Genomic DNA, 57,671 nt, shown 5'->3' with positions numbered 1-57,671 from the left:
GCACGAGACGAAATCACCGATGATTACGTTGAGTGGATGCGGGAGTACCTGCTGAAAATCACTCTGAGGCAGATCATTCATCCTCAGGTCAGTGAGCAGAATTGGCGCGAAGCAATGGATTGGGTTCTTTCGGACGAAGTTCATCCGTTTAGCTTCCGGGTCTGTTGTGAAGCAATGATGTGCGACTTCGAAGATGTTCGTGCTACCACATTGAAAATCGCAGCCAAAGAACTGTTTAAGTAAATAGAAGCCCGATAGGGGGAAAGCCCCCTATGGGCTTTCTCCCTTTCTGCGCTTCGTGGAAATGGAGAATCAGATGAATGCTTATAGGGACGCCCAGGCAGGCGAAGCCAAGATGTTCGTTACTTGCGGATTCCACGACACTTGGACACTCAGCCCACGATCATTTGGACACTCGTACCACGCGCACTTGGACACCTGATCCACGTCCACTTGGACAGGCAGTCGGAGCGCAGCGACGCAGGTTTGCATTGTTAGTCTGAAGTCCCTGCCGTCGTCAATTTCGTTGCGCGCCTGCGCATCGATTCGCCCTTCAGTTCGATCCGATAAGCGTTATGCACCAGCCGGTCGAGGATCGCATCGCCCAAGGTCGGATCGCCGATCAGCGCATGCCATTTGTCCACCGGCATCTGGCTGGTTACCAGCGTCGAGCGGTTGCCGTAGCGGTCGTCCAGCAGTTCAAGCATGTCGCGCCGCTGAGCAGCGGTAAACGGCGCCAAGCCCCAGTCATCCAGGATCAGCAAGTCGGTCTTGGCATAACCCACCATCAGTTTCGCGAAGCGCCCATCGCCGTGGGCCAGGCCCAGTTCTTCCATCAAGCGCGGCAGCCGCAGATAGCGCACGCTGTAACCGTCGCGGCAGGCCTTGTGCGCCAGCGCGCAGGCGAGCCAGGTTTTGCCTACGCCCGTCGGCCCGCCGATGATCAGGTTCAGGCCATCGCGCAGCCACTGGCCGCTACCCAGTTGCAGGATCAGCGCCTTGTCCAGGCCACGAGGGCTGCGGTAATCGATGTCTTCCAGGCAGGCGTTATGGCGCAGTCGTGCGGCTTTGAGGCGAGTCGTCAGGCGGGCGTCTTCGCGCTCGGTCAGCTCGCGGTCGACCATCAGGCCGAGGCGTTCGTCGAAGCTGAGATCGTTGATGTCGGGCGTTGCGTGTTGTTCGCCAAGCGCCTTGATCATGCCGTGCAGGCGTAGGATTTGCAGCTTGTCGAGGGTCGGGTTAGGCAGCATGTTCGTGCTCCTTTTTCAGTCAGTGGTAGTAGCCAGGGCCGCGCAGATTGATATGTTCATCGGGCAGTAACGGCAGGTTTTGCTGGGCAAGAGGTAGCCGTTCCAGGCCTTGGCGCAGGATCGATTCGAGGCTCTTGTAACTGCATGCGCCTAGGGCCAGCGCACGTTGGCAAGCGGCTTCCAGCCGCTCTTCGCCGTGCTGTTTGCTCAAGCGCAGGATGCCCAGGCAGGCGCGGAAGCCATGCTGCGGATGGATTCGGCGTTCGAGGATGTAGGCGATGACACCGGCCGTATTCGGGCCCGTCTGCTCAGCCCAGCGGATCAGCCGCTGGGGCGTCCACTCGGCGTGTTCGCGGTGACTTTTGGGCATGTGCTCGGTGTGGGTAGTGTGGCGGCCTTTGTGCGGCGAGCGCAGATGGCTGGCCACGCGCTGGTTGGCGTGGAAGCACTCGACGGTCTGCGCGGTCAGGCGTACTTCGAGTTGGTGTTTCACCAGTTGGTACGGCACGGAGTAAAAATGGCCGTCGACTTCGACGTGGTAGTCGATGTGGACTCGCACCTTTTTCCATTCGGCGTAGACATACGGATGTTCTGGTAGCGGTTGTAACGCCGGTTGGTCGATGCTCTCGAAGGCTGACCGGCGTGAGCCGGGCAGTTTCTTGAAGGGCTTCTGATTGAGGCGATCCAGCAGCAACGCGATGGCTGTGTTGAGTTCGCCCAAGGAGAAGAACTGGCGGTTGCGCAGCACCGCCAGTATCCACCGCTCGACGACCTGTACGCCGACTTCAACCTTGGCTTTGTCCTTGGGTTTACGCGAGCGCGCGGGCAGCACGGCTACGCCGTAATGCTCGGCGAGATCGCGGTAACTGGGGTTGATATCCGGCTCGTAGCGATGCGCCTTGGTCACGCCACTGCGCAGATTGTCGGGCACCAGGATCTGTGCGGTGCCGCCGAAAAAAGCAAAACAGCGGGCGTGCGAGCCCAGCCAGTCGGGCAGTTTCTGCGACCAGGTGGCTTCGGCGAAGGTGTAGCTGGAGGCGCCCAGCACGGCGACGAAGATCTGTGTTTGGCGAATTTCGCCGGTCTGCCGGTCGATGACTGGCACCGTTTGGCCGGCATAGTCGACGAACAGCTTTTCACCTGCACGATGTTCCTGGCGCATGACCACGTCGACCTTGGCGGCCCAGAGCCGGTAGTGCTCGCAGAACCAGCTGTATTGGAAGCCTTGCGGATGGGCGAGTCGGTACTCTTGCCAGAGCAGAGCCAGAGTCACGCCGGGGCGGCGCAGCTCGGCATGCGCCCAAGCCCAATCAGGCATCGGCCTTTGATCGCTGGGAACTGTTGGTGCTGGCGGAAACAGGCATCGCTCCAGCTCGGCGTCCGACAATGATGTCGGCCAAGTCAGCCCGCAAGCGTTGAAACGGTGCAGGTAATTGCCGGCACTGCCGCTGCTGATGCGCAGGCTGGCGGCGATCTTGCGCACGGACAGGCCGGCGTCGAACTTTAGGCGTAGTACCTCTCGGATTTTACGCATGGATATACGCTCCACGACGACCTCTTCGCTTCGATAAAAGAGGCCGATGGTAGTGAATAGTCCTGCGTTGCCGCCTGCCTGAGCGTGGGTCGGATCAGTGAGAAATCACTGTCCAAGTGCTCGTGGAATCGCTGTCCAAGTGTTCGTGGAATGGGTGTCCAAATGCGCGTGGAATCCGCACGTTACTCGTAACGATCAGGTGGTCAAGCTAGTTGAAAGGCTGCTGAAGCGAGCCACCAGTGTTCTCGTCGAGAAGGTTTGCCGCAAGGCTATGACGGATGGCGAGTTTCAGGTTGTAAAGCAAGCGACTCAGCGTGGCGAGCTGTACAAGGTATTCAGCCTTGTTCGTCCAGCTGCCGACCAGATGCGACGTGTAGACAGCACGAACATTTACTGGGACTGGATTGACGCCTTCGGGAGCTATTCGGACGCAGTTGGCTCTTGTTGGCCATACATGAGCCAGGAGCGAAGAGCTTACGCTCTGCTTCGTGCTGAAGAGCTTGCCAACGCAATCTGCAAATAACCCTACCGGGGAACTCCGGCGGGGTTCTCCATGCAAATGGAGATTAAAAATGCATCGATTTGTAGAAGAAAAAATGGCAAAAATCGCGCCTGTTCCATGCGATTTCATGCTTGGCGATACCGTAACGGTGACAAATGGGTACGGGCTCGAAATCAAGGGAAAGACAATCCTTGGATTCGTTCGTGAGATCGATGAGTTTCGGCCCGGGGCCATCATTTTCCTGGACTGGGATTGCTACTGGTTTCCAGTAGCACCGGAAAAGCTGAAGCTCGAAAGCCGAGACGTAGCGCTCTAATTAAACCACCTATGGGGGAGAAATCCCCCATGGGGCTTCTCCCTGTCGGATATACGGAGAAGTCGATGAACGCGATCCTTGAAGCTGCTCGTTTGCAAGGTCAGGCCTCGGTAGCCCGCAAGGCTTGGGTTACCAAAGGCGAAACAAAGGTTCACCTCTGGGAGCTGTCAACAGGGGGAGTCATATACCTGAAGCACTCGCGGGGGCATGGTTTTTTCCCCCCGATCATGCTGGAAGAACCAATGGAGATGGTTGTTGACCGTTTCCGGAATAAACGCGGTCATAAGGTGTTCTCACCGAGTGGGCTATGAGTGTGAAAGGGTGGCCTTCGGGTCACCCTTTTTTTTGGGTGCGCCAGGCATGGCGCGTTGCGCGTAGCGCAACCCGCTTGGTTGTGGTGGCCAAAGCGGGTGACTTGGAGGTGAAAGTCCTCTACACACCCGGCAAGGGGAAGTGTTAGCCAGAGGCAAGGGTGTCGTGGGCGACCGCGAATCTGAAGGAAGCCCGAGGCAAACTGCTGGCCTGACGAACAGGAAGCGGATAGAGGCGGCACAGCGGGGTGAGGCGGCCCAAATCGTCAAAGCCCAGTACTTGCACGGGACGCTGTGACGTAAATCCGACAGGCATAAGCAGGAAGGTCACGCGAATTACCCTGGGAGATCTGCACGTTTGCCACTGTGCTACCGAGCGTCGAGAGGCGACGGGACGAGCGTGCAGAAGTCAGCCGAGGCCGTAGTAAGTGGCGGTTAACCGCGCCACCAAGGGCCGAACAGGTTATGCCGCCAGTAGGCGTCACTGTCTCGTTGGTAGCCGTAATGCAGAAATTTCCCATAACGGAAACTGTCACCCCGAGTCCCGGCCAGAAGCCGAGGATGATGCCTGATAGTGCAAAGGTGCCGGCGGCGTCAGCGACGTGGACGAACGCGGAGCCGGACACGCTGATGGAGCGGGTGCTTGCACCGGCCAACCTCAGGCGTGCGTATCAACGCGTGGTTAGCAACAAGGGGGCTCCGGGTGCCGATGGCATGACGGTCGCTGACTTGGCGGGCTACGTGAAACAGTATTGGCCAACCCTCAAGGCCAGGTTGCTGGCCGGTGAATACCATCCCCAAGCAGTGCGAGCGGTTGAAATTCCCAAGCCGCAGGGCGGCACACGGCAACTGGGAATCCCCACCGTCGTGGATCGCCTGATCCAGCAAGCATTACAGCAACAACTCACGCTACTCTTCGATCCGCTGTTTTCGGACTACAGCTACGGTTTTCGTCCGGGCAAAAGCGCTCACCAAGCCGTTGAACTGGCCCGCTCCCATGTGGCGGCGGGGCATCGCTGGTGCGTGGAGCTTGATCTGGAAAAGTTCTTTGATCGGGTCAACCACGACATCCTGATGGCCTGCTTGCAGCGTCGCGTCGAAGACAAGCGAGTGCTTAGGCTCATCCGCCGCTACCTTGAAGCTGGGGCCATGTCGGGCGGTATCGTCAGCCAACGGCAAGAGGGGACACCGCAAGGCGGCCCACTCTCGCCGTTGCTGTCGAATATCCTTCTGGATGAGCTCGACCGCGAATTGGAACGGCGGGGTCATCGCTTCGTGCGCTACGCCGATGATGCGAACATTTATGTGCGCAGTCCTCGGGCGGGCGAGCGGGTGTTGGCCAGTATCGAGCGCTTCCTGTGCCATCGTTTGAAACTGACGGTGAACCGGAAGAAGAGCCAAGTAGCAGGGGCTTGGAAGTGTGACTACTTGGGTTACGGGATGAGCAGGCACCAGCAACCAAGGCTGCGTGTGGCAACGATGAGCCTGGGGCGCTTACGCGACCGACTCAGAATATTGCTACGCAGTGTAAGGGCCCGCAAAGTGGCGACTGTCATTGAGCGAATCAACCCTGTCCTGCGAGGCTGGGCTGGCTACTTCAAGCTCAGCCAGAGCAAACGCCCACTTGAGAAATTGGATGGTTGGGTCAGGCATAAACTTCGCTGCGTCATCTGGCGTCAATGGAAACGGCCCTCAACGAGGGCGCGCAACCTGATGCGCCTGGGCCTGAGCGAAGAACGTGCCTGTAAATCGGCCTTTAATGGCCGAGGCCCGTGGTGGAACTCGGGAGCATCTCATGTGAATCAGGCGCTACCGAAGAGGCTATGGGATAGGTTCGGACTGGTCTCGATACTGGATACGATAAACCGGCTTAGCCGTATAACCTGAACCGCCGTGTACGGAACCGTACGCACGGTGGTGTGAGAGGACGGCGGCTGTGAAGCCGCCTCCTACTCGATTTCAGCGTCTTGTTAAAGGGCATCGGTTTGGTATCATCGCAGCCATAGAGTGGGCTTCAGGTCGAGCTCTCAAGAATCCTTCCAGCACAGAGACCTCTGTGCTTAGAACTTAGCGCCATGCATGAGCATGTCCGCCAAGGCCTGAAACGTGTATGCGTTCAGGCAGTGTTCTCATCATGCATGTGATGAGTCACAAAAAAGCAGAGCCACGCTTTCAAACCGGCTTAAAAATAGCACTCAAATTATCGGCATCCAGGCAACTGGATATTGATTTTTCTGCGTGCCTAAAAACCCGCAGCGGGGAGATTACTTCCCGCCAGGGTGGTTCTCCGTCTGCATCCTTTGCTAACGGAGAACACCATGAAAACTCTTATCGTCCTTACCGCTCTTGTTGTTGGTGGCATTCAACTTGGCTTAAAGGCATTCGATTCCGGCGTTGCAACTGCTCAGCAGTCTCACACCGCAGAAATGATCAAGGCGCGTCACTCGCTTTGATTCAATAAGGCTCTTGGCAAATTACTTTCGGTTCTCCGGGAGTCTTTGCTCCATAAGAGGTCTTTCCGATGTTTCATGTAAACGCAATTGACGCTGTTCGCAGCGCATCATCGTTGGCTGAAAAATCGAAATGTGCCTATGCGATTTATTCGCAGGCAAATGGCTTTATTGTTGTTCTACTGACTCAGCCGAACGGCTCGGAGTTGGAAATAATTAAACCCTGACGGGGAATCCCGTTGGGACTCCTCGTCTTTTTGAGGAGTAAAACTATGTACAAAAAAATACTATTCGACTGGATTAAGGCTTCACTTATGGGCGTTGGCTGTAGCTTGTTGGCAGCCGCTTTCGTTTCCATCGTTACACCAGGGACGCATCCGCTTGTCGTATCGTTCTGTCTGGTGCTTGGCGTGGTAATGATGATCGCCGATTTGGTGGTATCCTTGATTACAGCGATGAGCAATCCGAAAGGAGAATGAAATGGACTCGATGCAGATGCTTGTTTACGCAATCGTAGGTGTGGTCAGCGTTTTGGCCCTAACCGGCGTGATCGGTTATGTGGTTGCTGACCGTCTCGACAAGAAGCACGGCACCAACATCAAGGCCCACTGAGCCATCCCTTAGGGGTTTGCCCAGTGAACGGATTCAAGCCTAGCTTCGGCTAGGCCGCTGCGTGGTCACCCTCCGTGGGTGATCCACCAGAGCCCTTCCGTGTGAAGGGCTCTGGGGATCACCCACACCAGGAGAGTTGAACATGACCGCAGCAAACGCACTATTCTGCCAAGAACTCAAAGAACTGATGGTCGAGTCTGGTCGGGTGTTCAAAGTCCCCGAGCAGATCGCCAGAACTGTTTCATCCTCAGATCCGGATACCCGGTTCGTCAAATCATGGGCGGTGATTCATCGCTTGATCCCGAGTGATGGTCAGGTCTTAGTAGTGCCTCAGGCATGATCAAAAACATAGCGAGCCCCGGCCGGTGACACCACCAGCCGGGGCTTTGCTTTTTCAGGCGGTTTTATTGCCTGAAACCGCGCCATCGTGTTTCCCCCTTGCCATAGCATCGAAGCATCCCTCTTTCTGGACATGCGATCGATGCGACAACCACTCAAAACCACGCTCATACGCCTGGTCAACGCGACCGTCATAGGCCTATATCTCAATAGCATGACCTTCACTGCTTGGGCTGACGCAGTGACCGCAGGATCGGCGGCGGGCCAATCGGTAGGCCAACAGGCACTTCAGGTTTTTGACGGTGGGAATGCCTCGGTCACGCTCCAAGATCTTTTCCCTGACGCTGGCGATACGGTCTCGCTGGAGAAGGTCTATGGCGACGATGTGAAGACGATTGATCTTGGGTTGCGGGCCAATACCCGTCTGAAATCGGAATCGTCCTCTGAGGGGGAGGCATATAGAACGCTTATCGACAGCGGCAATCGCATGTCTGTAGATCTGTCCAAAGACCCTATGCTCAACCAGGCTGATAAAGTTCGCTCGCCCGACTTCATGGACGGGTTTAAGCAAAACTTCGCAGATTGCAAATCGACCGATGTATTTGAGAACGTGACGAAAAACGCCCACGTTGCTAACTACAAAACATGTGAGCGTGTAGTGGATCAGGGCGGGAACGTTGAGTTCTTGCATGATTACAAGGTAGGTGTAATCGAATATGTTTCCGGGCAGCCAAACTTCCAGTCATGCGGTCGCGGCTGCTTGTATATCTGGGTCGGCACGGTCGGGGACAACTATTGGGGTGGTAACTGCGCGATCTATGAGGAGTACACCCGATTCCGCGTGATAGCTAAGGACGCCATCATCTCAGCCACAATTGACAGAGCTGTTTTCGATGACTATTTCCAAATTCTGTTCAATGATCAGATGCTTTGGACACATACACCAGGCGTTTTCCCACCTGAAACATCTGGCTCCTGCGAGCGTGGAACAAGCTGGAACGTAGCTCCGAACAAGGTGATCACTGACAAATTCGGCAGTGATGATGACGTGATTACGTTCAAAACTCGCACCTCGGTCACCGGCGGTGGTGAGGGTTACGCCCGTATCAAGATCATTTATGACCCGGCAAAGGCGTTTGTCGATAAAGGTTGGGGGCCGGAAGAGCGCCTGCCTATGTTCGACATGATCGAGGATGGGTTCTGCACCAACGCGCAGATGTCGTGCACGTCTATGCCGGCAGTGGATGCCAATGGCTGTACTGAAACCAATGGCGTTCAGATCTGCCGCTCGGACATGCCACCATCCCCGCATCCGAACATCGATCCGCTTTGCAAAAAGGCCAAGGTAAGCGCCGAGTGCTCTTACTACAAGGGCAATATGGATTGCTACACGGACGCCAAAGGTGTGCAACGGTGCCCCTCAAATGATGGCGGTAACCTGAATACCTGCACCCAGTACGAGCAGAATCCAAGCTGCGGTTTTATCTCTCAAGGCTGTATTGATGGCGCAAAAGGCGAGACAGGCGCTTGTTATGCCTTCGAGGAGGTCTGGGACTGCGGTTATGACACCAGCTACGAAACAATCGTGAACACTGGTGCCCAAATCGAATGCCCTGGTGGGGCGCGGTGCATGGGCAGTGAGTGTTTCGACTCGTCGAACACTAAAAGCGGCGATTTTGCCTATGCGGTGGCCATGCTTCAGGTTGCTCAGTTTGCTGAGCACGACCTGGACTGCGGTGGTGATGGTACCGATATCAATGAGGCCAATGACTGCAAAGTGTTCAAGGGCGAGGCAATGGAGTGCAAAAAAGCACTCGGCGGTTACGTCGATTGTTGTGAAGCGCCAGAAAGCGTATCCATCTTCGACTATGTGAACCTGACGATGAACACGCTCAAGATGACCAGTTCGCTGGAAGCGCTGAACAGAACGGGTAGCCTGTTCGCGCCCGGATACTGGGCTGCGGGAAGTAACGCTGTGATGGCAGCTGGTACCTCGGTCGTGAAGGGGCAATGGGGGTCTATCGTGGATGCTGCTACAGGCGCATTCGAGAAGACGCTCAGCGGCACCCTTGAGCAGACAGCCTTGAGTAAGCTGCAAACCTGGCTCATGCAACAGGCATATGACGCCATGGTGGATATGGGAGCGACCGCGGCAGCAGATGCTGTGTTTGCAACTGGGGCCGATGGCGCAGTAACTGGTCTTGGGGCAAACGCTGCGATGGTGGTGAACATTATCGGCTGGGTGTATATGGTCTATGTGATCGTAGATCTGCTGATCAATATCATTTGGGAATGCGAGGAGAAAGAGTTCGAGCTAGGGGCGAAAAAGGAAACCCGACAATGCCATTTTGTTGGGAGCTACTGCGCTTCCGAAGTGCTTGGGTCTTGCGTTGAAAAGCGCGAGGCGTATTGCTGCTTTGGCTCAGTTGTTGCGAGGATCATTCAGGAGTCGGCTCGTGAACAGCTAGGGTTGGGATGGGGAGAGGTGAAAACCCCGACCTGCGAGGGGATCACACCCGATCAGTTGGGCAAAATGGATTGGTCGCGTGTGGATCTGTCCGAGTGGATTGGCATGTTGAATCTCGCAGGCAGACTGCCAACTGCTTCGACTGTTTCTCTTGAAGATGTAACGGGAAGCGGTAGTGGCTTGGGACAGTTTTCTGAGGGAACCAAACGCCTAAATACCCTGGATCGCAACCTGGAGCGATTGGAGGGTTTCGACGTCGACGCGGTGAAGAAACAGTATGAGCTTGATATGAAGTGATCAAGCAGTAAAAAAGCCCCGCAATGCGGGGCTTTTTTATTGCTGACTTATTTGCCGACGAAGTACTTGGCCTCGCCTCGATTGAAAATTGCTGCGGGAATTGAGTTCTTCCGCAGCTTCTGGCCAGGATGGTAGATGTAGACCCAATCCGGTAGATAGCGCGATGCGAGTAGCATGGCTTCAGATGGCGTCATGCCATTTTTTGAGGCATCAAGGACGAATTGATTGTCCCGAATGAAGATAGGCCCGTATGCAGCGGCTGACTTCACGAAGTCAGGTGCAGGGGCGGCGTTGTCGGTGAATGGGATAGGACGTTCAGCGTAGCTATCAGCCAACGATGCGTAAGCACGGGAATGGCCATCCGGGTATTTACCAACATGCATTGGTAGCTTCGACATCCCTTTTTCAAAGACCTTCTTGCGGGCTTCTTCTACCTTCTTGAGTGCAAGTGCAGATGCCTCTTCAGGGGAGGAGGCCTCATCAGCCGGCACCCAGGCCACAACCTGAGTTGCGTGCGCAGGGTCACTCGACCCGCCAAGCATCATAAGGCCGAGGCTTACGCTTGCAGCAGCTCCACCACTAAAGCCGCTTGGCGGTGCCGCGAGACTGACGCCGGCAATCGCAGCATCAGCGCCTGCTGTCCCGCTGGTGCGGCCTGGTGCTGAATTGGCGAAGGTCTCAGCCATTTCACGCGGCACGTCGCGCTGGCCAGAAATCTTCATGGCAGTCAAAACGTGCATCGCATCGGACCATTTTTCTTTCGGTACATTCTGCGGATCAGGTAGCTGCACGGAGGGAGCCTTCGGCGAGGAAGAGCACCCGACCAGGAGGGCAATAGCTGCGGCGAGAAGCCCGGTGCGGATCGTGATACTGCTGTTCTTCATGGTGAAACTCCTTTTTTCGATAGCCATAGGTTACCGTCTTCGGCGGTGATCCCAAGCGAAGTCGAACAACTGACTATGTGATCAGGGTGTTTTTTCGTTCTGGATGCGCTGGTAGATCTCTTCGCGGTAGATCTTCACCTCTTTCGGCGCTTCAAACGCCAATCTGACCGTACCGTTTGCAGCCTTTGTGACGATCACCTGTATGTCGGTGCCTAGCCGAATCGACTCCCCTACCTTGCGCTCAATGTGCAGCATTACCGCCTCCTCAGGCTTCAGCCGTGTTCTGGCTGGCCTCATACTTCTCCAGGATCTTCAGCAGCGACTCCGCCGCCTTCGAGTCAAGCCGCAACTCATGCTGCGCATCGCCACCGGACTTGAGTTGATCACGCAGGCTTCCTGTAAGGCCGCTCAGTGCGCTGAACGCACTCATGGCCTCCTTAGGTGTCACTTTGAACTTGCCCAGCGCTTTGTTGGCGTCTGAGCCCGTTGCGCGGGTACGGCCGGAGGCCTTAGCCCCCTCGATCATCCCCAGCAGCTTTGGATACGGGTCTTGCCCAGTTCCTCGCAGTTCCACCAGAACATCGATGACGGGAGACGCTTTAATTACCCCCTCGCGAACGAGCTGTTTGACGTTCTCCTCTGCGTTGGCGAGAAGCATCAGTCGCTCAACATGAGTGATGCTCCTGTTCATGCGATCGGCGATCTGGGCTGGACTCCAGTTTTGCCCGGCCAGGCGCTTGTAGTCTTCTCCTCGCTCCAGCGGCAGCAACTCTTTGCCTTCGCTGGTCTTGATCATCATCACAACAGCGTCGGACTGATTTCCTTTGAACTCGTTGACCATCAGTCCTGGAAGATTTGCACCGCGCCCATCTGCGATGCGCGCGCCAGTAAGGCGATGGTGACCTTCTCGGATCACGAGGCGAGGGTTGCCGTCGATGATCTTCAGTTCTGCGACGACTGGAGGCACATACAGGCCCTGCTCATAAGACTTGGCGAAGCCTTCCGCATGGTCAGGATCGATGGGCCTCAGATTGAAGCCTTCTTCAATAGCAAACCAGTCAAGCGGTGCAATGTAGATGTTGTTGCGAATCATCTGTTCGTCGCGTGGAACACCAGTTTTCTTCAGGTGTTCGTCCAACTGGCGAAACGATGCAATGCGTGGTAGATCGGTCATGGCGTATCTCCCTGATACGTTCGTTGAGGTCGTGCCCAGTACATCACCGCTCTGGAATATCCCAAGCACAAGAAAAACCCCGCCGGGGCGGGGTTGGAGTCATCGACTCATGGGTGGTAAATCCGGTAAACGACCAAGCCTCTCCTCAAATACGAGCCGACTATGACCACAATCCCAGAGAGAGAACATAAGTCCTGTACTCGTGTCCGCGGCGATAAAATCCTCTCCGTTTGGAATGAGGCTGTATCCGTTGGCTGAGATGAGATCGAAAACCTCATCCCAGGTACTGGCCCTGCGTAGTGCATGGAAAAGAACTGCCCGACCTTCAAGCTGCTGAGTCATAGCGACACGAGTGCTAGAAAGCGCATGACTGCCCCCGAAATCTAGCTGGTCGGCCCATTCACCCAGCCTATTGAGCACCGATCTCATTGGCCGCGCCCTCAGCAGGGGTATCCAGCTTGTCTTGGTTGGGAGCCTCGTCGCGCATTTTGACCAGCTGCTGCATGGTCTGGAGTAGCACCTGTGTGCTTTGCGCACCTTTCACCAGCAGTTTGTTGCCTGTGAGGTTGTCGACTACGACCGTTGCTGGCGTGCCGGTGACGCCCATGTTCGTGCCTTTCTTCACCTGGCCTTCGATCAAGGCTTGGTATTTGCCGCTTTCCATGCACTGACGATAGGCATCAAGGGGAGCGCCAACCTCCTGCGCAAGACGCTCTACGTCCTCGACACCTTGGCCATTGAGTTGAGTGCGAGCGAACCATTCGCCAGTAAATGCCCAGAAGGCTTTGTTGCCGGCGACCTCTCCCACGCACTCAGATGCGTGAGCTGCCACTTCGGCCACAGGGTTGTGGAAGGCCAGGGGGTAATGCTGCCATTCCCAGTTAATACGTCCTTCGGACTTGTCAGCCATCTGCTTGGGCGTGTCATGGAAGCGCTTGCAATACGGGCATTCCAGGTCACTGAACTCGACCAGGGTAAATTGCGCATCCATGCTGCCGTAGATGTGCCGACCTTCAATGCTGGTGTCAGCTGCGCCGCTCCAATTCGAGAGGATTTTCGCTTTCGCGGCGTTGATCTTCTCGATCTCGCGATCCTTGAGGGTTTTGTCGACGGCCCCTGGCAGCTGTTCAACGAGGGCTTTCTTCACCGCCATTTCGGTGTAGCTCTGTCCCATGTAGACAGAGACACCGACAGCAACGGCAGAGGTCACGATTGATACGCCAATGGCTGTAGCGAGAGTGGGATTGAATTTAGGCATGACTGATCACTTATAGGAGGGCGGAAGAGATGGTTTCAGGTGAAGAGGGACATCCTTCGGGGTGCCTTCGACGAGAATGACCCACTCCTCGTAGCTCAACCGTTGAGCCCCTTTGCAGAGCTTGTTCCGGACGGCAATGTAGTCATCGACCGAACCGGCCGCGTTGGCCAAGGTGACGATGCGCTCGCTTGCGGCGGGTTGGCCAAGAGCAAAGGCCTGCGCCACATTTGCAGAGTCAGCACAGTTGGCCTGGAACATGGATGAGGGGACTGCAACGCTATCGTTCGTTGTAAGGCGTGCTTGCAGCTCTGGGTGAAGCTTCCCGGCCGGGGTTTCGAGAACATCGAGGCTGCCAAGAACGGGTTGATAGGTGGGTTTTCGCAATGCTGCACCGCCTCGGCCCGTATGCCCCCAGCTGGTGTGGTATTCGCGCATATCGGGCTCGTAGCTTGCGACCTCGAATGGCGTGCCTGGGGCAGGGGGTTCTGGCTTGTTGGCACAACCCGCTGTGAGCGCCAAGCCAATGGCCAGGCCTAGCGGCAATAGAGATTTAAGGTGGTGCATGGTTGATCCTCTGAGGCTGGTAAGGATCATTTTCCTCCGTACAGAAAAGGGGATGTCCCGTTTTCAGGACGAAAAAGCGACTGAAAAAATGCGGACAAAAAACCCGCTTGCCATTGGATTCTGCTTGTTGCAGACTTCCTATCACGTCGAGTAGCTCGGCGTTATAAATCCGGATTGCATGCCTTGCAGTCCATCTACAGGCCCAGCGCCTCATGGTTGAATCTCAACCATCATGAATTCCCAGATTAAGTCAGCCCACATGTGTGGACTGATTTAGTCATGCGCCTCGTCGCATGGTCGGCTTGTTGGCCGTCTCAAAAGTACAACCAAAAACCCATGAAAAACCAAACCCCAACGGGGCTGCTATTGCCCCCGTATTGGGGTAATGCCGCCCCGTAGTTCTATCTAAATGGAGAAATACTATGGCTCGCGGCGTAAATAAAGTGATCTTGGTTGGCACCTGTGGTCAAGATCCAGAAACTCGCTACTTACCTAACGGTAATGCAGTAACCAATCTCAGCCTTGCAACAAGTGAACAGTGGACTGACAAGCAGACGGGACAGAAAGTCGAAAGGACCGAATGGCACCGTGTTTCATTGTTTGGGAAAGTCGCTGAAATCGCTGGTGAGTATCTGCGGAAAGGATCGCAGGTATACATCGAAGGTAAGCTTCAAACACGAGAGTGGGAAAAAGACGGTATCAAACGGTACACCACCGAAATTATCGTCGACATGCAGGGCAGAATGCAGCTCCTGGGTGGAAGGCCAGAGCGCGACAACTCTCAAGGGCAATCCCGTGAGCAGCGTCCGCAACAGCAACAACAACGTCCTAGTCAGTCACCACGCGATCCTGCTCCACAGCATGATCAGCACTTTGACAGCTTCGACGACGACATCCCTTTTGCCCCAATTAGCCGTTTGCTTCTAAACATCATCTAATCAGGCAGAAGTCAGTCAAGAATTAACGCACCTTCGGGTGCGTTTTCTTTTTAGAAAGGAAAATGAAATGAGCGATAACTTCCAAAACGCAGTTGCAATTATTGCGAAGCAAGAAGAAAAGTTCATCAAGCTAGTGGAGTCGTCGAAGACTGACGTGATGTTCAAAAATGAGTTGCTGTTTGCATCGCAGGCCATGATGAACAACGACTATCTGTGCAAGTGCGCTACGACTAACCCTCTAAGCCTTAGAAATGCCTTTAGCCAGGTTGCGGCTTACGGATTGACTCTTAATCAATCCCGACAACTCGCCTACTTGGTGCCCCGAGACGGGCAGGTGGTTTTGGACGTGTCCTGGAGGGGCATGGTCAAGGTCGCTGTAAACGACGGTGCGATCCGTGATTGCATCGTTGAATTGGTCTACTCGAAAGACAAGTTCGAGTACAGAGGGAAGCGACAGAGCCCGACCCATACGTTCAACCCTTTCGACAAGAAGGCTGATCGTGGGGAGTTTGTAGGTTGCTACGTCGAAGCTCTTCTGCCTGATGGCCGCGTTCACGTTGAGGCGGTGACCGCGGATGAAATCAATGCTGCTCGAGATGCTTCGGAGCTGTGGAAACGTAAGAAGAAAGGCCCCTGGGTCGACTTCGAAGACTCCATGCGCAAGAAGTCGGCTATCAAGATTGCAAGGAAATACTGGCCTCAGACCGGCTCAAAGCTGGACGGAGTGATTCAGTACCTCAATACAGACGCTGGGGAAGGGTTCTCTTCCAACGATGTGCCAGTTGAAGTTGTTGAGCGATACATGGGCGCTGCTGATGTCGTGGAACCTGAACCGCTGCCTACCTCTAACCAGGTTGATCAGCAACCGGCATCTGATGCTCAGCCCGAACAGGCGGCTAATCCAAAAGTTGCAGATCCTGCCCCGGCAGATGACGTGATTGAAGGTGAAGTTGTCCGTGACGGAAGCCAAGTTCCGCCCCCTGCTGATCTGCCTAAGAAGACGATCAACAAGGTTGCGGAAGTCGTTCGGCGCGCCCGTGCTGCCAATTGTTGGGAACCTGCTTTCGAGTACGTTTCAACGTGGCCTGTAGTTGCTCGGGATTACGCTGTAACTCAGTTGAAATCTGCGCAGTACGTTGCTCAGTCGCAAGGCGAGTGACGCCAAAAAACGCTTTGGGGGGCCTTTTTGCATAGGGCGCTTCGAACTGACCACAACCCTACGGGGCTTCCCCGTAAGGGGGGCTCCGTCAGTTAAAAAGGAACCAATCAGATGGCTGACTTGATCGTCTTCATTCTGACCCTGCTGCTGCCGTAAGGCATCTGCAAACAAACTCCCTGACGGGGCATATACCGCCAGGTGATTGCCCTTGTCGCTCTCTGAAAGGAAAACGATATGGCAACTCATACCCAAGATGCAGAAAGCCTAGATCCCCCTGTTGAACAACAGAGGGATCTACTGGCCTCCGCAATCGGAGACGCTTTGGTGAAGGCCGGAATGATCGGCCCAAACACGCCCCTCACAGGGCCTCAGCTTCTTTATTTCCTCGATCAGCTGGTTGATCACTACAACGAGCTGTGCCGCTCGGTCGACGTTGTTTACTGAGACTTAGCCGCAATACACATCACCCTGAGGGGGCATCGCCCCCACAGGGAAGGTGCCTCTTTTTCAGGGCTAAAAATCTGAGAAGGAGATACACCATGCGGACTTACATCCTATCGATGACCATCCTGCATACACAGCAGAAGGTTACCTTCCGTTGTGAAGCAACCACCTTCGGCGACGCGATCGACAAAGCAGAGAAGGCCCATCCGGGTTTTTTTGCCGTTCTGACCCACTCCCTTCCAGGAGAGCAGAACAATGCGACCGTCAACCGTTGAGGGGCTGAAGGACTCCCTTGCTAGCTGGGGGGAGATGAAAGAAGAGGGTGGGGCGTTCGCGGAATACGCTGACGAAATGATCGAGCAATTTCAGGTGAAGCTCATTCTCCTGGAGTACCTGCTTTGTCAGTTCACTATCCACGGACTTGGCTTGACGCTGAAGCATCGGAGCCGGGATGCCTGGGGTGTTCTTATCCCAGACGCATCTCAGCAAGGGCGCTTTCGGTGGCAGGCGTTTCAACGTGATGGCTTCACCGGCCATTGCACGCATGACACGCCGGAGCTGTGCATTGGCGACATGCTTGACGATGGATACGCACTTCTAGATATGGGGGCGCTTGATCGATTGTCGGGTACTGCTGAATGGCAGCGCGGCATGGAGATCGTCGCAGTGATTCAGGCTTGCAATGCAGGTCAGTTGAGCTTCGAGGATGCCATGCGCAAGCGAGAAGAAATTTACTCCCGCTACGCGAAGGTTGCGTAAGCGTGAGCATCACTGGAACACCAGAGAAAGAATATCCCCCAGGGGGCGAACGCCCTCTGGGGTTTCGCCTTTTCGGGGGTGCCACTTGGGTTTTCGAACCAGGGTGGTGAACTTGAGAAAAGGAGAAATCAGATGAAGACCTTTGAATCCAGCTGCTTGCTGGAGTTCTATGAGGGTGTCAGCAATGAAGATCGTTGACATCGCACAGCGGACTCCCGAGTGGCATGCGTGGCGAAGGGAAGGCATGAGTGCAACCAGTTGCGCGGTCGTCATGGGTGAGAACCCTGATAAAACGCCACTGGAACTCTGGAAAGAACTGGTCGGAATTGTCGAGCCAGCTGACTTGTCGGTAATCCCGCAGGTTAGGAGGGGAGTCAAATTCGAACCGCTAGCGCTACAAGCCTTTGAGGATAAGTACGGCAAGATGGCTTTGCCGTTCTGTGCAGAGTCGACCGCATACCCTTTTATTCGGGCATCGTTCGATGGGGTTCTGGATGACAAGTCTCCGGTAGAGATCAAGAATCTCTCCGAAACCAACCATCTGGAGGTGCTGCAACTCAGGGAGCATAGCAAGGCATTTAAGCTGTACCGCTGGCAAGTGATGCATCAGATGATCGTCAGTGGAGCACGGCGCGGTTACCTGTGGTTTTGGTCGCCGAAGCATGAACCCTGCTGTTTGATCGTTGACTGGGATGACCTTCTGGTGAGACGAATCATTCAGGCAGAAGAAATCTTCTGGGGGCTGGTGATGCGCGGTGTGCCGCCTGAGGCCGATCCAAAGCGGGACGTTATTCCGCTGGATAGGCTGGACCTGGCTGCATGGCGTCCGCTAGCAAATGCCAGGAGGGCGAAGGAGAGCAAGATTGCTGAGCTGAAGGCCCAGTTGAAAGTGCTCACCAAGGAAGCAAAAGACCTTGAGGCCGAGATCCTGCCGTTGCTGGGGGAGTTCCGCCGGGCCGATGCTCTGGGTGTGAAAGTCACGAGCTACGAAGTGGCTGGCACTGTGGATTGGAAAGGTATTGCGCAGGAGCTGGAGGCGGTTATTCCGCCCGATGTGATCGCGAGACACCAGACCGGTTCGTCAATGGCTACGCGGGTCTCTGTGGATGCCTCCTACGATGAAAGTAAGGCCAAACCTGAGCCGTTGCCCCGCATACGGCAAAAGGTGGACACAATAAATGAGACGGTCGAAGAGCCGTCACAGTTTTTCGGAACCTTCTGGTTCTAACCCCTCAGCCCGGCACTTGCCGGGCTTTTTTTCGACCATAAAACTGCCTGAAAACGAAACTCAAGGCGGTATCCCTCACGCATCATTCTCAGCACATAACATGGCCGAGAAGCGTATGCCTCCATTTTCATTCCTGAAACGCCTGTGGCCTCGAAGCGAGCGTGCCCTTACGGACAGCTTCGCGCATCCGGCCGAGCAGATGATTACTCCTGAGATCAAGCGGTACCTGGAGAACCATAACTGGCGAAATCTTCGGTACCCACCCTACCAAGAGGGTTATCCAGGGCTGGTTAGCGGGCAGTGGTTCATGCGCAATTATCAGCACGAACTGTTCGATCGGATTATTCATTCAGTCGGGATGCCTGCCAGTGACCTCAAGCTCTACGTTGAGCCGATCCTGGTGAATTTCGCCGAATTGGCGCACATGCTGCCGGCGTCGGAGAACCACCATCACTCCGGCCCAGGCGGATTGCTCCGACATAGCCTTGAGGTCGCCTCGCTCACCCTGGATGGGTGCCTTACTACAGCCTTTGATACAAACGAGACCCCGGCACGGCGAAGCATGCGCTTGCGTCGGTGGTACGTCGCGGGCATCGCGTCGGGGCTGCTACACGACGCCGGGAAGCCTCTCACAGATATTCGTGCCACCGATTTTGAAGGCAACAACCAGTGGATCTACGCGCAGGAAACGCTTCATGACTGGTCTGTGCGCAACAAGCTGACCCGCTATTTCCTGCATTGGAATTCCAATAGGCATGGTAATCACGTTCAGGTCTCTGTGGCGCAAGCAACACGGATCATTCCGCCAGCCGTACAGGCATGGTTGATTGAAGGTGGCCACGACATCTACGAAGCGCTCCTCGATGCAATTTCCGGGAGCGGAAGCTCGCCTCTGACCGAGTTGGTCAAGTGGGCCGACTCTGCATCCACCAAGCGTGACCTCAATCGAGGCTCGAATAATGGCGGCGGCAATGCAACAGGTGTTCCGGTACCGCGGTTGGTGTCGGATGCAATGCTGCGGTTGCTGAGTGACGGAACCTGGAAGATCAACACGCCTGGCGGCCGCGTATGGGTTGCAACTGATGGCATCTACATCGTTTGGAACCAGGGTGCCGAGGAGATTGTGAGCATGCTGGTCGGTGATGGGGTTGTGGCCATCCCGCGATCACCTGACACGCTAATTGGTTCCTTGGTAGAGCACGGGATAGCAGAGAGAGCCCCAAACGGCGACCTGTACTGGCTGGTTACGCCCCACCTTCTCCGCAAGAACGGCAAAGGCCCGGCGCTGCGCTGCATGAAGCTTGTGAATCCGGACATCCTTTTTCCAACCACACCGATTCCGCCGCCAGTTTCCATCGGCCTTGGGAAGGAGGGAAAGCAGAAGGATGTCATTGCTCCTAACGATACGGCTGGCGCAGCAGCGAACGCGCTGAGTGAGCATCAGGAAGACCTGTTTGGGGCCGATCTAACTGGAGACTCGAGCGGGGATACTGACGCTGATTCGGGTCCTACACCTCCTAAAGAATCCACATCGTCGAAGACAGCAAGAAAGAAAAAAACGGCTCCAAGGCAAGCAGCTCCGGTACCAACAACCGCCTCTTCAGGGGTTAGCCTCAAACAAGCGCAGAACCCCGTCGAAGACGCCCCTGTTAATGTGGATTCAGAGCCGGCGGCTGACGAAACGGCGGTAATTGCTTCCTCCCAAACAGAGGAAGCTTTGGATGCTGAGGAGGAGGAAGAAGCACCTCAGGAGCCACCTGCCAGCCTTGAGGAAATGCTGCTTTTCTTGAGTCCTCACTCGCCGGCGGCTGATTCCCATCAAGAAGAAACACTCCCGGCAGCTGAGGCTGAAATTAGCTCCGATCCCTCTGATGCTGATCCGCAGGCTGGATCAGGGCAAGGTGCGCAGGAGCTTTTGCCTCGTCAGGAAAAGATTTCCCTCAACTCCATCATGGGGCAAGGCAAACGCACGCCTAAAACTACGCCTCCGGCGGAATCGAAGAAGCAGAAAGACGGAGAGGTCGGACGCGTGGCGGAGGAGGTGCCATGCGCTTCCAGCATCTTGCCAGCCGATGTCGTCTCGAAGCTTACAGCGCACGAATGCTACCTGTTGGAACAACAACCTGATCTTGCCCAAAAGCTCATCACCGCGACTCAAGACCCCGAGAACGCGGCATTAGCAAGAAACAAGGTATTCGTTCGACTGGGAAAATCTTCCTTCCTTGCTGAGGACATCCACCCGCTCGTCCATGCGGGCTGGTTGTGGCAGGACATTACGGTCGAAGGTCCGGCCCTGACCCGAACCCTACAGTCCCGTGAAGGCTTCATGCTCACTGCCGACTACAGCGTCATCTACTGCAAGTTAGCGGAGCTGGACTGGGCTATTCCTCACCTGTCGCGGCTTCGTGAAGCCGACATCCCAAGCCTCGAGCAGGCTGTGAAGTCGCTGATCGAGAAGGCCGTACTTGAGGAGATAGGCGGCTCACCTGTGCTCAGCCTCACAACCTACATGCTCACGAATGTCGCTGAGCAGTTCGGCATCACATCAACATCCCTAGAGAACGCAGTGTTCTGCTTCCGCGATGCCGTCAAGGTCGCCAAGCGCAGAAAAATCTTCGTTCGCCCCCTTTACGAGGAGCTTCCGAAAAATGAGTGAATGGGATTACACCAGTTACTGGCGGAAAAACTACGAGGCGCGGGAAGCAGCTGCGTGGGGTTCGTCAATGCTCGCCGGCACCGCCGTCCAACTGATGACGCAGATGCCGGTAACCCCATATCTGATAACGCTTGGAGTGCAGGCTGGATTCGCGTTAGCTGCTATCCCACGGGCATTACGCGTTTACCAAGCAAAAGCTTGCCTGCTCGGAAAAGAGTTGTCGTTCATCACCTTGGAGGAGGTGATGGAGCTGGTAAAGCGTCATCCTCACGAGTTCTATTTCGGCGAGGCCTTTTCTTGGAGGCAAATGCACGGGCAATACGCTTTTGAGCTTCAGGCAATGGATGTAGAGGCCATTCTAGGAAAGAGAGGTAGGCGCCAGGCAGATGTGAAGGGCACGCGGTGGATACATGGTATTGGTATGGCAGAAGAGGAGCCATGCTTTCGGCCACACGATCAACGTTCTATTCATCATTTAATAACTGGTACTACCGGTGCCGGAAAAAGTCGATGGTTTGATATCGCTATTGCTCAGTGCGTTGCCCGCGGAGAGGCGGTTATCGTAATTGATCCAAAAGGGGATAAAGGTCTTGCAGCTACATGTAAGCGCGCCTGTGCTGCGGTCGGTAAACCGAGCTTGTTCAAATATTTCCATCCGGCGCATCCAGACAAATCTGTTCGCTTATCTCTGACAAAAAACTTTGGCCGAGCTACTGAAATTGCGTCAAGGGTTGCGGTGTTGATGCAAAGCAAGGCAGGTGATCCTTTCCAAGCCTTTGCCCAAATGTCGTTGAACAGCGTTATACAGGCCATGCTGATATGCAACATTCTTCCAACACTCGTAGGAATCAGGCGGACACTCGAAGGTGACGTTCCTGGTCTAACAATAAAAGTTGTGATGGCCTATGGAGCGAAAGTTTTCGGGGAAGCTGAATTTGCACGCATGGCGGACTCAGCAGTTTTGTCCGCAAAAGTGAAAGATATTGAGCAGAAAGCAAAAGTATTACGCCGCGTTTACTACAACGACATTGCGAAGGTCAAAGCGAATACCGACCTTGAAGGTTTGCTGACAATGCTCGAACACGAGCGGGCACACTTCAGCAAAATGATCGCCGGTCTATTACCTATTCTTACAATGCTCACATCGGGGGAGATGGGGCCATTGCTATCTCCGCACACCGACGACGAAGATCCTCGACTAATAAGCGATCTCAACTCGGTAATCAACGCTGACCAGGTTCTTTACCTCGGTCTCGACTCACTTTCTGACCCAATGGTTGGTTCGACTATCGGTTCGCTCGCTCTAGCAGACTTGGCCTCTACAGCTGGTGAGATCTACAACCATAGGTTGCCGAAACCAGTAAACATATTTGTTGACGAGGCTGCTGAAGTTATCAACGACCAGCTCATTCAACTGCTCAACAAGGGGCGTGGCGCGGGAATCAACCTTTACATTGCAACGCAGACAATTGCCGATTTCGTAGCCCGTATGGGCGACGAGGCTAAGGCAATGCAGGTACTTGGTAACTGCAACAACATCATTTGTTTCCGCGTCTTGGACTCCGATACCCAAGAGTTTGTATCGAAAAAAATGACACCGACGCGGTTCAAATACGTGATGCGAACTCAGGGTAACTCAGCAGGTGAGGGTGGAGTGTTGCAGGGAGGTAATGTCGGCGAGCGTCTTATGCAGGAGGAGGGTGAGCGCTTCCCTGCCGCTCTTCTCGGAGAACTACCCGACTTGGAATTCCTTGCGATATTCGCCGGCGGCGATATCCGTAAGGGGCGACTCCCTATTCTCACCAGCCCGACTGCCAACTGATTCCGGAGTAAGAAATGACTGTCTCGATTCCACTAGAAATTCAGCGGCTCACTGGCCTGGATGAGGCCTCAACAACTCGGCTGCGCACCTTTGACCTGGAATGGCGTTGTGGCACGCAATTCATCTTCAAGATGCTTGAGGCGGGTCATAAACCCGAGGTGATTGGCGCAGCCCTGATCGACGTGCTGGTGGCTTACCAGCGTATGTGTCGCGAGGGCATCAGCGACTTCATCCGGCTTCGCGTAGTGCTTGGCCACATCCTCCAGATCCTCACGAGCTACGGCAACGCCCCTGCACCGGATGATGTTGTCCTGTGGTGCGAAACAACCAATGTCCCGCAACCTATCCGGGAGTACCTGATCAATGGCTGAGATGCTTGAAGAGAAGTGGCCAAAAGGCGTTATGGCCTCTATAGCGTTCTTCTTCGTCCTGATCCTGATGCTGGCAACCGTCGCGCCGAACAAGCTTGTGGATACGGTGATGCTGAAGGAGCGGAAGTGGGGCATTGAGCTGCTTGGCGATTCGGACATGGAGAAGGTGCTGGAGAAAACCAACCGCTACTACTCGGCACTTGTCATCGACTCCGGGGCAAAAAAGGTTGTCTCCGACATGCTGATGCCTCGAGGGGGCACCGTGGATGCCTTCGAAAAGAACGTGGATTGGTGGTTTCGGTACCTCGAGTCCCGAGGTGAGGCCGTCCAGAAAATCATCTACCAGATGGTTTACCGGATAGTTCTAACGCTTTACTGGTTACCACTGCTGATCGCGGTTCTGGTGCCGGCTATTTACGCCGGATGGATGCGCTGGAATGCCAAGCGGCATGGATTCGACTACTCATCACCGTTCCTGAATAACAACGCCGCGATCGTCCTGTCATGGGGCGGAATGCTCATCGTACTCAGCGTGTTGATGCCTCTCCCTTTACCGCCGCTCGTTATCTCAACCTTCATCGTCATCATGCTGCCTGTCGTGCTGTCCGTGCTGATCAGCAACCTGCCAAAGCGCATTTGAATTCTGACCATAAAACCGCCTGAAAACGGAACTTTCAGGCGGTGTTTGTCCGCAGAATGCCCCTAACACCACGACAGGCTGATCCTTATGGCACCGAAAACGACACCATCGAAAACGATCCCTTTTGCTATTGCTATCACAGCCCTTGCCACCGCTCTGGTAGTTGGCTCGTACTACCACTTCGCCACGATGAGCCAGCTACAAGGCCAGGTCAAAAGCCTTGAGGGTGAATTGTCTGTTGCGAAAGCACAGGCAGTTGACCCCGCCGCGATCCAAGAGATCGTCGATAACCTCAAACAGCTTCCAGAAGATGTTATCCCCGCAGCTCCGGACAACTGGATCTATGGCTCCTCATCTGCTCGGTACACGCTTATCGAGATGACGGACACGGAATGCCCTTACTGCCGCGATCACTTTCCCCTGTTGAAAGCACTCATCGAGTCGTCGGCTGGGCAAATCAATGCCGCGATCCTCCATGTCCCCGCGCTTGGTGAGGCCTCTCGGCGACAAGCCCTAGCTATCGAGTGTGCTGGTGAGCAAGGTGGCTCAGATGCTGCCTGGAAGTACACCCAGACGGTATTCGATAAAACAGGTGGCAACGGCAAGGGGGTTTCAGAATCGCTCGTGTCCCTTGCGACCGAGCTCGGCCTGGATGGGAAGCGTTTTGCAGCCTGCACGGATTCAAAGCAGGCCATCGAGCGAGTAACTGGCGACCTCGATCAAGCAATAAAGCTGGGCATCCAACAGACCCCTTCGACCCTGCTCCTGGACAATCAGACAGGTATGTCGATGGTTCTTCAAGGTGCCAACGCTAGTCATGAAGGCATCCTCAAAGCGATTGCCAGCATCAGCAAAGCAGGGGGTGCCAAGTGAGTGAGCCAATCAAAATCCCGGCATACATCGACCAGCCGCCTCACGTTATGTTTTGGCGTTTGGATGAGGTGATGCCGATCGGAATCGGCTTGGTTGCCGGCGTTCTTCTGGCACAGCTGATTCTCTGCACGGTGGTAGGTCTGTTGCTCGCTCGCTTCTATCGCCGCTTCTGCGACAACCGCCCTGACGGCTTTCTGCTTCACGCCATTTACTGGCACTGGGGAGCTATCGGCCGGAAGAGAGTGCGATCCATGCCCAATTCCTACGAGAGAGAGTTCGTCTGATGCTTTTAAAGTCGCTTAGCAATTCGTTTGATGGCATGCGCGGAGAAAATCAGTTTCTGCGCATTGCCGTTGCTGGCCTTGTCTTGAGCAATCTGCTGGTGTCCTGCTCTGCTCTCAACAAGGATGAAGTGGTCACCGTGATACCACCCACTCTGACTGAGACGGCCTGGGTCAGCAAAACGCAAAGTTCCGGTGAATACGCCGACGCATGGGCTCTGTACATCGCGATGATGCTGGGCAACGTCACCCCGCATAATGCCTCTGTAGTGAAGGATGCCCTAGGTCCTATCCTCGATAAGGCGATCTATCAAGACACGATGAAGGTTCTCGATACCCAGATTCATCAGATCCGCCAGGATCGTGTGACCCTGAGCTTCGAGCCGCAGAAGGTGCTCCGCGATAACCTCAACGAGAACAAGTTCTACGTTACCGGCCGCTCCGTTAGCGAAGGGCCGGCTGGCGATAAAAAGCGTAGCAACCGAACCTATGAGTTTGAGCTTGTGATCAAAGACTACAAGCCAGTACTGAGTTGGCTCAGCACGAACTCTGGCGATGCTCGAACTCAGGATGTGGTTGATCGCGAGAACAGCAAGGCCGAGAAACAAGCAGAGCGCGAGAAAAGAAAAAAAAATCAGTAGCGCCAAGTTGAGGCACAAGAAGCCCATGCCGATGTTCCTGGCATGGGCTTTTTTGTGGGTATCGCCGGTCAACGCATATACGGAATAGCCCTCTGTTTTCAGACGCAAAAGTTGCTTGAAAACGCAACTCAAGCGGATGAATGCCCCCCAGAATTGACGACAACTCAGAGCAGAGGTCGTCTCGATGTCACTTCCAGTTTCCCTCCATTTTTTCAAGCCAGCTGCGCTGGTACTGGCTATGGCGGCTGCACTGCCAGCTATTGCCCAGGACCAGATTCAGATACCAGGCATGAACATGCCAGTTGCTGCCAGCGTGCAGCCTCATGTGGTTGCCAAGCCTGTCGCTACTCCAGAGAGCGTCCCGGAACGACAGGAGGAGCCTCAGACGGAAAAGAAGCAACGTCTGGTCGCCGTAACTCCGGGCTCTGCTGAAAACCCCAGCGTGCCGGCCAGCGTTATGAAGAAGCCTGTGCCAGCGCAGCCTATCGAGTCCCGCCAAGACGTGGTTGTTTCGAGCGGCACCAATACCCTGATTCCGATCAGCCGTGGCCAAATGAACCGTATCGTCACGCCGTTCGATGTACCTAAAGTCCAGACAGTGAGCACGGCCGACATTTCGGTAAGCGGTAACGTTCTTTACGTCACAACTTTCGAAGATAAGCCGGTGACTATGTACGTCACGCCGGACGACGATGAGACTGTAGCAATCTCCCTGACCTTATTGCCGCAGGGCGTTCCCCCCATCCAAGCAAACCTGATTCTGGCGAAAAATGTGCAAGGCCTTGCGAGCGGCTTGCCAGTCACTTCGTCTACGAACTACAGCGGCCAGGCCCGGAAGTGGGAACGCTCTCAGCCGTACATGGACACGCTTCGCTCCCTGATGCGCGAAATGGCGCTGGGCAAGCTACCACGTGGATACAGCTTCGGTGCTCTTACGAACGGCAACAAGATCCCTGCATGCGCGCAACCAAGCCTCAGCTTCGATTTCAGCAATTCGCAGCTGATCGAAGGGCATGACTTCAAAGTTTTCGTGGCCACGGCGGAGAACGTGTCGGCCAGGACTGTCGAGTTCGATCACGCCTCTTGCACTCACCCTCATCGAGCGGCTGTAAGCGCATGGCCAGATGAGGTGCTTGAGCCTGGCCAGAAAACAGAGGTGTTTGTAGTCACTCGGGTTCCGACCGAAGTGCCGCAAAGCTCCACCCGCCCAAGCCTGTTGCAGTAAGGGGAACCATCCGTGAAAGCGATTCAGCAATTCTTCGAAAAACTCACGCCGAGGGGCAAGCTCATGCTTGCCATCGGTGGGACGGTTCTGATCGTCGGTACTGTCGTTGGCGTGGCCATGAACGCAGCAACTCCCGAGCGTAAGTCACGCGCAGCGGCAAAGCCACAGGTTGAGGCCATCCTCACCGACGAAGATCCTCGTGCGCTGGGCATGGACTCCATTGCGAGCCAACTTCGACAGCTCCAGGCGCAGCAAAACCGCCTTGAGCGGACGATGGGGCAGAAAGAAAAAGACGTTCAACTCAAAAACACGCAAGACAAAGTGAGCGGCCTGGAGCAAGAACTCCAGCTGGTTCAGAAAGAGTTGGCGCGGGTTGGACGCGAAAAGAAAGGCACCGGTGAGGGTGGGGATAACTCATCAGATAGCTCTGCCGCCAACCAGGCACGATCCCCTATCCCGCCTCGCGAATCGGTATTCGTCAACAAGGCAACGAGCTCGCCGGCAGAGCTGACAGACGTTTACTCGAACTTGCCTCCAGAGCAACCGGAAGACCCAAAGTCGCGATCCAGCGAGAAAACGGAAGCGCCGAAGATCCGGGTGATCAAGGCGAAGGAAGATGAGGGAAAGAGCGATAAGCCAGAGGAGCTTTCTGTGACGCTGCCCGCGGGTTCGATTTTGTCGGGTGTCTTGGTCACAGGCATGGATGCGCCTACAGGAAAGCAGGCACAGCGTGACCCCTTTCCAAGCCTCATCCGTATCAAGAGTGAAGCAATTCTCCCCAACCGCTTCAGAGCGGATTTCCGTGAGTGTTTCATGATTGCTGGCGGTTGGGGCGATCTCAGTTCTGAACGGGCCTATATGCGTGCCGAACGTTTGTCGTGCGTTCGCAATGACGGCTCGGTACTTGAATCAAGCGTTGAGGCGTATGCCACAGGTGAAGACGGTAAAGCTGGCTTGCGCGGCCGGCTGGTAAGCAAACAAGGGCAGATCATCGCTCGAAGCTTGGGAGCGGGTTTCCTCCAAGGTATAGCTGGAGCTTTTAACGTCCAAAAGGTACCGACAATCAATGTGACGCGAGCTAGTGATGACGGCAAGACAGTAGCTCCAGTTTACGAGCAGGCATTCGATAGCAACGCGCTTCAGTCAGCCGGGTTCAGCGGTGCGGGCTCAGCCCTTGAGCGCATAGCTGACTTCTATTTGGAGATGGCGGAAAGCATCTTCCCTGTTATTGAAATCGACGCAATGCGTGAAGTCGACTTCATCGTTAATAAAGGCATGACCGTAAAGTTCAATGCAACCACTCTTAAAGTCAATGACGTTAATCAGTAAGGACATCGTAATGATCAAGCAACTTATCCTGGCGATTGCAGTAGCGGCACTGACTTCTGGTTGCACTAGCATCATGGGTTTGGGCTCAGATGAATATGCATGTAAGGGCATGCCTAATGGCGTTACCTGCATGTCTGCGAAAGATGTTTATTCGGCCACTGAAGGTGATGATTACAAGACTCAGCTTAAAAAAGAACAGGAGGGTGGCGCGGCGAGCAGCGATAAACCATCAACTGGCAATGCTACCCGCGTGCTGATAGCTGAAGGATCAGATAACGCACCGGTGCCTATGAGAGCCCGGAATCCGCTTCCTATTCGTTCGCAAGCTGTTGTGATGCGTATTGCCATTGATCCATGGGAGGACGAGAAAGGCGACCTGTACGTTCCAGGTTTCATTTATACCGAAGTTGAAGCGCGACGCTGGGAGATAGGCGCTCGAAACCCCCAACCAACACCAACCTTGCGCCCCCTTACAGTTGTTCAGCCGCCGCAGGCTAAACCTGCCAAGTAGAAAATAACGAAGTGCCGGTGGTGGAGCAGAAATGCGCCTTGCGAAAGCGGGCGCATTTGGTCGTTTCAAGACCTAACAAAACACACTCTAAGGTTTCGCTTGCCAACGCGAGTTAAAGGAGTTCCACGATGGGTAAGAATAAGACCCGAGGACCATCGTTCCTCAATAAGGTGAGTGGTGCGCTTTTAGGCGCACTCGCTTTGGCCATTGTGCCAATCAATGGTGCGTATGCCGACCTTGTTAAATACGGTTACACGAACAGTGCGGGGGATCAAATCAATACGGAGCCAGGCACAGGGTTTATCAGCCCATCCTCTGGCATCTCGTTCATGGTTAGCGGTGGTATTGACCGAAAGCTGCGCATAGCGGTGACTGCGAACGGTGCCAGCGCACCTGCCTTCACTAAGGAAAGCTCAAAGGTTCTTGGGGCGAGCGACGTTATCTCATACAACGGCGACAACTACTACGCGGAAGAATTTGTTAGTCCGAAGCTACCCGATGGCCGCTATACCGTAAAAACAGAGATCCTTTCTAGTGCAGGCGCGATTGTTCAAGCTGAGAATGTGCCTCTTGTCATTGATACTGCCGGCCCCGTAGCAGGGAAATTTGCCCCACGTCCATATACATGGGGTGATCCCGTTCTCTCCGGCGAAGTGTGGAAACTCGGCCTTGCAGCAATTGATGCTTTGACATACTCGAGCTTCGTCCTAGATGGCTTCTCTGACTCATCGGGCATAAGCAAGGTCACTGCTAAGGTTTACCGCGAGTCTGGCACTCTTTATAAAGAACAAAACGTGCTGTTTTCGGAAGAAACTAAGACGGCCTCGATTCAGTACCGGACAAATTTCTTCCCTGACTCCGATTTGGATGAAGTATTCGGGCTAGAGTTTGTTGTTACCGACAAAGCAGGAAACTCGACAGTAACCAAGCGTCAGAAGGTTATGTTTGACAATATTGCAAACGTTCCAGCTGAACCGTTTGGTGTGTATGACCCAAGTGTGACGGCTACCCTCGCACCTGGCCTAAAAGGGTTTGTTCCCTATGTAGCAGGGTCTTATGTAAAGACTAACCCGATACGACTTGCATGGAGAATCCCTAAGAGCAACTGGCATACCTATCGGCAGGGAGGGTTACGCTTCATCAATAGCTTTGGTGAAAATCAGGTTGTTGGTGAGGATTCTGCATACGTCTATCTTGTCGGATCGCTTCCCTATCGCGCTGAGGATAATAACTACATTAGGTTTTACAACTTCGGCGAATGGGGCTCGCAAGGTACTATTTCTTACAATTTGGTATTGCACCCATCAGCTCCGAAAACGCCTGTTATAAGCCGTATAGAATACTACTTTAGTGATAAAGGCTGGCTCAATTATTCCGGTAGGGTGGTTTCGCCGCAAGAACTCCCGCTTACTGTAAGCAAAGTTCGCTATACAGTTGAGGCGCGGCCGTTTGATCAGGTTGCTACCCATATGGGTACTTGTACTATTCCCGCTGGGCAGACCCAGTGCGAAATTACGGTTAATGTCCAGCTCAATAAAGGCACGGCTGGTTACCTACATGACCAAGGGGTTCTGAAGAGTGCGGACGGTTCGCTGATCGCAACCGGGCAATGGGCGAATGTTTACTGGAACGACCTGTACCTGCCAATCCTCAGTTACACATATGACTCGTCTAGTATGGTTCTCACTCTGAACGTCAGACAGCCGCAGCAGGGCGCATTTCAAAATGCTCTTAGCCATAGTTCATCATGGCTTGAAAATGCTAGCGGTACAGCGCTAAGCGTTACAAAAAAACTTACATCGTCGTCTGGTGAGTATTTTGAGTACGAATTTGATTTGAAAACCTTGCCGGAAGGCTCTCATGACCTTGTTGGCGTCGCTAGCGAAAACTTAGGTGCAATAACAAAGCTTCCGCTGTTCAAGTTTCAAAGTGACCGGACAAAACCTGTTGTTACAGTAAGCAAAGGTGCGAGCGATACTATTGATACACTCGACAAAATCACTTTCACCGTAACAGACAACAAAGATCCTGCGCCCAAGATCACTTCTATTGCATTGACCGGGGGGCCCGCAAACGAGTCGATTGCTCTTTCGTTCCGCAAAATCAATGCGACTACCTACGGCCTCGAGTATCCGATCCTTTTCCCGTCGCTAACAGCGGGAGAGAGTTATACCCTTCGAGTTAATGCGCAGGACGCACAGCAGAATATGGGCGTCGGCTCAACCACATTCCTCTATAGTCCTAAGATGGCTGGAATTGTGGGGCATGTAAACGGTCTCGTTAATATCCCTGCGGTACCAAAAGAGTTTAATCGTAACGATGGGTCTGTAGTGATTAATAGCGAGCAACTAAAGCTTGCTGATGGGACGCCAGTTTCTGGTGTTTATGATCTGCTTGCAACGCTCAGGTCTGACGCAGCAACACCTCTAATGATTGGCGGTGTGCTCGTCAATCCGGGAGCAACAGTTACCATTAGCCAACTCAACTTCACGAACACCAGCGGTAAAATATCACTCCCTGTTGTCCCGGTAACTCAAGGTGCTACAGGGAGGAATGGCGTGATCATTTCTACCTCCGCGCCGAACGCTCCTGTGGTCTATGCCGATATTAATACCTGGATGCCCAAGGTCACGCTGGGCATCAACGATAGAAATCCAGTTCAGGCAATGACTGACACCACGGTAAAACTGTCAGCTTCAGCTAGCAGCATTTGCCCTCTAACGACATCTCCCGCGGTGGCAAGGTCTGCCGATGCCATCAAGTCGCCCATCTGCTTGCTTGAGTGGACGAGCATTCCCCGAGGCCTTCAACAAGTAGAGGTTTCCGGTGCACCTCACCCGGTCACTCAGCTGACTGGGCGAGTCCTCGACGCAGGCCAGCAGAAGGTTGCTTATTCTCTCTATGTATTCAACAAGGGCACTGAAAAGGTACTGCTGAGCAGCGGTGAAGAAATACTGAGCGTCAAAGCCGCGACCGGCTCAACAACCTTCGTCCAATCGCTGCATGAGAAAAGTGTTACTCGTGCGATGGAGGCTGCATCCGTCACCATGACGCAGCGTTCGGGGCCAACGTGCTCGATCACTGGTGATGACGCAGCGGCAAAGAGCGCAGGCATGAGCGGCGGGGCCTTGAAGTGCTTGATTGAGTTCACGGTCATCCCGAAAGACCTGAACATCAAAGCGCTCGATCCTCTTGAGTTGACCGGCGTTTTCACCCGTTCCGGGCAGCACCCGATTCGCTGGACGGCTAGCGTCTACGACACCACCGGGAAAAAGATCACCCTCGAAGAGGGGCAATCGGTCATTCAGGTAATAGAACCGCCTGTAACGACGAAACTGACGGTCAGCGTCAACGAAAGCTCGTCGGTGGAAGCAACTCCCATCGAGGACTTCCCGGCAGCGTGGGAGAAGAAAACCTATTCAATTCTGTCGAGCCCGTCCCAGGGCTCTGTAGTGGCGACCCCTAGCGGGTTCACCTACACCCCGAACACTGGATACGTTGGCTCCGATGAGTTCAAGTACCGCGTGCAGGACGTGTCTGGGATGAAGGCTGAAGCGACCGCGGTTGTGAATGTCGCGAAGTTCAATTACGCCCCTACCTGGACGGGAGTAACCATTCAGGCTCGTGAAGGGCAAGTGAGTGACCAGGTTGCTCCTGAGGTCCATGACATCAATCTCTGGGACAGCCATACGTTCAAGATCCTCACGAACCCGACGCACGGGACTGTCCGTGTGTTCTATGGCCGTATGGAGTACACCCCTAATCCTGGTTTCTATGGGGAAGATTTGTTCACTTTCAGCGCCACGGATCAGGAAGGGCTCAGTGTAGAAGGAGAGGGGAAGGTCACTGTTGCTCAGTTCAATTTTGCACCAACGGGTATCACCCCTTCGACAGTGAAGATGTATGCAGGAATCGGTGGAACGGCCGATCTGAAAGTAATCGATCCGAACAATTGGGGCTCGCACACATTGCAAGTCGTCAAACAGCCCGCACATGGCCATGTGACGGTGGAGGGGATGAGCATCACCTATAAGACCGATGGCCAGGCTGAAACCTCAGTACAGATTCGTGCCATTGACCAGGATGGCCTCTATGTCGATCAAGATGTCGTCCTGAAGCTTTTGCCGGCCTGGGAAATGTTCAAAGATCGAGAGGTTCAGCCTACCTCGGTGGCCCCGAGCATCCCGGCCGTGAAGCAACAAATGACGACCCGTTTGGGTGCCTATGCGCTCCGAATTCCCGACCAGAAAGTGATTCAGGCTCTCGGCAGCGAGATCATCGCCATCGTCACGCCTGACTCGAAAGTTGGGGTGACACTGGAGCATCGTGAGCTTTCTCAAGGCACTGGTATGCGTCTGGTACCTACTAAAATGACTGCCGATCTGCTGGAGGCCCGTTTAGGTGGCCTGGATGTTGGGGTCGATGGCCAGGCGCAGGTCTATCTAAGTCGCGCCGATATGACTGGCCCTGTCTATTCCGTGCCGGTAACCGTATGGGCTCCGGAGGGCGTACTGACGGCTGATACATGGGAGATTCTACAAGCTTCCGGCCGTGCTCAAATCAGCTTCAGCCCGAGCAATGGGGCATGCAGCATCTTGACCAGCGAAGCTGTCGCGAAGACGAAAAATGCACTTCAGGATCGTGCTTGCTACGTCACTTGGACGAAGACTCCCGATGAATGGCGCAACGCTAGTACTTTGGCCAACCTGATGATGGATGCCGGCGGGAGTTCTTTGGGAAACCAGACTATCGAGGCTACCGCCTATGTGTTTGACCCTAGCGGCGTGAAATACAAGGTTGCGAGCTTCACTCGTGACCTGAAGATCCTTCCGGTCGCTGATCAGATCCACTTTGCCTTGAAGCCAGCACCAGAAGAGGCCTACCAGAAAGTCCAGGAGCTTTCCTTGTCGCTCCGTCACACGGATGGTCCTGTATGTGATGCAACAGCGAACGAAGGCGTTGCAAAAAAGACAGCACAGCAATGGTCGAGCCGCCCATCGTGCCTTATTCGTTGGATGCAGATGCCAGAAGGCATGGCCCAGCAGCGCAACACCGTCACGCCACTCGCGGAAGGAGCAATGAGTCTGCTCGGGACAAACAACATTTCCTGGAAGGCATCCATGTTTACTCCGAGTGGTCAGGAAATCGATATTGGCTACGGAGAGCACAGCGTAAACGTGATCGAGCCGCCTGCAATCGAAATCGATATGCCGGCCAGCAATCTGGTGAAAGAGGGGCTGTATTCGGTGTCACAACTCGGCGGCTATGTTGGTAGCGCGTCAGTGACCGCAATCGCGGCTTCCCTGGACGTGGCGATTAACCGGGCGGATGCAGTGATTGAACGTTCTACGATTCCGAGCTACGGCCGTTCCCAGCGGTTTACGCGCTACATCGAAGGGGCCGAGGCCCCCCTGTGGAGCGTAACGCCATACTCAGTTGACGTTGGATACACCGCGCTCCCAAATATGAGGTCGACCAAGACCGCATCACTCCTGTCGGTCCCTCACGACAAAATTCTCCCTGTCATTCTCAACGACGAGAGAACCGTTCTGGATACGGTCAGCCTTCCAATCCGCGTGGCGATTAAAGACACCCGCTACATGGAGGATGCGTATCGGCTGAGCAGCATGGGCGACTGGGATATTCGCCTGCTTTCGACAACTGCCGGAGTCAACTACGAGCCGATGACAAACTGGGAGCCAATCGACGAGAACGGGGAGGTTGAGTTCGAGGTCGATTTGCAATCGCTAACGAACAAAGCGGTTCGCATCATTGCTGAAGCGCGTGTTCGCTCGCCTGTGCCGGAATACGAGCTGATTCGGGAGTCGGGCTCGCCAATGGTGCTTTCCGTGCTAAACGGCGAAGCTCTTGATGGTTCAATTCAGGCGCTGCGCGTTATCGGCCCTGCTCCTCTTCGCAGCAGCTTCTACGCCGTCACCAATGATCGCTACCAGTCAGGAGACATTGGTGAGGTTCGCTGGGAAATGAGCAAAGACGGCGGTGTGTCGTGGGAAGGCGTTGAGGCCAATGCGAAGCTGCCGCAACGGCTCAGCATGATCTTTCAGCGGGGTACATATCTGCTGAGGGCAGAGTTGACGAACCGCCATAGCGGCGCGAAATCCATGACGCCTACGGTCGAAGTTATTGCCTATGTCGTGCCTGTTGCCCGCCTCAAAGGCCCAGCAAACGTGTTTATTGGTGATAGCGGCACGTTCAAACTCACTGACCTCAAGGGTAATACGCTCGATACGACCGGAATGGTTGTGGAATGGTCGGAGGATCGCGGTAAGACTTGGGTCGCTGGGGAAGGCTCCTACCGACTGGGCCGTAATTCCGCTGATCGTGTATACCTCACGGCCAGGCTGAAGTACTCAGACTCCCCAGAGGATAAGCGCGTCTACAAAACCCTCCGCGCAGGTGTTGCGTTTAGACCTGTCCGACCGCCTCGTGTACAGATAATCGGGCCGCGTCGTCCTGAGGTAGGAAAGGAAGCTACTTGGGTCGCCAACTTGATGATGCCGTACCCAAAAATGGATATGACAATGGATGGTGAGTTCATCCTGCCGGACGGCACAGTCGTCGACTCCACCGAAGTGAAGTACACCCCCACTCGGGAGGACATGGAGAAAGAAGAGAGCCACATCAGCGTCCGATCTTGGATCAATGGGTATGAGGATCGAGGCGGTTTGGGTCTAACTCAGCACCGCCTGATTTTCTGGTCCTATGACTGGCCTGAGTGGAAGATCAACACGAAGTACTCAGCGAAGTATGCGCCGGCAGACTTGACCATGACGGCTCGATCTCTTGGCTTGTTCCGAGAATTCGAGGGCTTAACCATCGAGTGGGATATCCCACCCTACGCTGGCCTCCAAATGATCAAGGACACCAACCAGACCAGTCGTATCGTGCGGCTGACTGAGCCGGGGATCTACACATTCGGCGCTCACATCACCGACTCGCGGGGCAACTATAGCTATGCCGAAACAGAGATGGAGTTTTTGGAGCCGATTCCGTGGGATGTGAAATTGTCCTGGAGTGGGGATAACGACGCGAATCGTGCCCCGCTGGGCGTTCTGATCCGACCGTCAATCACCGGCGGGCACCCTAAGGATCAGATACTCAGCAAAACGTTCAGTCTCAACGGGGAGACGCTATCTAGCTCGGGGGACTATGGCCGGGCGACCCTTGAAAAAGAGGGTGTGTATACGGTGAAACTGGATGTCGCCAGCGCAATGGGCCACACAGCAGCAGGCGAGGTTGACATCTCGGTCGCAAGGAATAAGCCCCCTGTCTGCAAACTGGAGGTTGTGGTCGGTCGAACCTCCTGGCTGGCAAAAGCCGTTTGTACTGATGAAGATGGCCGCATGGCCAAAAACCTTTGGTTCATCAATGGTGAGCAGCAGGCTCTCAGCTCAAACAGCATCTCCGTACCAATGTGGCGTTATCCAGATGGCGAACCGGTAATTACCCTGGTAGGCATCGATAACTCTGGTGCCGAATCGCCTCCAGTCTCCAACAAGTAAAGGGAAGGGCCGCATAAAGCGGCCCTTTTTAATTTCCGTCGACAAATGCGCTTGAAAGCGAAACACAGGCTTACGGAAAGCACGAAAAATGTCTCCGGAGCGCAGCCCCTGCGCATGTCAACCTCTAGGAGCAAGACCAATGCACGTCAACAAAGCAACCCTCCAAACGATGGCCATCGCAGCGGCAATGGTGGCTGCCGGTACCGCGCTCGCGGGTACCGGCGGCGATACGTTCGATAGCGTGTGGATTACCTTGACCGAGTGGATGCAAGGTACCCTCGGCCGCATTCTGATCGGCCTGATGATCCTCACCGGCATCGGCGCTGGCGTTCTTCGCCAATCGCTTATGCCGTTCGTTACTGGCGTTGGCGGCGGTGTTGGCCTCTATGCTGCGCCGGATGTTATCGAGTCGGTAATGTCGGCAACTATCCCAGCAGCAGCTGTAGTCACCAGCGCTCTCCAAGCCCTGCCTGTAGGCTTCTGATCTAAGTCAGAACGCCTCTCTGAAAGGCCTCTTTTTCCGACGCTAAAACGTCCTGAAAAAGAGGCCTTTTCTTTTCCGGGCCAAATACTCTGGGTGAATCGACTCAGGAGGTAAGCCCATGTTCAAACCAACCCAAACCATTCTTGCTATGACGCTGCTTGCAGTGGCTGGCACCGCAGTAGCTGCGAGCCCTGCGGACAAGAACGCAGACAAGGTAGTGATGCTTCCTGCGTCTGCAATGCTGGCGATCGAGAAGAACGGCAAATTCGCCATCATTAGCGATACCGGCCGATTCATCATCCAGGGAACGGTTTATGACGTGTGGGCGAAGAAAGAGTTGAAAACCATCGAGGATGCTCGGATCGCCGCCAACTACATTCCAGTGGATAAGACCAACCTCGGTTTCAAGGATCTCGCTCCTCTCACTGTCGGCAACGGTGAGAAAGCGATCACCATGTTCTCCGACCCTGCTTGCGGGTTCTGCAAAGAGATCATTCAACAAGCCCGCACGTCTCTGCCCGAAGGGTATCGACTCGACGTGCTGATGTTGCCGCTGCTCAGCCAAGAGAGCGCTGTGCGTACTAAAGAACTCCTCTGCGCGAAAGACAAGGTTGCTGCGTGGAAAGCAGGCGCGTCCGGCGACATGAAAACTCCTCTCGAACAGCTCCCGACCGCTCAGTGTGATCTGGATGTGATCTCGAAGCGCCGGATGACCGCTCAGTTTCTTGGCGCTCGAAATGTTCCTTTCCTCATTCGTGATGATGGTTTGACCCGAGAAGGCAAGCCTGAAGAAGGCTTGCGCGCCTGGATTGAATCGAATCGCACCCTCTAAGGAATTCAGAAATGCTCAAAGCGCTTATCCGCTCAACACCTCGGCTCTCGAAACTGATCAACGGCCTTGCCTACGAACCGAATCTTTACTTGTTCCAGCTGGAAGGGAACCGCCTAGGATTCGCATTCCTGTGTTCCCCTCTCTCAGGCTCAAACGGGGATGAAGGCGACCGCCTGAAGGCTGGTTTAACGGTCGACTGGCCTGAGAAGACGACGATCCAGTTCAGCCTCATTTGCACTGAAAATATCAATGAGATGAAGACGGGATTCCTTCGTCTGCGCCGGGCCTTCCGTGAATCCGGCCGCACTGACCTTCCCGTAGAAACTCAAGCATTGTTGGAGAAGGTGACAAACGCGCGAGCCGATTATTTCAGCGACCGCACCATGCGCCCAGTTGATTCAATCTCGGGTGTACGAATTCGTGAGCAGAGTCTGGTCGTATCCGTAACTATTCCGATCGCCAATGCTTTGCCTACCCAGACAGAAGCGAACGCGGCGAAGGAGCTTTTCGACGGACTGCGAACCTCGCTGGACAGCTGCAACCTGGCAGCCGTGCCCCTCACCAACGATTCGTACCGAGAAATTTTCTCCTCCATCCTGAACCAGGGGCCAACAGCATCGTGGCGCGAAGATCCGGACATGAAAGCGGACACAGACAAGCCCTTGAATGAGCAGATCCTCGACTACAACCGCAGCCTCGACGTGAAGAAAGACCACCTTCAGATCGGAGACGACTGCTTCGTAAAAACGCTCTCGGCCAAGCGCTTTCCTGATGTCATGTGGCAGGGCGATGCCTCTCAGTATCTCGCTGACATTTTGTCTCAGCGCGGCGGCATCCGGGGCAACTGCATTATCAATATGACCCTGTATTTCCCTCCCCAGCTGGAGACAAAGGACAAGCTGTCGAAACGCCGCCAATGGTCCATCAACCAGAGCTTCGGCCCGATGGTGCATTTCGTTCCCGTTTTACGGAAAACGAAGGAAGCCTATGACACGCTGTTTGAAGACCTAGACAAAGGGCTTCCCAACGTACAGGCGACAATGACCCTCGTGGTGTTCGGCCGGAACCGCGAAGACCTTATTCAGGCGGCATCGAATGCGAAGAGCCACTTTGCTACGCAGGGCTTCAGTCTCATGGAGGACAAGTTCTGTGTGCTGCCCGTGTTCGTGAACTCCCTGCCGATGTGCGCCGACCCGGATGCGATGAAGGAGCTGTTCCGGTTCAAAACACTGAGCCTCACCCAAGCACTGCCATTGCTGCCAATCTATGGCGACTGGAAGGGCACCGGGACTCATGTGGCCCCGTTCATTTCCCGAAACGGTCAGCCGGTCAGCTTCCACCTCTTTGACTCCGACACCAATTACAACGCAATGATTGCCGCTCAGTCGGGCTCCGGGAAGTCGTTTGCGACCAACTATCTCATCACGTCGTATCTGAGTATTGGGGCGAAGGTTTGGGTCATCGATGTGGGCCTCTCCTACCTCAAGCTGTCTGAAGCGTACAAGGGCGACTTTGCACGCTTTGACCAGGAGTCGAACCTCTGCCTCAACCCCTTCGAGCTAATTGAAGACTACAGCGAGGAGGAGGATGTCCTGGTTGGGTTGCTCTCTGCTATGGCTGCTCCGACCGTACCTCTGATCGACTTCCAAACCGCAGGGCTAAAAAGGCACCTTACACAATGCTGGGAAACGCTTGGCAAGACGATGATTGTCGACAGCATTGCTGACTCTCTGCTTGCCGACCCAGACCCGCGTATTCAAGATATTGGTCATCAGCTCTTCGCATTCACCTCGAAGGGACAGTACGGCCGCTTCTTCAACGGTAAGAACAATCTCAACTTCAAGAACCCCTTCACCGTACTCGAGCTTGAGGAGCTGAAGGGGCGTCAACACCTTCAGCAAGTCGTACTCCTTCAGCTCATCTACCAGATCCAGCAGGACATGTACCTTGGTGAGCGTGACCGCCCGAAAATCGTGATCATTGACGAAGCCTGGTCGCTTCTCTCCCAGGGCAACGTTGGTGAGTTCATCGAGCACGGTTACCGGCGATTCCGGAAATATGGTGGTAGTGCCATCGTCATTACCCAGGGGGTCAACGACCTCTATCAGAATAAAGTCGGACAAGCCATCGCTGAAAACTCTGCGTTCACCCTACTGCTAGGACAGAAGGCCGAAGCTATTGATGCTATCCAGGAAAACAAGCGCCTGCCGCTGGGTGAGGGCGGGTATCGAATCCTGAAGACTGTTAAGTCGTACAAAGGGCATTACTCCGAGATATTCATGCTCACCCCCCGCGGTGCCGGCATCGTGCGACTCACGGTGGACCCATACTCGATCCTCCTCTACTCGACCGCACCCGAAGATGTGCAAGCGATCCGAAATTACACACTCACCGGCGTTCCGCAGGATGAGGCAATTCTGCGCGTGCTCCGTGATCGAGGTGTCGAGTACAACCCTGATCCGGCGGAAGTCGCGTAATGGCGTTGTCGAACCCCTTCAGCATTCAGGCCAAGGTTCGAAGGGCAATGGCGAAGGTTGAGCGAGATCGAGCTCCAAAGCGACTCTCGGCGGCCTTTATCGGCAAAGGCCTACTCTTTTCGGCAGTGGTTGCCGGCAGCATTGTGCTGCTGGCATCCCGTTACTCGATTGCTATCGCTAGCCAGGACTCCCTATGCCTGCCCCCTTACAGGCTATGGATCATCGATAAAAAGCAGGATGACTTGGTGCGCGGTGAAATCTACGCCTTTCACTCCAAAGGTCTGAGTCCGATTTTTGCTGACGGCACAATCATCGTGAAGGTGCTTGAGGGGATGCCTGGCGATCACGCCAAAGTCACGCTTGATGAAACAACCATCAATGGCGTGTCCGTGGGCAAAGGGCTTCAGGTCGCCAGCCAGCACGGGATTGATCCCCAGCAATATGTTCGGGAAGGGGAAATAGGCGAGGGCCGTTACTGGTTCTTCGGCCGCACGCCAGACTCTTTCGACTCCCGCTACTGGGGCTCAGCTTCGACAGACCAAATCATCGGGAAGGCGTATCCAATATGGTGAAAAAGCAATTGGCCATGTGCATTGGGTTGGCTTTTGGCTGCACGATGGCCATCGCCGGCGATGACCTTGGCATTCGCAAGTACGACATCAATGAATTCGATCCAGTGCTCCTCGAACAGGTTAGGGAAATCAGCCGAAATGCGAATGCCGCGCGCGCAGAAAGCGGCCAAGATGACATGAGTTGGGTGAGTGAGATGGCTGAAAAGGCCATCGTTCAAGCCGGTGATGAAAATGCTCAGCAGAACGACTCAGGGCTAGCTAGCGCGGATGGCTCAGATCGCGAGAAAAAACATCCCCTGGGCGATGGTAATCGCACTCTGATTTTCGTGTCGTGGTCGATGGGCGCTACCGCCCTCAAAGACATACTGCTGTCTTTTGACGGACTGCCTGGTGTTGGCATCGTTTTTCGAGGCATACCTGATGGTATGTCGATGGGCGATGCTGTGACCAAAATGCACCTTCTCACGCAAGAGACGCAAAGCACTGTAAGTGTTCTGCTTGATCCTCTCGCATTCCAACGTCACAGCGTTTCAGCCGTCCCCACCGTGGCTCTCGAAGCACCGAATGATGCTCTGATCGCTAAAGCTGCTGGGTCGTCTTCTGTCAGCTATATCGAGGGAGCGGTTAAGGAGGGCAAGCGGGGGGATTTAGGCACTATTGGCTCCACACAGGAAATCATAGAGCCAGACCTCATGGAGGTTGCGAAGCAGCGCATTGCAGAGCTGGACACCGACGCCATGAAAAAGCGAGCAATCGCCCGGTTTTGGGATAACCACAAAGGACATCCATTGCCGCAGGTAACGGTGAGTGCTACCCGCCTCGTCGATGCATCGGTCATTGTTCCCGATGACATTCTCGATAGCCAAGGCAGAGTTGTTCAGAAGGCAGGGAGGATCAATCCACTCGACATGATGCCCTTTGACCAAAAACTGGTGGTAATCGATCCGACGCAGCCTTGGCAGGTTGCCCTGGCGAAGCGTGAATACGCAGACCATGGGGCAAATCTTACCGTCACGGTAATGGCTACTCAGATTCCCACTGCCTCTGGTTGGGATCTGTTCAACAGCGTACAGGACAGGCTGGATGCCCCCCTCTACCTATTGCCGCCTGACATGGCGGAGCGCTTCCAGATACTTCGCGCTCCTTCTGTCGTAACAGCCGACACGGAAAACTTCATCGTCCGCGAGGTTGCTCAATCAGCCTTCGAGGAGGCCAATCATGAGCATCAATAAGGTAATAGCCGCCGCACTTCTAGTGATTGCAGGTATGTTTTCCCTACCAGGGATAGCGGCTGATACGGCTTCGTCCGGTGAGGTGATGTGTGAGGACTCTGGCCTTTTTGGTCCGAAGTTGTTCACCGACATCTGCTGGGCGTGCCTTTTCCCAATCCGTGTATCTGGTGTGCAAATAACCCCCGGCACAGCACCCGCCAAGGCTACAAAAATGGTCTTCTGTATCTGCCAGGAAGGCTCGTCCTCGATCTACAAGCCCGGAATCATCACTGCTATGTGGGAGCCGGCCCGGATGGTTGAAACTGTCCGTAAGCCTGGTTGCTCGCCAACCCTAGGCGGTGTGACGCTCCCGCTTGGCAACAAGCGCAGCTATGGTCGGCTTCGGCAGGACAATAGTACCCAGACAGGACAGGCCGCCGGTTCGTTCTACCACGCTCATCTGTATGCCTTCCCGCTGCTTCAGATCCTCGATCTCTACACGCCTACCAAATGCAATCCGGACGGTTATCTCGACCTCGACATCATCTCTTTCACTGAGATCGACCCGACCTGGAACAACGGTACGTTGGCGTTCTTCCAGCACCCCGAGTCCGCGGCAGTGGCAAACCCAATCGCTATTGCGGCATGTGCTGCCGAATCCGCGTTGGTTACCGCACGAAAGGAACCTCTTGAGTCGCTTTGGTGGTGTACCGGTACATGGGGGAGTATCTACCCATTTGCCGGCGTAACCGTGGCGCAAGATGCAAACCGGACGACAGCATTGCTGGCTGCGCGAGTGATCGCTCAGCAACACCGCAGGGGCCTAGCTCGACGCACTATGGGTGATGAAAACGTGTGCAAGGCGGGTATCTACCCGACGATTCCGAAAAGCCAGTACAAAGTGACCCAGTTCTGGCCAAAGTCGCAGAACAGCAGAGCAATGTGGCTCGGAGAACCGCCCCAGACTTGGGAGGGCGGGCCTAGTCGGCATGTTCCAGGTACTGGGAACGATGCCATGTACATGTTCTGGCGATGGACCGATTGCTGCTCGAAGCTCTAGCGAACCGTTCTAATGGAGAATCCGCCCGTAAGGGCGGATTTGCGATGGTATGAATGACTTTCTAATGCTGTACCTGCCCCCGGTTTTGATTCTGGGGGTTCTAGCGGGCATCGCCCACGTCCGTCTACTTGAATTTCCTGCCTACCGAGGGTGGTGGGGGGAGTACAAAGTGAACTTCATGCTCCGCCTATGCCTCAGCGGCGAATACAAGGTGTTCGCCAACGCGATCTATCGTGGTAAGACAAGGGGAGAGTCGACGCAGGTTGACCACATCATCGTGTCGCGCTACGGGATCTTTGTCCTGGAAACGAAGTGTTTCAAGGGAAAGATCATTACCTACCCGGAAGCCCCTGAGAGCTGGTTGCAGATCGTCGGCCGAAGGAAATATCGCGTGCAAAACCCGCTGATGCAGAACTACGCACACGTGAAGGCAGTTCAGAAGGTCACCGGAGTCCACTCTCAGAAAATCCACAGCTACGCAGTGATGGCAGGGCAGGCCAGCTTTACCCATGGAATGCCTGAGCGGGTCTACAGCATTTGGGGCGTGATTCGTAAAATCCAGTCCTACAAAGCCCCGGTTTTTACTCGGGGCCATGTGGTGTCAATTTGCCGGGCGCTGAGCGAGCGCAGAATCAAGGGGGGGTATTGGGCTGCTAGACGGCATGTCGAAAAGCTGAAGCGCCGAGGTGAGGATGGATTTACAGCGTGCCATGAAGATAGACCCCGAGAGGAACACCTATCGCCACCCCAACAAGAACAGCAGCAGTGACAGAGACGATCGCGACCTTATCCCAAAATACTGCCTCTGGCGGCGCTTCAAGTGATTCGTCGGTGGCCAGCTGTTCTTCCCACAATGGAGTGGCTTCGCGTGGAGGAGGCTGATCCGTCGCTTTTCTGCGTCTTCTACTGCTTCTTGCCTGTGTTGACGTAAGATCATCAAGCATAATGACTCTCCTAAGCAAAACGCCCCGCAATGCGGGGCGTTTTCATTACTGGCGCGATCAAGCAACGGCTTCTTCAGGAAGCGAATCGAGAGGGTCGGCATTGCCATCAGGCTCAATGTGACCAGCCGCCTCGCGCTCCTCCTTGTCAGCGGTCACTTTGGCTTCAGCCTTCTCGATATCTTCTTGAAGCTCTGCGACCTTGCTCGCGTATGCCTTTGCACGCGCGCTCTGACCGAGCCCAACGAGCGAGCGGATCAGCCGTGCCATTTGGTTGCTCTTGCTTGCACGAAACTCCTCAGCTTCCGAGCTATCGATCTTCTCATGCAGCCAGGCTGTATCAACCTGGATAATCAGATGGTCAAATGCCTGAAGCAGGCTGCTCATCCGCTTGATTTCTGGGCTTGTGATTTCGAATTCACGAGTCACTGGTGAGCTGTACCCTGCAAGCTCTTTGATTCCCAGGCTCTTCAAAAGCGTGTCCATCCGCTCAGACTCGTCACGCACGGCTACTTCCATGCGCTCGATTTTCTTCGAGACCGCATCGACCACCGCTTTGTGATCAAAGGTCTTGAGGTTTTTGGCCAGCTTGCGGGACGTAACGTCGATGATAAAAAGAGCCGTCATGAGGCTATCGAAACGGTTGCCGGCGAAGAACTTCGCCTGCTCAGTGTTCAGTACCATCTTCCCTTTGAGGGATGGTTTGGAGTATTGGTATTTCGTCGGTTGTGGTTGATTGGTCGCCATTAGCGGTTTCTCCGGATGTTGGTGGCCGGACTATTGCACCAGCTTGCGGAGCCTCTGGATTTCGATTTCGCGCACGATTTGCGTCGGAATTTGAAGTGATTTTTTCTGGTTGACGACAGACTGAAATGGCGGCGAGAATTACATCACTCATCGGCCAAGGTCGATTAAGAATTTGCCTCCTGGAGGCCATTGACCCTAAGTGACAGCATGCTGCTGCCACTGGTACCCAAGACGTGTATGCGTCTGGGAGCAAGCGAAGCTGAGCTTATCAGCTTAAAAACCAAGCCTACGTTCGCGTAGCGCCGATCAAAAAAGGAAGCCATTGGCTTCCTTTTTTTGTGTCAAAAAAACCCTGACGGGGAACTCCCGTTAGGGCGTTCTCCGCTTTAAAAAAATGGAGAACTGAAAAATGGCATCTACAACCCTCAAAGTTAAAGTGCTGACCGCGTTTGGCTTCCTCGTTGCTACGTTGGGCGCTGTATACGCACCGCAGTTTGCAAAGCATGTTTTGCCTTTGACTCTCTGCGTGTTCCTCGCCGTGGTAATCCTGAATGCTGAGCAGATCCTGCGTGGTGTTCTGAGCTACCTACGCGGTTGTCTGAAGGCTTCAGCTCCTCAAGCAACCAAGACTTTACCCAACGCCCGTTGGTGTAGCAGCGTCGATTACGATAACTACTACATTCCCTCCTACCTGCGTCGCCAGGGAGAAGAGAAATGATCCGGGTTGACTTCGATGTTCCAAGCTATCTCCGGCTGCCACTAGGCCTATGCATCGTTTCAGAACGCATGGCTCATAAGCTTCCCGCGCCAGAAACTCATGAAACGACGCATCAGGTGCTTGAACCGGTGGTGATCAACACCCTGTATCGGCCGCAAGGTCGGAACCAGGTTGCATCGGTCGAAAAGCAACAGCAGGGCGAAATCAAAGGGGAGTTCCTTCCTCGCGAAACTCAGCCCGAGCATCAAGAAACAGCTCAATTGAACGAAGTCGCCCTGGGTGATCAAGATCAAGAAGCGCGGGCTACTGAACTCAACTTTCAAGGTGTCGCTGGTAGATCTGTTACCGGCGAATACCGCGGTTCAGGTTTCGCCCATTATCGGTTCCTCAAGAAGAACGGAAACTCGTTCTTCTTGCGTATCGGTGAGCACTTGGTTTGGGGCATAGAGCTTAACGCTCAATTGCGCCAGTCCGGTGCGCAAGAAGGTGACACGATCAAGCTGACATTCCTTGGCAAAACCGCCGTGAGTGTGCTCAAAGAGGTCGTTGTTGACGGTAAGAAAGAACAGGAGTGGGTTGATACCTACCGCAACTCCTGGGAAATCAAGATCGTGAAATAGCCAGCAATGCGCCCTTCGGGGCGCATCTCAACCAAACGGAGGTACCCATGTCCAAAGACTCAGAAGGCAATTACGCCCCAGAGAAGCAAGATGTGCTGGTAGCCGCTGATGGCCGCTGGCATGACATTTACGCAAGCCTCGCATCGTCATTGGTGCCGGCACACAAAAAAGCAGGACGTGGGGTTCCATGTCCGGTGCATGGTGGGGAAGACGGTTTTAAGATTTTCCGCAAGACGGCTGGATCGTCGAGCGGTGGTATCTGCCGTACCTGCGGAGTCAAGGCTGATGGCATAGCCTTGCTGATGTGGGTCAACCGCTGGAGCTTTCACCATGCTTTACAGGAGGTTGGAGCATTGCTCCGGGTCAAAGACCCGTATGGACGCACCGCTGATGGATTTATCCCAAGCGTTGTAATCCGAAAGGAGCGAGCCCCAGCAAAACCAGAGGCTTCAGACGATTGGCTGCGTGAAGCTATGCGCAACCTGTGGAAGGGAACCGTTCCTCTCACAGACCCATCCGCGGAACCTGCAAGGCTCTATCTTCGCTCCCGAGGCATTCTTGCTTGGGATCGACCAGAGCTGAGCCGCTACGTTCGCTTTCACCCGGAATTGACCTACAAGGACAAAGCCGGCAAGCGTTCTAAGCATCCAGGGATAGTGTGTACGCTCATCGATCCTGAAGGCCAGGCTGTGACCATCAACCGTCACTACCTGACGATGAAGGGTGAGAAAGCCGATCTCGCGGAGCCGAAAAAAATGTTCCCAATTCCCAGCAACCGCAAGCTTCCCGGTTGTGCGGTGCCAACATCGCATCCAGGAGAAGTCTTGGATGTATGTGAAGGATTGGAAACAGCTCTGTCGGTGGAAACAGCCATGGGCTTACCAGTATGGCCCTTGGTGAATTCCTACTTGTTGGAGAGCTTCGTACCACCAGCCTGTACCAAAGCAGTCCGAATCTGGGCTGACAAGGACCGCAAGGAGGGTGGCCAGAAAGCGGCATTGACCTTGAAAAAACGTCTGTGGGAAATGGGGATCAAGGCACAGATAATGTTGCCCGACATGCCCATCCCTGACGGCTCCAAAGGTGTCGACTGGAATGACGTTCTTCGTGAACGTGGTTCTCTCGGCTTCCTCGGCCACGAGGTCTATCGCGCACAGCGATAGGCCTCTGGCCTTCTCAATTCCCCCCTCTTTTTCCGACCGTAAAAGCGCCTGAAAACGCGCCCCCTCCTGTTGGCCAACGCTCACAATTCGAGCATCCCCATCTTGGCCAGACGGACTCATGACGCCCCTAAAATTTCCCATCTTGTTGCTTGCTGCCGCTATAAGCAGCACTTCCCTTGCGGGAGAGACCAAGCCCGCCGAGTCAAAAACGCCCCAGGTTGCTGGTTCTTCGTTCTACCAGGACAAAGAGCGTGGCTGGTTCTGGTACGAAGATCCGCCTCCTGAACAGGAACCCGAAAAACTCGAGCCCGCGCCGGTTCCAGCGCCCCCACCTCAAGCCGAAACGGAAGCCTCCGAGCCAGCCGCGCCCGAGCTGCCGCCGACCGGCAGCGTGGCGTGGATTCGCGAAATGCTTCCGAAACTGCGTGATGCAGCCATGGATAACCCCACCAAGGAGAATGTGAGTGCGTACTTCTGGGCTCAGCGAATCATGCTCGACAAGGCCGAGCGATTCTCACGTCACTCCGTCGACGTAATCCGTAATGACCCATTCCTCGACGAGGATATGCGTTATCCCGCCTCCAACGCCGCTTCTGACGCTCTAGCAACTGCGGCCGGCAAGCAGAAAGAAACCCTGTTGAAGATGATCGCCGGCAGCTCTGCGCTGATGTTTTTCTACAACGGTAACGACTGCATCCTTTGCGAGCAGGCTCTGGCAGCGGTCTCAGCTCTCGAGTTCAGGTACGGATTTACAGTCATGCCCGTATCGATGGACGGGGCTCCTCTTCCTGGAGGCAAGTATCCAAATACACAGTACGACACTGGCCTCGCAGAGCAGCTTGGCATCATCACCTCGCCGGCACTGGCCCTAGTCATCCCTCCGAATGACGTGAAGATCGTCAGCTTCAGCACCGTTTCAATGGAGACGGCAACCACTCGGATTTTAATGGCGGCGAATGAAGCGGGGCTGATTTCCGATCAGGAATACAACGCTACATCCCGCCTTAACACCATGGGTTTGATCGACGCCACGAAACTAGCTGACGCACCGCCCGACGCAACAAAAAACCCTAACGAATTCGTGAATCGGATGCGCGATGAAGCTCGTCGCGCCTTTCAAAAAGACAACGGAGGTGCCCAGTGAAAATCAAACCGATCGCCCTTGCTGTAGCGCTGATGGTGCCCTTCGGGGCTCACGCGAACATTCAACAGCAGGTCAATGAAATGTTCAGCGGCATGATCAACGTAACCAGTCCAGGGGCATATAAAACAGCCACACGCGGCGTTATTACCGGCGGCTCCGTTGTCCTTCGGAATCGGATATCCACTGCCAACCTCATCAGCATTACCCCGCCAAGCGCAAAGGGTGGATGCGGGGGGATCAACCTTTACAGTGGCTCGTTCTCCTTTATCAACGGCGAGGAGTTCGTAGCGCTCATGAGGAATGTGGCGTCGAACGCTGCTGGCATTGTTTCGGGCTTTGCCTTTGAGTTGGCCCTTGATGCGATGGACGCTCAAACAGGTGGCGTGATCCGCAACCTGGCCAACAAGATCCAGGCGCTCAACCAAATGTTTTCCAACAGCTGCCAGTTGGCGAGTGGGTTGGTTACAAACGCCAAAAAGGCATACGAAGAGAGCACAGATTTCAAATCCGCAATGACGGCCTTCGGGTCGAACGTCTCATCTGACTTCTTTACCGCGAAATCTACCAAAGAAGACTCCCCTGCGAACCGGATTGCGGCCTCAGGCAAGGCCGTTCAGTGCGAGAACACTGGTAACGTTCTGTGGTGCGCCATGATGAAGTCTGGCCTCCAGTCACAGATTCTGTTCGGCAGCGATGAAAACGCAGAATTCATCATGTCGATGGTCGGTAGCTACAACGTGTCGCTCACCAACGATGCCAGCGGGGGGAAAAACTTCGCTGCGCATCCCATGCCGAAGCTCATCACCGGCGAAGGTCTCAAAATTCTGGTTGAGGGTTCTACGAACCTCGATGTCAAGGTCTACCAGTGCGACCAGGATGACGCTGACTGCTCAGACCCGAAAATCCGCACTCTCACCAGCTTCAAGGGCCTCGAAACCCGAATTCTTGAAGATCTTCAAAACAATGGAATCCTTGAGCGTTTCGCCAATGGCACTGCAACGGCTGCTGACGGGAACCGGATTGGATACCTCGCATCCAGCCGCGTAGGGGTGAATCTGATGAAAATCACCCAAAAGGCAGGTGCTCAATCCGGTTATGACTATCTGAATCAGTTCGCCAAGAAAATTGCTGCGGATGCATCAATGAGCCTGATCTATCAACTGCTTGGGCACACAGAGAAGGGCCTGACCAGCCTAAACATGCCGGATGCAGGGAAGGTGATCGAGGACCTGCGGGCTACTAAGGGAGAACTCATGGACGAATACCGTTCGTACATTGAGGACGCAATGCAGGGCAAAGATGCCGATGGCCAAGCAGAAAAAATGCTTCAGATGGCCCCAGTGTTTGATAGCGGAACCCTGCCGCAGGGAACCATCAACGATAACGCCGGCGCGTAACGGAGACATCCATGGACTTCACTATCTACACAACAGGCAGCGCCGAGTTTCTTGAGATCATGCTCAATGCCTGCGCGATGATCACAGGGAGCGGAGACGCAGAAGATCTTGCTCGTATTGGCGCGCTAATAGGCCTCTTTCTGTTGGCGTTCCAAGCAGTTTTCAATAACCAGGCCATTACCTTTGGAAAGGCAGGCCTTGTGCTCGTCCTTTACATGATGTTTTACGGCCCTACAGCCACCACAGTTATCGAGGATACGGTGTCGTCGCAGGTGCGGGTGGTGGACAACGTGCCTCTTGGCCCTGCATTTGTCGGCTCAGTCATCTCAACGGTGGCCTACGGCATCACCAAAACCACGGAGCAAGCGTTCTCTACTCCAAGCATGACCGACTATGGGCTGTTCTCGAGTCTGAGTACGTTGTCGAAGGTGCGCGATGCTCTTCGGAACCCGATGGCACTGGACGGTTTTCAAAACTACCGAAAGTCTGATGGGTGGGATCTGCCCCGATCGGTAAACGAGTACATGACATTCTGTTCGCTAAACCCCGTCGCGCTGAGAACGGATAAGACCCTGACTGACTTGTACCGTTCTCCCGGCTGGGCTCAGGTGCTCTCAAATCAGACATCATCGATGTTCATCTATGTCTACGACGGTACCGCCGGCACCATGAAGAGCTGTGCAGAGGCCAGGTCGTTTCTCAACGCGCATTTGCAAAACGTCTACACAGACGTGCTGGAGGACATTCTTCAGAAAGGATTCAGCGAAGAAGTCAAAACCAATCGAATGACCACCGGTATACAGGTTCAAGCCGCTACAGACCAGGCAATTCAAAGTCTGGCACTCAGTAGCAAGTCGGCTCAGGACTACGTTTTGACTTCGCTAATAGCCCCGATTTTTAACGACTCTCGTGTCGACGCCATGAACCATTGGCAAGAACAAAGGGCTGCAATGGCTCTCCGTGAATCGCTCAACCAGCAAGAAATTCAATGGGCGGGGAAGGGCGACAGCTTCAAGCATTACATGAGGCCGATGATCGCCTTCTTCGAGGGCATGCTCTATGCGATGACGCCGTTCTTGGCCTTTGCTCTACTCCTGGGTGGGCCTGGCCTTTCTATCCTCGGCAAGTATCTCGTGTTGCCGTTGGCCGTTGGGTTGTGGATGCCGCTGTTAAGTATCGTCAATGCTTTTACCCTCTGGTATGCCGGTTCCCAGATGGAGGCCGTATTCAATGGATACGATCCGACTGGATCTGGTTTTGCAATGCTTCAACTCATGGACATTGATAAGGCGATCGGCAAGGCTCTCGGTATCGGCGGCTTGCTCGCCGCTTCTGTGCCGCCTTTGGCTCTTTTCATCGTTTCTGGCTCAGCCATGGTTGCGAATAGCATCATGAGCCAAATGACAGCTGGCGAAAAATTCAAGTCCGAAGACGTGAATCCTCGATCTCAGGAGAGCGCACCTGTTCTAAGTACCAATGCTTCGTTCACTTCTGACCAGGTAGGGGCCGGCGTTGCTAAAACAGGTAGCCCGCAACTGGCAGAAACCATCAGCAGCGAACAAGCAGCAAGCGCTGTTGTGCAGAGCGCGAGCATGGCATCTCAAACGGCAACCTCTCAGTACCAAGAAAGCCTCAAGGCAGCTGGTCAACAACTCAACTCATCGGCCACAGGGCGGCAAGCACTTGCGCAGATCGGCGAAAACCTTTCGGCAGGTTCGGTCCTCAGTTCGAATGCATCTTACAACGAGGCAAAAGAGTCCCTGCGGAGCCTCGGCCTATCCGAGTCTTCGCTGAATCAGGCCACGTCCAACGCCGCAATGGGTATTTCTACGCCGCTTGGCGGCATGAAGCGGTCGGATAACACCTCGGCCGACACCATGACTCAGGAAAGCAAAGCCAAGGCGGAGAAAGCACTTGCCCAACTTACGCAGTCTGTCCAGGCAACCGATTCGAGCACATTGACCTTCGCGACGGGCGATGCCTTCTCAAGTAGCGCGTTGGCACAGCAGAGCGCATCGAACACAGACGAGATCGGGAAAACCCGTTCGAGCGCCCTTCAGGCGCAACAGACCTATAGCCAGGCATCTGCACAACAAGATTCGATCAAGGCCGGTCAATCACTTAACCTTAGAGACGCCGGCGTCAAAGCGCTCACTCGCGGTCTCGGCCGCAATGAAACCGCGCTGGCGCTCGAGAAAATGGCAGGACAAACAGAGTCAGGTAAAGATCTGTACAAACAAGCCTTCGGTAGCCAGAGCATCCAGGATATGTCGAAAGACACGAGCGAGCGTCGAGCGATGGCAGCGATTCGTGCGATCAATCAGGACGGACGCCTTGGTGATCTGTTGATGAGTCAATACAACCCGTTCGATTTTAACGTCAACCAAGGAGATGCAAACTCGAACGCTGGTCTCACAAGCAGTGCCGCCAAGGCCACTGCCGGCACCGACGCCATCGCTGGCAAGCTTGATGCAAAATGGAATTCAAATGCTGGGGCCTATGCAAACTCAAATGACATGAATGCCAGTGGCTATCAAGCTACGAAGGAGGATGGCGCTACGGTTATTGGGCAGCGAAATTCTGAGAACATGCAGCCAGTGATTGATGCTAATTCGCAGAATCAGGATCACGTGGATAACCGTTCCTCCCAAGCTGCATATGACACCCTGGCAGCAAGGGGGCAAGCTGCAAGCCAAGGTACGAATCTGGGCAACATTGTAGCTAATGGCGCGAATGCGGCCTTTACAGGGATCAATACGATTGCTGGAGCCTTCCGCAGCGGCTCCGATAGTGAAAAGCTCGAAAACTATTACGACATCGGTATCAAACAAGGGTTGAAGCCCGAGGAAGCACAATACTTTGCCGCCAAGGCTACTGGTGAGTTTGGATCGGCCGAGGGTGATGCCTATCGAGAGCTGAATGGTTACTATCGTAGCCAAGGCATCCGGGATGATAACTACATCGCAGGGGCTATTACTGCGATCGATGATGCTGCCAAGGCCCCTGAAAGCGGTTCCTATCCCACCCTGACGGCGCTGGCGGATTCAAGGGATGCCGTGCAGTACCAGGCGTACCAGGGCCCTTCGAATGAGGATGTTCCTCAAGTTCCAACACCGGCTACAGCCCCACAACCAGCCAGATCCGCTCCGCCACCTGCACCGTCGCCATCCTCGGCGGGAGCCACAAACCACAAACCTCAGCGACCGACAGGGATCAACGCTGACTAGATGAGGTTAAGCTGAAACGACAAGGCCGGGATTCCCCGGCCTTTTTCTTACCCACCTGCATAGTTTACCCCTTGAAGATTTCAGTCAGCCGATCCTTCACCGCCTTTGCGATTTGCGCCCGGAACAGGAACAACAAAACAGACAGGCCAACGCTTACACCGACCGCCTCTGCACCCAAGCGGGTGAACACAACGATGTTGATCATCAGCAACACGATGATGCCGTAAAATTCAGCATTCGCCTTTGCACCGGTAAGAACCTGTTCTTCAGTCAGCATCCACTTGGGAGATAGGCAAAACGGGCAAACCGAGGCCTCCGGGTCACGGCCACCAACAGGGACGCCGCTGATGTAGAAAGGGGCGCTGGTGATAACCTTCGGTACCATCATTTTCTTGCAGCACTGGCACTCAACTTTGTCGTTTCGCATGTCGCTCACCATTCAATTCATCTCACCAATATAATCTCACTACCACGCAGAATCCCAAACGGAAAGCTCCAGCCAGGGGGAACAGGGCCTGCGAATAGCTTCACGTGGATGGGATTCAGTGGTTGCACCAGATGCATCGGCCGGGCTTGAGTGCGTAACGAGCGTTGATTTCCTTGCACTTGCTGCATGGAGTGAGAGTGATGTCTCCGGTCTTCATCGCGTTGCTGAGCTGGTAACCGTTGGAAGGGGAGATCATATCGCTGGCCTCAATGCCGACAGCTCTGCACAGCTCTACATACTCGCGATGAGCCGCAACCACCGCCCGAGCATTCGTCCGCCGAAGAGGATTGTCGGCGAGCAGCCTGTATACAGTTAGATAGAGCAAACTGTGAAGAGGGCTTTCGGCCAGTGTCTTATTTGGTGCCTGTATTCGTCCACTCTGGGACTGAACAAGGGGGATATCCCGTAGCAAGGACCGCTTCATCCTGACTACTTCGTCCGCATTCAATCCAGTCCATTGCGCGACCAACTTTGGCTGTAGCTTCTGCTGAAGCAACTCGGTCGCTACCACATCAAGGGGCATCGTCGAGGGATAGTCCTTGATCCGACCTATGCCACTCACGCCAGGCTTCAGAAAGTACCGAAGGTCACCAAGCAATACTGTAGTCACGTCCCTGAGTTGATCGTCTGACGAAGATAGGTTCATCCTCAGCTTCCTGAGGTTGCACCTGGTGCCAACCGAGAATCCGCCGCGGCTAACCAGCATCATCCGAGAGTCGAAAGAGCCTGCCTCGAACACCCGATACCCAACATCGTCTAGGCCTACAGCCAGAATTGGGCTTGTCTGGTTGACGCGGGAGAAGTGGCAAAACTCCATGAACATAACCATTTTGTTACCTATCTCCCTAAACTCTTCATCGTCTAGGTAGCCCCTGCCGACCTTTAGGGTGTTGTAGTGGACCCGGTAGAGGGAGACCGGGAGAGCGTCGACAGCGTTCAACTGACGTTGGTTGGTGCTCAACGAAGAAAGCCAAACCATATCGCTCTGAGTCAAGCGCTGCTCAGCGAGAATGACATTGAAATCTCGCAAGCCAGATGTCAGCCAGCGCAGACCCATTTGTATCATCGATGCGTTGATCTTAACTCGCATGTCCCTGCCCTTACTTTAAACGCTGTAGTGAACGCCAAATTCTGAGCACATTACTCGCATACTCACGTGCGTCAAGTTCACGTTTTGGGTTTCGTGTATGGTAGCCACCGATGGCTAGTTGCATATCGACAGGGTATTGCGCAATCGACTCGCAAAGTATCTGGGCACCGATCCGAATATTTACTTCAGGGTCAAGAAGAAGCTCTGGGCGTGCTACTCGATTGCCATTCCAGCGATAATTTATTTGCATAATCCCTATATCGGTAAGAATGTCTTCGGCAATATATTTGCCGAGTACAACCTTGGCAGCCATATAGGTTTTAGGGTACAGGGCACCACTAGGCGCGTTCCGAAGCGCAAATGGGTGTGGTGCAACCATCCCTTGTCCGGCAGAAGTTTTAGATTCATTCAGGGCCAGTGAATATAGAAGCAATGGGTCCGGTTTGCATGCGGTGGCCATTGAGGCTCGCTCCCACATTGTCCCTTTTAATGAAAATCCATTAGCGTTTGCGCTTGCTGAATTAAATATTGCAATGCATGCATAGACAGCAACAAAGGAGCTGGCACGGATATTAAACATTAGCCCCCCTTATCCAGCTAGCAACTGGACGAGACGTAGGCTCATTACTAATTGGTTCTTTTTCGCCCTCAGAGAGATTATTATGCTGCTGAGTATCAGTCTGCTTATTTTTAATCTCTTCGGTCGCGCTAATCATGCTTAGATACAGTGCAGCCATTGCAACAAGCCTTTTACCCCGATAATCGGGGTCAATAGTTTCGAGATGCGCGTGCAATTCTTGTGTCGCTGGCGTGACTCGACATTGTAGTCTCATCGTTTTATCCACATTCCCTCCTCAGCGCTTCCCTGCGCAGCCGTTTAATTAAGAGCGTGCTATATGCCAGAAACCTTCGGCATTGCTTTTTACGCTATTCACGGGCTTGACTACCAAAGCATCGGGAAATTCTTTTCGAGCAAATGGCTCATACAATGAGGCTCCCCCACCGCCGAGAATTACACAGTCGATAGCACGCCCCTTCAGGAATCGAAGTCCTTGTTTGATCTCGGTGAAGACGGATGGGATAACACGCTCGGCAGCGCGCTCGAGATATTCAGCAAGCTCAACTTTGCGGCCATAGATCAGGATGTAAGATTTACCCGACTGGAGCGCATGTTCGATCTTTTCTACACCAGGAATACCGCCATGATCCTTCGCAATTTCTTCGTTGCACGCTTCAAGTACAACAGACATAGCTTTGAGGCTGCTGCTGGAGTTGACTACCAGTTCGCGATGGTCAAATACCACCCAATCAACACTGAAAAAACCCGGATCAATAATGATTGAAACTGACTCCTCAATAACCTCCGAAGCATCTGAGTTGCAGTAAATCTCCGTCAGAGTCCCGATAGGCTGAGCAACAACCTCTACTCGCTTAACCGTAACCTCTCGCTTGGGCGTAATCCGATGCGTCCCGGTCATACGCTTTATCAGGGCTTCTACATAGGGCTTATCGCGGGCTTGCGAGACAGGAAGGCCAGTTACTAAGCAGTCAATCACGTCTTTATCACCGGCCGCATGCAGCAGAGCACCTTTAAATAGGGCCTCATAGGCGTGCGAGGAAGTGTAATCCTCGTGCAGCTCTCGTCCATCCTGAACTCGGCCGGGCGCGGCAAATGCCACCCAGGGCGCGCCATCAACTTCAACGATTACTTCACCAGGGCGTAACCCAGAATCCCCAGGCAGAACGCTCAAGGGAGCGGCCTGCGAGGGACGAATAATCGACTCCGGTTGCCCATCGCCACTGCCAAAAACGCCAATGACGTTGCTGTAACCAATATCCAGACCTAAGGCGTTACCCATTCGTATGCCGCTCCCAGCAAAAAAAGACAAAAGAAGTGCGCCAAATGACGACGCAGATGACCCCGCAACACATGAAACCCCACACCTACAGAATCCCAAGCGCTGTAACTGCATCACCCGGTCAACAGATGACGACGAGCCGTCATAATCTGCCTTCGCGAGAGCCCTGTGCTTCGTTTTCAGGACGTTTTAGCGTCTGAAATCGATCCACACCCCCGGTGTTGAGCCGCAAAATGCTCCCATCCACAAAGGAGCGACATATGAACCCACCTTCTGAAGCCCCCAAGCATCCAGCAGTAGCGGAGCTCGATCGCGTCTATTCCAGCCTTGTCGGCCGAGCCGAGGAGCTGCGCGACTCTTTCTTCCAGACAGCCCTTTCTCAGCACGCAGGCAAGCCTGGGCATATACCGATCGTGATCCGTATACGGCAATCCAGCCCGAATGCAGTCACCATCGAATGGGCGAAAGTGATTTTGCCAAGGCTCAAGGAAGGCGAAGCCAAGAAACCGCGGGTCATCCGCACGATCAACAAGGGTCAAGGAAGCAAGTACCCGGTCTCGTCGTTCTCGTTCGTGAAGGAGCCCTTGAAGAACATCGTTCGGGCCTACGAAATCCAGCTCGCCGAGATCCGGGAAACATGCTCAGTCATTCAGCGAGTCCGCCGTCAGCTTGTCCCTGCGGTGAAGAAAGCTGGCGTGGTTGATGGCTCTATTGCAGCGTTCATCACTCAGGATTACCCCGCAGCGTCCGACTGATCGCTTCGCCCTGGTACGGTGCAGAAAATGGTGGAGCCCAACAAAATCAAGGGCTCCGACCACGACACCTCTTCACGACACCCCTTCAACCATGACGACACCCCTTCACCGAACCGTTTGCTGCGAATTGATTCGGCTGAATAGGCGCGGGGCCCCTAGTTGCGGGCGTTACAGGGCAGCAACACCCTTTCACGACACCCCTTCACGACACCCCTTCACGACACCCCTTCACGACACCCCTTCGACGACGACAGCACCCCTTCAAGGCAGCCATTTGAAGCCGATATCGCTACACACCACGTAGTTCCTGCCTTTCAGAGCAGCGCGCATGAAAACAATTACGGCGCGACTTTCTCTCTATGTGAGGTGAACCCTCAGACTCCCATAAGCAAGCGAGGTGGTGTGAGGGTGGTTTTCTTGAACCTGTGTCGCGAAGCGGGTGAATGCGGTGCATCGACAGAGTGTCGGTTGAGAGGCCAACTATTGGGATCAGAGCGCGCAAAATCCTTGGGATTGGATGCGATGGTGG

The 57,671-nt window shown here is 54.5% G+C and carries 54 protein-coding genes (1 of these 54 cut by a window edge); 40 read left to right on the top strand and 14 right to left on the bottom strand.

What is annotated here, in order from left to right; genetic code table 11:
- Positions 1–243, top strand: the 3' portion of a protein-coding gene (locus LQ249_RS31260; RefSeq protein ID WP_011077959.1) for a hypothetical protein. The gene continues 174 nt to the left of window position 1, outside the view; 243 of the gene's 417 nt are visible here — the last part of the coding sequence; its start codon lies beyond the left edge, outside the window; it ends in the stop codon at positions 241–243.
- 251 nt (positions 244–494) lie between these two features.
- On the opposite strand, the gene istB is transcribed toward LQ249_RS31260, so the two are convergent.
- Together istB and istA are read right to left on the bottom strand one after the other, a co-directional pair.
- Complete coding sequence (gene istB / locus LQ249_RS31255; RefSeq protein ID WP_232566651.1) at positions 495–1,250, bottom strand: IS21-like element ISPsy14 family helper ATPase IstB; 756 nt, start codon at positions 1,248–1,250, stop codon at positions 495–497.
- Positions 1,251–1,269: 19 nt separating this feature from the next.
- Positions 1,270–2,784, bottom strand: a complete 1,515-nt coding sequence (istA, locus tag LQ249_RS31250) for an IS21 family transposase (RefSeq protein WP_232566650.1) — start codon at positions 2,782–2,784, stop codon at positions 1,270–1,272.
- Between the two features lie 572 nt (positions 2,785–3,356).
- Here istA and LQ249_RS31245 point away from each other — a divergent pair.
- From LQ249_RS31245 to traN, 8 genes are all read left to right on the top strand, one after another.
- A complete protein-coding gene (locus LQ249_RS31245) occupies positions 3,357–3,602 on the top strand; it encodes a hypothetical protein (protein WP_016502340.1) in 246 nt (81 codons plus the stop codon).
- 65 nt (positions 3,603–3,667) lie between these two features.
- A complete protein-coding gene (locus tag LQ249_RS31240; protein ID WP_016502341.1) occupies positions 3,668–3,913 on the top strand; it encodes a hypothetical protein in 246 nt (81 codons plus the stop codon).
- A gap of 465 nt (positions 3,914–4,378) precedes the next feature.
- Entirely contained in the window at positions 4,379–5,800 is a 1,422-nt protein-coding gene (gene ltrA, locus LQ249_RS31235; RefSeq protein WP_110996604.1) for a group II intron reverse transcriptase/maturase, read from the top strand.
- Positions 5,801–6,231: 431 nt separating this feature from the next.
- Positions 6,232–6,366, top strand: coding sequence for a hypothetical protein (locus LQ249_RS31585; protein ID WP_256203872.1), 135 nt, complete (start codon positions 6,232–6,234; stop codon positions 6,364–6,366).
- 269 nt (positions 6,367–6,635) lie between these two features.
- A complete protein-coding gene (locus LQ249_RS31230) occupies positions 6,636–6,842 on the top strand; it encodes a hypothetical protein (protein ID WP_011077965.1) in 207 nt (68 codons plus the stop codon).
- 1 nt (position 6,843) lies between these two features.
- A complete protein-coding gene (locus LQ249_RS31580) occupies positions 6,844–6,975 on the top strand; it encodes a hypothetical protein (protein WP_011077966.1) in 132 nt (43 codons plus the stop codon).
- A gap of 142 nt (positions 6,976–7,117) precedes the next feature.
- Entirely contained in the window at positions 7,118–7,315 is a 198-nt protein-coding gene (locus LQ249_RS31225; RefSeq protein ID WP_011077967.1) for a hypothetical protein, read from the top strand.
- Positions 7,316–7,456: 141 nt separating this feature from the next.
- Positions 7,457–10,078, top strand: coding sequence for a conjugal transfer mating pair stabilization protein TraN (gene traN / locus LQ249_RS31220; protein WP_047882719.1), 2,622 nt, complete (start codon positions 7,457–7,459; stop codon positions 10,076–10,078).
- Positions 10,079–10,125: 47 nt separating this feature from the next.
- Here traN and LQ249_RS31215 read toward each other — a convergent pair whose 3' ends face one another.
- The 5 genes from LQ249_RS31215 to LQ249_RS31195 form a co-directional block, all read right to left on the bottom strand.
- A complete protein-coding gene (locus LQ249_RS31215) occupies positions 10,126–10,962 on the bottom strand; it encodes a hypothetical protein (RefSeq protein WP_126588710.1) in 837 nt (278 codons plus the stop codon).
- An 81-nt stretch (positions 10,963–11,043) separates the two neighbouring features.
- Positions 11,044–11,217 (bottom strand): carbon storage regulator CsrA, encoded by a 174-nt coding sequence (gene csrA / locus LQ249_RS31210; RefSeq protein ID WP_016502343.1) that lies wholly within the window; start codon positions 11,215–11,217, stop codon positions 11,044–11,046.
- Positions 11,218–11,227: 10 nt separating this feature from the next.
- Positions 11,228–12,136 carry a KorB domain-containing protein gene (locus LQ249_RS31205; RefSeq protein ID WP_232566649.1) on the bottom strand — a complete coding sequence of 303 codons (909 nt, stop codon included), beginning with the start codon at positions 12,134–12,136 and terminating at the stop codon, positions 11,228–11,230.
- A 409-nt stretch (positions 12,137–12,545) separates the two neighbouring features.
- Positions 12,546–13,394 carry a DsbA family protein gene (locus LQ249_RS31200; protein WP_011077972.1) on the bottom strand — a complete coding sequence of 283 codons (849 nt, stop codon included), beginning with the start codon at positions 13,392–13,394 and terminating at the stop codon, positions 12,546–12,548.
- 6 nt (positions 13,395–13,400) lie between these two features.
- Complete coding sequence (locus tag LQ249_RS31195) at positions 13,401–13,958, bottom strand: hypothetical protein (protein ID WP_011077973.1); 558 nt, start codon at positions 13,956–13,958, stop codon at positions 13,401–13,403.
- Positions 13,959–14,380: 422 nt separating this feature from the next.
- On the opposite strand from LQ249_RS31195, the gene LQ249_RS31190 reads away from it, so the two are divergent.
- The 5 genes from LQ249_RS31190 (at position 14,381) to LQ249_RS31170 (ending at position 17,258) form a co-directional block, all read left to right on the top strand.
- On the top strand, positions 14,381–14,896 hold the full coding sequence (locus LQ249_RS31190) for a single-stranded DNA-binding protein (protein ID WP_232566648.1): 516 nt from the start codon (positions 14,381–14,383) through the stop codon (positions 14,894–14,896).
- Positions 14,897–14,963: 67 nt separating this feature from the next.
- Positions 14,964–16,055, top strand: coding sequence for a RecT family recombinase (locus LQ249_RS31185; RefSeq protein ID WP_047882713.1), 1,092 nt, complete (start codon positions 14,964–14,966; stop codon positions 16,053–16,055).
- Between the two features lie 234 nt (positions 16,056–16,289).
- On the top strand, positions 16,290–16,499 hold the full coding sequence (locus LQ249_RS31180; protein WP_017848002.1) for a hypothetical protein: 210 nt from the start codon (positions 16,290–16,292) through the stop codon (positions 16,497–16,499).
- A gap of 95 nt (positions 16,500–16,594) precedes the next feature.
- The gene (locus LQ249_RS31175; protein ID WP_016502346.1) at positions 16,595–16,774 is read left to right on the top strand and encodes a hypothetical protein; all 180 of its coding nucleotides are present in this window, start codon (positions 16,595–16,597) and stop codon (positions 16,772–16,774) included.
- Positions 16,755–17,258, top strand: a complete 504-nt coding sequence (locus LQ249_RS31170) for a hypothetical protein (RefSeq protein ID WP_013100893.1) — start codon at positions 16,755–16,757, stop codon at positions 17,256–17,258. The genes LQ249_RS31175 and LQ249_RS31170 overlap by 20 nt, the downstream gene beginning before the upstream one ends.
- Before the next feature lie 9 nt (positions 17,259–17,267).
- Here the strand turns inward: LQ249_RS31170 and LQ249_RS31165 are convergent, their stop codons facing one another.
- Positions 17,268–17,459: a hypothetical protein gene (locus tag LQ249_RS31165; protein ID WP_232566647.1), complete on the bottom strand. Its 192-nt coding sequence runs from the start codon at positions 17,457–17,459 to the stop codon at positions 17,268–17,270.
- On the opposite strand from LQ249_RS31165, the gene LQ249_RS31160 reads away from it, so the two are divergent.
- The 19 genes from LQ249_RS31160 to LQ249_RS31070 all read left to right on the top strand — a co-directional run bounded on the left by LQ249_RS31160 (position 17,443) and on the right by LQ249_RS31070 (position 43,763).
- Positions 17,443–18,486, top strand: a complete 1,044-nt coding sequence (locus LQ249_RS31160) for a YqaJ viral recombinase family protein (RefSeq protein WP_232566646.1) — start codon at positions 17,443–17,445, stop codon at positions 18,484–18,486. The two genes, LQ249_RS31165 and LQ249_RS31160, sit on opposite strands and share 17 nt — an antisense overlap.
- A complete protein-coding gene (mobH, locus tag LQ249_RS31155; RefSeq protein ID WP_232566645.1) occupies positions 18,437–21,142 on the top strand; it encodes a MobH family relaxase in 2,706 nt (901 codons plus the stop codon). Before LQ249_RS31160 ends, mobH begins: the two co-directional genes overlap by 50 nt.
- Positions 21,135–22,964: a conjugative transfer system coupling protein TraD gene (gene traD / locus LQ249_RS31150; protein ID WP_232566644.1), complete on the top strand. Its 1,830-nt coding sequence runs from the start codon at positions 21,135–21,137 to the stop codon at positions 22,962–22,964. Before mobH ends, traD begins: the two co-directional genes overlap by 8 nt.
- A gap of 14 nt (positions 22,965–22,978) precedes the next feature.
- Complete coding sequence (locus tag LQ249_RS31145) at positions 22,979–23,335, top strand: hypothetical protein (protein ID WP_011077982.1); 357 nt, start codon at positions 22,979–22,981, stop codon at positions 23,333–23,335.
- Complete coding sequence (locus LQ249_RS31140; RefSeq protein WP_016502349.1) at positions 23,328–23,975, top strand: DUF4400 domain-containing protein; 648 nt, start codon at positions 23,328–23,330, stop codon at positions 23,973–23,975. Before LQ249_RS31145 ends, LQ249_RS31140 begins: the two co-directional genes overlap by 8 nt.
- Before the next feature lie 87 nt (positions 23,976–24,062).
- Complete coding sequence (locus LQ249_RS31135) at positions 24,063–24,848, top strand: DsbA family protein (RefSeq protein ID WP_232566643.1); 786 nt, start codon at positions 24,063–24,065, stop codon at positions 24,846–24,848.
- Positions 24,845–25,132: a type IV conjugative transfer system protein TraL gene (gene traL / locus LQ249_RS31130; RefSeq protein WP_011077985.1), complete on the top strand. Its 288-nt coding sequence runs from the start codon at positions 24,845–24,847 to the stop codon at positions 25,130–25,132. The genes LQ249_RS31135 and traL overlap by 4 nt, the downstream gene beginning before the upstream one ends.
- Entirely contained in the window at positions 25,132–25,770 is a 639-nt protein-coding gene (locus LQ249_RS31125) for a TraE/TraK family type IV conjugative transfer system protein (protein ID WP_011077986.1), read from the top strand. The genes traL and LQ249_RS31125 overlap by 1 nt, the downstream gene beginning before the upstream one ends.
- Before the next feature lie 184 nt (positions 25,771–25,954).
- A complete protein-coding gene (locus LQ249_RS31120; RefSeq protein ID WP_232566642.1) occupies positions 25,955–26,995 on the top strand; it encodes a type-F conjugative transfer system secretin TraK in 1,041 nt (346 codons plus the stop codon).
- Between the two features lie 12 nt (positions 26,996–27,007).
- Positions 27,008–28,324 (top strand): TraB/VirB10 family protein, encoded by a 1,317-nt coding sequence (locus LQ249_RS31115; protein WP_232566641.1) that lies wholly within the window; start codon positions 27,008–27,010, stop codon positions 28,322–28,324.
- 10 nt (positions 28,325–28,334) lie between these two features.
- Complete coding sequence (gene traV / locus LQ249_RS31110) at positions 28,335–28,835, top strand: type IV conjugative transfer system lipoprotein TraV (protein WP_122810450.1); 501 nt, start codon at positions 28,335–28,337, stop codon at positions 28,833–28,835.
- Between the two features lie 128 nt (positions 28,836–28,963).
- The gene (locus tag LQ249_RS31105; RefSeq protein ID WP_232566640.1) at positions 28,964–36,358 is read left to right on the top strand and encodes a DUF4165 domain-containing protein; all 7,395 of its coding nucleotides are present in this window, start codon (positions 28,964–28,966) and stop codon (positions 36,356–36,358) included.
- 139 nt (positions 36,359–36,497) lie between these two features.
- Positions 36,498–36,842 (top strand): TraA family conjugative transfer protein, encoded by a 345-nt coding sequence (gene traA, locus LQ249_RS31100; protein WP_011077993.1) that lies wholly within the window; start codon positions 36,498–36,500, stop codon positions 36,840–36,842.
- Between the two features lie 118 nt (positions 36,843–36,960).
- Complete coding sequence (locus LQ249_RS31095) at positions 36,961–37,674, top strand: DsbC family protein (RefSeq protein ID WP_011077994.1); 714 nt, start codon at positions 36,961–36,963, stop codon at positions 37,672–37,674.
- Between the two features lie 11 nt (positions 37,675–37,685).
- The gene (gene traC, locus LQ249_RS31090) at positions 37,686–40,151 is read left to right on the top strand and encodes a type IV secretion system protein TraC (protein WP_232566639.1); all 2,466 of its coding nucleotides are present in this window, start codon (positions 37,686–37,688) and stop codon (positions 40,149–40,151) included.
- Positions 40,151–40,723: a S26 family signal peptidase gene (locus LQ249_RS31085; protein ID WP_232566638.1), complete on the top strand. Its 573-nt coding sequence runs from the start codon at positions 40,151–40,153 to the stop codon at positions 40,721–40,723. The genes traC and LQ249_RS31085 overlap by 1 nt, the downstream gene beginning before the upstream one ends.
- On the top strand, positions 40,717–41,955 hold the full coding sequence (locus LQ249_RS31080) for a TrbC family F-type conjugative pilus assembly protein (RefSeq protein WP_232566637.1): 1,239 nt from the start codon (positions 40,717–40,719) through the stop codon (positions 41,953–41,955). The genes LQ249_RS31085 and LQ249_RS31080 overlap by 7 nt, the downstream gene beginning before the upstream one ends.
- A 34-nt stretch (positions 41,956–41,989) precedes the next feature.
- On the top strand, positions 41,990–42,994 hold the full coding sequence (locus LQ249_RS31075; protein ID WP_031319548.1) for a TraU family protein: 1,005 nt from the start codon (positions 41,990–41,992) through the stop codon (positions 42,992–42,994).
- A gap of 49 nt (positions 42,995–43,043) precedes the next feature.
- Positions 43,044–43,763 (top strand): nuclease-related domain-containing protein, encoded by a 720-nt coding sequence (locus LQ249_RS31070; protein WP_232566636.1) that lies wholly within the window; start codon positions 43,044–43,046, stop codon positions 43,761–43,763.
- A gap of 232 nt (positions 43,764–43,995) precedes the next feature.
- Here LQ249_RS31070 and LQ249_RS31065 read toward each other — a convergent pair whose 3' ends face one another.
- The gene (locus tag LQ249_RS31065; RefSeq protein WP_232566635.1) at positions 43,996–44,682 is read right to left on the bottom strand and encodes a hypothetical protein; all 687 of its coding nucleotides are present in this window, start codon (positions 44,680–44,682) and stop codon (positions 43,996–43,998) included.
- Positions 44,683–45,091: 409 nt separating this feature from the next.
- Here LQ249_RS31065 and LQ249_RS31060 point away from each other — a divergent pair, with 409 nt between their 5' ends.
- From LQ249_RS31060 to LQ249_RS31035, 6 genes are all read left to right on the top strand, one after another.
- On the top strand, positions 45,092–45,400 hold the full coding sequence (locus LQ249_RS31060; RefSeq protein WP_011078001.1) for a hypothetical protein: 309 nt from the start codon (positions 45,092–45,094) through the stop codon (positions 45,398–45,400).
- Positions 45,397–46,020, top strand: coding sequence for a DNA primase (locus tag LQ249_RS31055; protein WP_232566634.1), 624 nt, complete (start codon positions 45,397–45,399; stop codon positions 46,018–46,020). The genes LQ249_RS31060 and LQ249_RS31055 overlap by 4 nt, the downstream gene beginning before the upstream one ends.
- A 47-nt stretch (positions 46,021–46,067) precedes the next feature.
- On the top strand, positions 46,068–47,183 hold the full coding sequence (locus LQ249_RS31050) for a DUF7146 domain-containing protein (RefSeq protein ID WP_080922803.1): 1,116 nt from the start codon (positions 46,068–46,070) through the stop codon (positions 47,181–47,183).
- Positions 47,184–47,301: 118 nt separating this feature from the next.
- A complete protein-coding gene (traF, locus tag LQ249_RS31045) occupies positions 47,302–48,327 on the top strand; it encodes a conjugal transfer protein TraF (RefSeq protein WP_043859734.1) in 1,026 nt (341 codons plus the stop codon).
- Entirely contained in the window at positions 48,324–49,724 is a 1,401-nt protein-coding gene (locus tag LQ249_RS31040; RefSeq protein ID WP_122810461.1) for a conjugal transfer protein TraH, read from the top strand. Before traF ends, LQ249_RS31040 begins: the two co-directional genes overlap by 4 nt.
- Positions 49,725–49,735: 11 nt before the next feature.
- On the top strand, positions 49,736–52,951 hold the full coding sequence (locus LQ249_RS31035) for a conjugal transfer protein TraG N-terminal domain-containing protein (RefSeq protein WP_011078006.1): 3,216 nt from the start codon (positions 49,736–49,738) through the stop codon (positions 52,949–52,951).
- 64 nt (positions 52,952–53,015) lie between these two features.
- On the opposite strand, the gene LQ249_RS31030 is transcribed toward LQ249_RS31035, so the two are convergent.
- The 5 genes from LQ249_RS31030 to LQ249_RS31010 form a co-directional block, all read right to left on the bottom strand.
- Positions 53,016–53,378 carry a hypothetical protein gene (locus tag LQ249_RS31030; protein WP_011078007.1) on the bottom strand — a complete coding sequence of 121 codons (363 nt, stop codon included), beginning with the start codon at positions 53,376–53,378 and terminating at the stop codon, positions 53,016–53,018.
- 115 nt (positions 53,379–53,493) lie between these two features.
- Positions 53,494–54,528, bottom strand: a complete 1,035-nt coding sequence (locus tag LQ249_RS31025; protein ID WP_232566633.1) for a hypothetical protein — start codon at positions 54,526–54,528, stop codon at positions 53,494–53,496.
- A 10-nt stretch (positions 54,529–54,538) separates the two neighbouring features.
- Positions 54,539–55,108, bottom strand: coding sequence for a transglycosylase SLT domain-containing protein (locus LQ249_RS31020; protein ID WP_082136195.1), 570 nt, complete (start codon positions 55,106–55,108; stop codon positions 54,539–54,541).
- A complete protein-coding gene (locus LQ249_RS31015) occupies positions 55,101–55,373 on the bottom strand; it encodes a hypothetical protein (RefSeq protein ID WP_011078010.1) in 273 nt (90 codons plus the stop codon). Before LQ249_RS31015 ends, LQ249_RS31020 begins: the two co-directional genes overlap by 8 nt.
- 36 nt (positions 55,374–55,409) lie before the next feature.
- Complete coding sequence (locus LQ249_RS31010; RefSeq protein WP_232566632.1) at positions 55,410–56,387, bottom strand: ParM/StbA family protein; 978 nt, start codon at positions 56,385–56,387, stop codon at positions 55,410–55,412.
- Positions 56,388–56,647: 260 nt separating this feature from the next.
- On the opposite strand from LQ249_RS31010, the gene mobI reads away from it, so the two are divergent.
- Positions 56,648–57,142 carry a conjugative transfer protein MobI(A/C) gene (mobI, locus tag LQ249_RS31005; protein WP_011078012.1) on the top strand — a complete coding sequence of 165 codons (495 nt, stop codon included), beginning with the start codon at positions 56,648–56,650 and terminating at the stop codon, positions 57,140–57,142.
- The last annotated feature ends 529 nt before the right edge of the window (positions 57,143–57,671 follow it).

This window comes from Pseudomonas sp. 7-41, from assembly GCF_021233075.1.
Lineage (GTDB): Bacteria > Pseudomonadota > Gammaproteobacteria > Pseudomonadales > Pseudomonadaceae > Aquipseudomonas > Aquipseudomonas veronii.
The sequence above is the reverse complement of the archived record's forward strand: the minus strand, read 5'-3'. Positions and strand labels throughout refer to the sequence as shown.

Bases quoted from the DNA above. Each gene is read 5' to 3' on its own strand.
- istB (WP_232566651.1), bottom strand. From the start codon at position 1,250: ATGCTGCCTAACCCGACCCTCGACAAGCTGCAAATCCTACGCCTGCAC.
- istA (WP_232566650.1), bottom strand. From the start codon at position 2,784: ATGCGTAAAATCCGAGAGGTACTACGCCTAAAGTTCGACGCCGGCCTG.
- LQ249_RS31245 (WP_016502340.1), top strand. From the start codon at position 3,357: ATGCATCGATTTGTAGAAGAAAAAATGGCAAAAATCGCGCCTGTTCCA.
- LQ249_RS31240 (WP_016502341.1), top strand. From the start codon at position 3,668: ATGAACGCGATCCTTGAAGCTGCTCGTTTGCAAGGTCAGGCCTCGGTA.
- ltrA (WP_110996604.1), top strand. From the start codon at position 4,379: ATGCCGCCAGTAGGCGTCACTGTCTCGTTGGTAGCCGTAATGCAGAAA.
- LQ249_RS31585 (WP_256203872.1), top strand. From the start codon at position 6,232: ATGAAAACTCTTATCGTCCTTACCGCTCTTGTTGTTGGTGGCATTCAA.
- LQ249_RS31230 (WP_011077965.1), top strand. From the start codon at position 6,636: ATGTACAAAAAAATACTATTCGACTGGATTAAGGCTTCACTTATGGGC.
- LQ249_RS31580 (WP_011077966.1), top strand. From the start codon at position 6,844: ATGGACTCGATGCAGATGCTTGTTTACGCAATCGTAGGTGTGGTCAGC.
- LQ249_RS31225 (WP_011077967.1), top strand. From the start codon at position 7,118: ATGACCGCAGCAAACGCACTATTCTGCCAAGAACTCAAAGAACTGATG.
- traN (WP_047882719.1), top strand. From the start codon at position 7,457: ATGCGACAACCACTCAAAACCACGCTCATACGCCTGGTCAACGCGACC.
- LQ249_RS31215 (WP_126588710.1), bottom strand. From the start codon at position 10,962: ATGAAGAACAGCAGTATCACGATCCGCACCGGGCTTCTCGCCGCAGCT.
- csrA (WP_016502343.1), bottom strand. From the start codon at position 11,217: ATGCTGCACATTGAGCGCAAGGTAGGGGAGTCGATTCGGCTAGGCACC.
- LQ249_RS31205 (WP_232566649.1), bottom strand. From the start codon at position 12,136: ATGACCGATCTACCACGCATTGCATCGTTTCGCCAGTTGGACGAACAC.
- LQ249_RS31200 (WP_011077972.1), bottom strand. From the start codon at position 13,394: ATGCCTAAATTCAATCCCACTCTCGCTACAGCCATTGGCGTATCAATC.
- LQ249_RS31195 (WP_011077973.1), bottom strand. From the start codon at position 13,958: ATGCACCACCTTAAATCTCTATTGCCGCTAGGCCTGGCCATTGGCTTG.
- LQ249_RS31190 (WP_232566648.1), top strand. From the start codon at position 14,381: ATGGCTCGCGGCGTAAATAAAGTGATCTTGGTTGGCACCTGTGGTCAA.
- LQ249_RS31185 (WP_047882713.1), top strand. From the start codon at position 14,964: ATGAGCGATAACTTCCAAAACGCAGTTGCAATTATTGCGAAGCAAGAA.
- LQ249_RS31180 (WP_017848002.1), top strand. From the start codon at position 16,290: ATGGCAACTCATACCCAAGATGCAGAAAGCCTAGATCCCCCTGTTGAA.
- LQ249_RS31175 (WP_016502346.1), top strand. From the start codon at position 16,595: ATGCGGACTTACATCCTATCGATGACCATCCTGCATACACAGCAGAAG.
- LQ249_RS31170 (WP_013100893.1), top strand. From the start codon at position 16,755: ATGCGACCGTCAACCGTTGAGGGGCTGAAGGACTCCCTTGCTAGCTGG.
- LQ249_RS31160 (WP_232566646.1), top strand. From the start codon at position 17,443: ATGAAGATCGTTGACATCGCACAGCGGACTCCCGAGTGGCATGCGTGG.
- LQ249_RS31165 (WP_232566647.1), bottom strand. From the start codon at position 17,459: ATGTCAACGATCTTCATTGCTGACACCCTCATAGAACTCCAGCAAGCA.
- mobH (WP_232566645.1), top strand. From the start codon at position 18,437: ATGAGACGGTCGAAGAGCCGTCACAGTTTTTCGGAACCTTCTGGTTCT.
- traD (WP_232566644.1), top strand. From the start codon at position 21,135: ATGAGTGAATGGGATTACACCAGTTACTGGCGGAAAAACTACGAGGCG.
- LQ249_RS31145 (WP_011077982.1), top strand. From the start codon at position 22,979: ATGACTGTCTCGATTCCACTAGAAATTCAGCGGCTCACTGGCCTGGAT.
- LQ249_RS31140 (WP_016502349.1), top strand. From the start codon at position 23,328: ATGGCTGAGATGCTTGAAGAGAAGTGGCCAAAAGGCGTTATGGCCTCT.
- LQ249_RS31135 (WP_232566643.1), top strand. From the start codon at position 24,063: ATGGCACCGAAAACGACACCATCGAAAACGATCCCTTTTGCTATTGCT.
- LQ249_RS31125 (WP_011077986.1), top strand. From the start codon at position 25,132: ATGCTTTTAAAGTCGCTTAGCAATTCGTTTGATGGCATGCGCGGAGAA.
- LQ249_RS31120 (WP_232566642.1), top strand. From the start codon at position 25,955: ATGTCACTTCCAGTTTCCCTCCATTTTTTCAAGCCAGCTGCGCTGGTA.
- traV (WP_122810450.1), top strand. From the start codon at position 28,335: ATGATCAAGCAACTTATCCTGGCGATTGCAGTAGCGGCACTGACTTCT.
- LQ249_RS31105 (WP_232566640.1), top strand. From the start codon at position 28,964: ATGGGTAAGAATAAGACCCGAGGACCATCGTTCCTCAATAAGGTGAGT.
- traA (WP_011077993.1), top strand. From the start codon at position 36,498: ATGCACGTCAACAAAGCAACCCTCCAAACGATGGCCATCGCAGCGGCA.
- LQ249_RS31095 (WP_011077994.1), top strand. From the start codon at position 36,961: ATGTTCAAACCAACCCAAACCATTCTTGCTATGACGCTGCTTGCAGTG.
- traC (WP_232566639.1), top strand. From the start codon at position 37,686: ATGCTCAAAGCGCTTATCCGCTCAACACCTCGGCTCTCGAAACTGATC.
- LQ249_RS31085 (WP_232566638.1), top strand. From the start codon at position 40,151: ATGGCGTTGTCGAACCCCTTCAGCATTCAGGCCAAGGTTCGAAGGGCA.
- LQ249_RS31080 (WP_232566637.1), top strand. From the start codon at position 40,717: ATGGTGAAAAAGCAATTGGCCATGTGCATTGGGTTGGCTTTTGGCTGC.
- LQ249_RS31075 (WP_031319548.1), top strand. From the start codon at position 41,990: ATGTTTTCCCTACCAGGGATAGCGGCTGATACGGCTTCGTCCGGTGAG.
- LQ249_RS31070 (WP_232566636.1), top strand. From the start codon at position 43,044: ATGAATGACTTTCTAATGCTGTACCTGCCCCCGGTTTTGATTCTGGGG.
- LQ249_RS31065 (WP_232566635.1), bottom strand. From the start codon at position 44,682: ATGGCGACCAATCAACCACAACCGACGAAATACCAATACTCCAAACCA.
- LQ249_RS31060 (WP_011078001.1), top strand. From the start codon at position 45,092: ATGGCATCTACAACCCTCAAAGTTAAAGTGCTGACCGCGTTTGGCTTC.
- LQ249_RS31055 (WP_232566634.1), top strand. From the start codon at position 45,397: ATGATCCGGGTTGACTTCGATGTTCCAAGCTATCTCCGGCTGCCACTA.
- LQ249_RS31050 (WP_080922803.1), top strand. From the start codon at position 46,068: ATGTCCAAAGACTCAGAAGGCAATTACGCCCCAGAGAAGCAAGATGTG.
- traF (WP_043859734.1), top strand. From the start codon at position 47,302: ATGACGCCCCTAAAATTTCCCATCTTGTTGCTTGCTGCCGCTATAAGC.
- LQ249_RS31035 (WP_011078006.1), top strand. From the start codon at position 49,736: ATGGACTTCACTATCTACACAACAGGCAGCGCCGAGTTTCTTGAGATC.
- LQ249_RS31030 (WP_011078007.1), bottom strand. From the start codon at position 53,378: ATGCGAAACGACAAAGTTGAGTGCCAGTGCTGCAAGAAAATGATGGTA.
- LQ249_RS31025 (WP_232566633.1), bottom strand. From the start codon at position 54,528: ATGCGAGTTAAGATCAACGCATCGATGATACAAATGGGTCTGCGCTGG.
- LQ249_RS31020 (WP_082136195.1), bottom strand. From the start codon at position 55,108: ATGTTTAATATCCGTGCCAGCTCCTTTGTTGCTGTCTATGCATGCATT.
- LQ249_RS31010 (WP_232566632.1), bottom strand. From the start codon at position 56,387: ATGGGTAACGCCTTAGGTCTGGATATTGGTTACAGCAACGTCATTGGC.
- mobI (WP_011078012.1), top strand. From the start codon at position 56,648: ATGAACCCACCTTCTGAAGCCCCCAAGCATCCAGCAGTAGCGGAGCTC.